Origin of the sequence: Micromonospora sp. NPDC048894, from assembly GCF_040649765.1 — a bacterium.
GTDB lineage: Bacteria > Actinomycetota > Actinomycetes > Mycobacteriales > Micromonosporaceae > Micromonospora > Micromonospora antibiotica.
Map to the genome: position 1 here is coordinate 385,431 of NZ_JBEZFY010000006.1, position 57,006 is coordinate 442,436.

A 57,006-nucleotide genomic window follows, 5' to 3' on the forward strand; every position below is an offset into this window, starting at 1 on the left:
AGCGGCTCCACCGCCAGCTCACCGACGAGCGCCTGGGCGGCCAGGTCCTCGCAGGCGTCCCGCACGGCACCGATCCACACCGCGCCGCCGGCCGCCACCGCCGCCCCGCCGGCCGCCGCGATCGCCGTACGGACCGCGACGTGCACCGGGTGCCGGTACTCGGCGGCCTCGACGGCGTCGAACATCGGGCCGGCGAGGACCGGCTCCTGAAGGGCGAGTTTCAACGCCTCCCGCTCGACCATCGACTCCGGGCTGTCCACGGCGGGCGCGGCCGGACGGGTCCGACCCCGGGGCGGGGCGGTGGCCTCCCGTTCGCCGGGGGAGTTGGCGGCGGCCAGCACCGCCCGCTGCACCGGCTCGATCTCCATGCCGAGGTCACCGGCGAGCTTACGGACGTACTCGGGACGCTTCTCCCGGTCCTTGATCTTGGCAACCAGGGGCGCGGCCCGGCGCATCGCCTCGACCCGGCCGTCCACCGTGTCCAGGTCGTAGCGGTTGATCACGTGGCGGAGGGCGAAGTCGACGAGCGGCTCGCGGCGGGCCACCAGGTCACGGATCGCCAGGTCGCCCTTTGCCAACCGCAGGTCGCACGGGTCCATGTTGTCGGGGCTGACCGCGATGAAGGTACGCCCGACGAAGCGCTGGTCGTCCTCGAAGGCACGCAGCGCGGCCTTCTGCCCGGCGGCGTCCCCGTCGAAGGTGAAGATCACCTCACCGGCCACCGCGTCGGTGTCGAGCAGCAGCCGGCGCAGTACGCCGATGTGGTCGGCGCCGAAGGCGGTGCCGCAGGTCGCCACGGCGGTCGGGACCCCGGCCAGGTGGCAGGCCATCACGTCGGTGTAACCCTCGACGACGACCACCCGGCCCTGCTTGGCGATCTCCCGTTTGGCCTGGTCGATGCCGTAGAGCACGTGCGACTTCTTATAGATCGGCGTCTCGGGGGTGTTGAGGTATTTCGGGCCGTCGTCGTCGTCGAAGAGTTTCCGCGCCCCGAAGCCGATCACATCACCGGCGATGTCGCGGATCGGCCACATCAGCCGGCGACGGAATCGGTCGATCAGGGTGCCCGAGCGCGACGGCCGGGACAACCCGCCGGTGACCAGCTCGTCATGGGTGAACCCCTGCTGACGCAGGTGCTTGGTGAGCAGGTCCCAGGCGTCCGGGGCGAAGCCGCACCCGTACCGCTGCGCGGCGGCCCGGTCGAAACCGCGCCGGGCCAGGAACTCCCGGGCCGGGCGGGCGCCGGCCGTGGTGAGCTGCGCCTGATAGAACTCCACGGCGGCGGCGTGCGCGGCCACCAGCCGCTGCTTCTGCCCCTGCTGCGGACGGGCCCGGGGCGCGGCCTGGTCACCCTCGACGTAGCGCAGCTGGATGCCGACCCGGTCGGCGAGCCGCTCGACGGACTCGACGAAGGTGAGATGCTCCGCGTCCATCAGGAACTTGATCGCGTCGCCACCGACGCCGCAACCGAAGCAGTAGAAGACGTTACGGGCCGGTGAGACGTTGAACGACGGGCTCTTCTCGTCGTGGAACGGACAGAGGCCCTTGAGGTTGCCACCACCTGCCGACTTGAGGGTCACCGTGTCCGAGATGACCTCGGCGATGGAGGCACGCTCGCGGACCAATGCGATGTCCTCGTCCCTGATCCGCCCAGCCATGCGGTGCCACCCCCTCGGCCCTCCATCCTGCCCTGCCGGACCGACGATCCGTCGGGCGGGGGACGGGCGGCTGGCGAACGCCCGGCTCAGCGGGGAGGACGGTGCAGCCAGTGGGTGACCGGGGGCGGGTTCTCCTCGTCGTACGACCGGGCGGCCCGCACGGCGGCGGACAGGCCGGACCGGCGTCCCCGGTCCGGGTGCGGGTTGACCGCCGGGTCCCGGACCATGTCACGCAGCAGCGCCACGGCGAGCCCGAGCATCACCACCACGAACGGCAGCGCCACCATGATGGTCGCCTGTTGCAGGGCGGCCAGGCCCCCGGCGAGCAGCAGCGCGGCGGCGACCGCCCCGATCAGCACCCCCAGAGCACCACGAGTACGCGGTGCGGGCGCAGTGCGCCCCCGAGGTGTGCTCAGGCCCCGTGGGCGGTACTCATCAGGCCCCCGTGGGCGGTACTCAGGCCCCGTGGGCGATGCTCAGGCCCCGTGGGCGGTGCTCAGGTCAGGACTTCGGCCTCCTCGGCCTCCACCTGGCGGTTCCAGTCGGGCTTGGTGGAGCGCCAGCCCTCGTCGTCCATGCCCTGCCGCCAGTAGCCGGAGATGGACAGGTCGGCCCGGGGCACGTTCCGCTCGACCCGCAGCAGCCGGCGCAGCTCCTTGACGAAGGTGGCCTCGCCGTGCACGAAGGCGTGCACCCGGCCGGGCGGGAACTCCAGCTCCCGCACCGCCGCGACCAGGGCCTCGCCGACCGGTCGGCCGGCCCTGTGCAGCCAGGTCAACGCCACCGCGCCGGGGCTGGGCAACGACTGCTCGTCGGCCGGGTCGGCGATCTCGACCAGGACGATCGCCGGGGCGCCCTCGGGCAGCCGCTCCAACGCGGCGCCGATCGCCGGCAGGGCACTCTCGTCACCCACCAGCAGGTGCCAGTCCGCCGTCGGGTCCGGCGCGTACGCCCCGCCGGGGCCGGTGAACAGCACCTCGTCGCCGGGCCGCAGCCGCGCCGCCCAGGGCCCGGCCAACCCCTCGTCGCCGTGGTGCACCACGTCGATGGTCAGCTCGCCGGCCGCCGCGTCCCAGGCCCGCACGGTGTACGCGCGCAGCCGGGGCCACTGCTCCCGGGGCAGCTCCTGCTTGATCGCCGTCAGGTCCAGCGGCCTCGGCAGGTCCACCCCCTCGGGCGGAAAGACCAGCTTGACGTAGTGGTCGGTGAACTCCCCCACCGGCAGCCCGGTCAACTCCTCCCCACCGAGAACGAGTCGGACCAGGTGCGGGGTGGGCCGCCCGACCCGCACCACCCGCGCCGCAGTAACCATCTTGGAGCGCTCCGCCATAAAACTAAGGCTACCCTAACTCCCCCACCCCTCTCCCCCCACCCCTTTCCCCCGCCCACCCCACCCCTCCACCCCACCCCTCCCCGGTGATCAAGAGGTTTGCGTCAATCCAGCGATCAACTTTGACGTAAACCTCTTGATCAACTGACGCAAAGCTCTTGATCACCGGGGAGGAGGGCGGGAGCGGGGGAGCGGAGGGCGGGAGCGGAGGGCGGGAGCGGAGGGCGGGAGCGGAGGGCGGGAGCGGGGGAGCGGGTTTCAGGTGAGGTGGGTGTGCCAGGTCAGGGCGGCGGGGTCGGTGAGGGAGGCGACCTGGTCGATGATGACGCGTAGGCGGGCCGGGTCGTCTCCGGCCTGCCGCCAGAGGGGGGCGAAGACCGGGTCGAGGGCGTCCGGGGCGCGGTCGACGAGCACGGTGACCAGTTCGGTGAGGACGTCCCGCTGACGGTCGTAGCGGGTGCGGGCGTCCGGGCGGCACATCACGTACCGCCAGGCGATGCCCTTGAGCAGGGCACACTGCGCCCTGATCCGGCGCGGCACGACCAGGTCGGCGGCGTAGCGGTGGTGCGGGCCGGGGCCGAAGCGGTCCCGGGTCGCCCCGACCACGGTCGCCACGAACCGGCCGGTGAGCACGCTGGTGGTGGCCTTGAGGGCGACCTGCGCCCGGTGGCTGCCGTCGTACCCGGCCAACGGGGTGAGCACCGGGTCGGCGAGCAACTCGACAAGCACCCCGCCGAGGTCGTCCGGGGACTCCCCGGAGTAGACGGCGGCCACGTCGACGCAGAGCGCGGCGCGTTCGTCCGGGTCGTCGAGGAGTGGACGCAGCGAGACGTAGCCGCCGTGGATGCCGTCCTCGACGTCGTGCACCGAGTACGCCACGTCGTCGGCCCAGTCCATCACCTGCGCCTCCAGGCACCGGCGGGCCCCAGCGAACGGGTCGACGGCAGGCCGGCCACGCCGATCGGCACCAGACCCCACAGCAAGCGGGTCGGCAGCAGCCGGGCCGACGGCCAGCGGGTCGGCAGCAGCCGGGTCGACGGCAGACGTGGCGGGGGTGCCGGCGCGTAGCCAGTCGAAGACCGGGCGGTCGTCGCCGTACGCGCCGAACTTGCGCAGCCCGGGGCGGCGGGGCCACGGGTACTTGCTGACCGCGTCGAGCGCGGCCCGGGTGAGGTTGAGCCCGGCGGGGCTGCCGTCCGGGGCGAGGACCTTGGCCTCCAGCCGGGTGAGCACCCGCAGCGTCTGCGCGTTGCCCTCGAAGCCGCCGCAGGACGCGGCGAGCCCGTCCAGGGTGTCCTCGCCGTTGTGCCCGAAGGGCGGGTGCCCGAGGTCGTGGGCCAACCCGGCGGTGTCCACCAGATCCGGGTCGCAGCCGAGGCGGGCACCCATCTCCCGGGCGATCTGGGCCACCTCCAGCGAATGGGTCAGCCGGGTACGCAGGAAGTCGTCGGTCCCGGCGACGTGCACCTGGGTCTTCGCGGCGAGCCGACGGAACGCCGCCGAGTGCAGCACCCGGGCCCGGTCCCGCTCGTACGGGGACCGGCCGTGGCCGGTGTCCTTGGGCGTCTCCTCGACCCACCGTTGCGCGTCGGCCGGGTGCCCGTCGACTGTGGGCATCTCAGCCCCGCCGGGGCTCGTCGTCGCCGGACAGGGCCGGCCCGGACACGCCGGACAGGGCCGGCCCGAACGCAACCGGCCCGAACGCGCCGGGCGCGACCGGCCCGAACACGCAGGTCCCGGGTCGGCCGGCATCGACGGTGGCGCTCATCCGGTCACCCCTTCACGGTCGTACCCCATGGTCGCGGGAGCCCAGGTTACGCCGCACCGCGCCGGGGGCGCGCGCACCGGGAACCCCGCGACCCGGCCGGGCACCGACGCCGCGCGACGCCCACCGGCGGCGGGCCGGTGGGCGTCGCGGGCGGTCAGCGGCTGTCGGAGCCGGTCGTCTCGATGGCGGCCCGGCCGGCCTCCAGCCGGGCGACCGGCACCCGGAACGGCGAGCAGGAGACGTAGTCAAGCCCCACCTCGTGGAAGAAGTGCACCGAGTCGGGGTCGCCGCCGTGTTCGCCGCAGACGCCGAGCTTCAGCCCGGGGCGGGCGGCCCGCCCCTCCTCGGCGGCGATCCGGATGAGCCGGCCGACCCCGTCGCGGTCGATCGACTCGAACGGGGAGATGCCGAAGATGCCCAGTTCCAGGTAGCGCCAGAAGAATGCGCCTTCGACGTCGTCGCGGGAGAAACCCCAGCCCATCTGGGTGAGGTCGTTGGTGCCGAAGGAGAAGAACTGGGCCGCCTCGGCGATCTGGCCGGCGGTCAACGCCGCCCGGGGTACCTCGATCATGGTGCCGATCAGCACCTCGACCCCGCTGTCCCCGACCACCTCGGCGATGATCTTCTCGGCTTCGGCGCGTACCGTCTCGAGCTCCTGGACGGCGCCGACCAGCGGGACCATGATCTCCGGGCAGGCCGCGCCGCCGTCGCGGGTGACCGCGACGGCCGCCTCGGCGATCGCGCGGACCTGCATCGCGAACAGGCCGGGGATGACCAGGCCGAGGCGCACGCCGCGCAGGCCGAGCATCGGGTTCTCCTCGTGCATCCGCCGGACGGCGGCGAGCAGCGCCTCCTCCTTGGCGACGTCCTCGCCGCGTTCCTGGGCGACGGCGACGTTGACCGCGAGCTGTTCCAGCGGGGGCAGGAACTCGTGCAGCGGCGGGTCGATCAGCCGGACGGTGACGGGGAGCCCGGCCATCTCGCGGAAGATCTCCACGAAGTCCTGGCGCTGCAGGGGCAGCAGAGCGGCGAGGGCGTCGGTGCGGTCGGTGTCGGTGGCGGCGAGGATCAGGCGTTCGACCAGTTCCCGCCGGTCGCCGAGGAACATGTGCTCGGTGCGGCACAGGCCGATGCCCTCGGCACCGAACCGCCGGGCGCGGGCCGCGTCCGCCCCGGTGTCGGCGTTCGTCCGCACCGCCAGCCGCCGCCGTGCGTCGGCGTGCGTCATGATCCGGTGTACGGCCCGGACCAGCGCGTTGTCGACGTGCGCCGGGTCGAGGCTGCCCTCGAAGTACTGGACCACCTCGGACGGCACGACCGGCACCTCGCCCAGGTAGACCTTGCCGGTGGTGCCGTCGATGGAGACGACGTCGCCCTCGGAGACGGTGCGCCCGCCGACGGTGAACCGCTTCGCCGGCACGTTGACCTCGATCTCGTCGGCCCCGGAGACGCAGGTCTTGCCCATCCCCCGGGCCACCACGGCGGCGTGGCTGGTCTTGCCGCCGCGCGAGGTGAGGATGCCCTGGGCGGCGATCATGCCGTTGAGGTCGTCGGGGTTGGTCTCCCGGCGGACCAGGATCACCGCCTTGCCCTCGGCGGCCAGCTCGACGGCGCGGGCGGAGGTGAAGACCACCGCGCCGGACGCGGCACCCGGGGAGGCCCCGATGCCCCGGGCGACCGGCGGGACGTCGTGGTCGAGCTGGAAGCGGGGGAACATCAGCTGGGCGAGCTGCGCGCCGTTGACCCGGTGCAGCGCCTCGTCGAGGTCGATCAGGCCCTCGTCGACGAGCTGCCCGGCGATGACGAACGCGGCGGCGGCGGTGCGCTTGCCCACCCGGGTCTGGAGCATCCAGAGCTTGCCCCGCTCGATGGTGAACTCGATGTCGCAGAGATCCTGGTAGTGCCCTTCCAGCCGGGCCATGATGTCGAGCAGCTGGTCGTAGGAGGTCTTGTCGAGCCGTTCCAGTTCCTGCAACGGCACGGTGTTGCGGATGCCCGCGACGACGTCCTCACCCTGGGCGTTGGCCAGGTAGTCGCCGTAGATGCCCTGCGCGCCGCTGCCCGGGTCGCGGGTGAAGGCGACACCGGTGCCGGAGTCGGGGCCGAGGTTGCCGAAGACCATGGCCACCACGTTGACGGCGGTGCCGAGGTCGGCCGGGATGCGTTCCTGGCGGCGGTAGAGGATCGCCCGCTCGGCGTTCCACGACTCGAAGACCGCCCGGATGGCCAGGTCGAGCTGCTCGCGCGGCTCCTGCGGGAACTCCCGCCCGGTGTGCTCGGCAAAGATCTTCTTGTACGTCTCGACCAGCCCGCGCAGGTCGTCGGCGTCCAGGTCGAGGTCGTCGTGGGTGCCCTTGGCCCGCTTGGCCTCGTCGAGGGCGTGTTCGAACTCCTCGCCCGGTACCTCGCAGACGGTCTTGCCGAACATCTGGATCAGCCGGCGGTAGGAGTCCCAGGCGAACCGGTCGTTGCCGCCGGAGGCGGTCGGGTCCGCGCTGCCGCCGGCCTGGCGGGCGAGTCCTACGACGCTGCGGTCGTTGAGGCCGACGTTGAGGACGGTCTCCATCATGCCGGGCATCGAGAACCGGGCACCGGAGCGTACCGAGACCAGCAGTGGGTCGTCCGGGTCACCGAGACGACGCCCCATCTCCCGTTCCAGGGCTTGCAGGTGGGCCTCGATCTGGCCGGCCAGCCCGTCCGGCTCCCGCCCGGTCGCCAGGTACGCCTGGCACGCCCCGGTGGTGATGGTGAAACCGGGCGGCACCGGCAGGCCGAGATTGGTCATCTCGGCGAGATTGGCGCCCTTTCCACCGAGCAGGTCCTTGAGATCCTTGTTGCCCTCGGCGAAGTCGTAGACGTACTTGTCCGTCTCGTGCGCTGTCACCAGAAGCCTCCCACGCGCGCCGGAATTGACACTTAACGAAGGTTCAGTTCTGACCTACCCCGGGGCCGACCTCCGGCAATCCGGCCTGGTCAGCGATCGGTGGGCGAAGGTTAAGCGAACATCGGGCAGCCTGGGACCGTTCGGTGACAATAGGCACAGCCATCACGACTATCCGCGTTCGCGCCGGTTTCTGGGAACGCTTCCATGCGCACGATCACGCAATTCCGCTTCCTCCTCGTACTCTTGACGTCACCGGTTCCGCAAACCTGACCTTTGCCATATCCCTCGCGAATACACCCCGGAGCTGCCCCGTGTCGCTCACCCCGCCGCCCGGCCTCGTCCCCGCCCCAGCCCCCGAGCAGCCAGCCCCCGCCGACCTCCCGTCCCCGCCCGACCAGACCCCCACCATGCCGGCCGCGCCGACAACGGACGGGCCCACGACGGACGGGCCCACGACGGGCTTCGTGGTCACCGGGGTCGAGCCGGCGGCGGCCGAGCTGGCGGGCAGCGCCGCCGGAGCCGCCGAACGGCTGCTCACCCGGCCGTCGGTCGGGTTGGGCGACGTGGTGCCGGCGCCCGCGTCGGTGAGGCCGCAGCCGGCCGCGAACTTCGTCCTCCCGGCCGATGCGGCGGTACGGGTGAGCGCCGACCCGGCCGCCCGGGACGTCGCCGAACGTCTCGCGGAGTTGCTGCGTCCCGCCACCGGCCTGCCGCTGCCGGTCACCGACCTGCCCACGATCCCGGGCACGCTGATGCTCACCCTGTCCGCCACCGCGCCGCGCCCGTCGGCGCCGGCGGCGCGGGAGTGGGCAGCGGAGGAGTACCGCGTCGACGTCGACATCGATGGGGTACGCATCACCGCCGGCACCGCGACCGGCCTCTTCCACGGTGTGCAGACGCTGCGGCAACTGCTGCCGGCGGCCGTCGAGAGCCGGACCACGGTGGCCGAGCGGTGGGTGGTGCCCGGCGGCACGATCGTCGACCGCCCCCACTTCCCCTACCGGGGCGCGATGCTCGACGTGGCGCGGCACTTCTTCACCGTCGACGACGTGTGTCGGGTGATCGACCACCTGGCCCGGTACAAGCTCAACCACCTGCACCTGCACCTCACCGACGACCAGGGCTGGCGGATCGCCGTCGACTCCTGGCCCCGGCTGGCCACCGTCGGCGGGCGCACCGAGGTGGGCGGCGGCCCCGGTGGCTGGTACACCGCCGCCGACTACCGACGCATCGTCGGGTACGCCGCCCGGCGGCACGTCACCGTCGTCCCCGAGGTGGACCTGCCCGGCCACACCAACGCGGCGCTGGTCGCCTACCCGGAGCTGGCGCCGGACAAGGTCGCGCCACCGCCGTACACCGGCACCGAGGTCGGCTTCAGCTACGTCGACCCCACCGACGAGCGGACGTACGACTTCGTCGCCGACGTGCTCGGCGAGGTGGCCGCGCTGACCCCCGGGCCGTGGCTGCACATCGGCGGTGACGAGGCGTACAAGGTGAAGGGGGCGGCGTACACCGGTTTCGTGGAGCGGGTGCAGCAGATCGTCGCCGGGCTCGGCCGGACCGTGGTCGGCTGGCACCAGATCGCCCCCGCCGACCACGTCGACGGCCGGGTCCTGCAGTGGTGGGGCACCGACGGCGACGACCCGACCGTCGCCGAGGCGGTACGCCGGGGCGCCCGGCTGATCCTCTCCCCCGGCAACCACGCCTACCTGGACATGAAGTACGCCCCGGACACACCGCTCGGCCACGACTGGGCGGGCCTGATCGACGTGCACCGGGCGTACCACTGGGACCCGGCGACCCACCTGACCGGCGTCCCGGCGGAGGCGGTGCTCGGCGTGGAGGCCCCGCTCTGGACCGAGTCGGTGACGTCGTTGGCCGAGATCGAGTTCCTGCTCCTACCCCGACTGCCCGCCCTCGCCGAGGTGGCCTGGTCCGCGCCGTCGACCCGGAGCTGGGCGGGCTTCCGGGAGCGGCTGGCCGGCCACGGCCCGCGCTGGCAGGCCGCCGGCATCACGTTCCACCCGTCTCCGGAGATCCCCTGGCCCCACCCCTCCGACAACGTCCGAATCGCCGGCAGACCCACCACCAGCCCGCCAGCCTCGACCACTTTCCGTCACATCCGGCCACGGGCAGACGAAAATCACGTAGAGTAACCGATTTTTCGGTCCCATTCCGGGTCCAGCCGGCCCCATCATCCCCAGAACCTGCCTGAACTGCCCATTCTCCCCAACTCCCGGCGACCCCCACCAACCCCCATCCGCATCCTTTGCTCTGCCGCCACATACGCACCAGACACAAAGCGTGACCGTCGCGCCGAGGGCAGCAGAGCAAAGGATGCGGGCGGGTCTGGGGTGGGGGGTGCGAAACATGACGCTGAGTGACCGAATTGAGAGGTCGGCGACGGGGTCGTCGGATTCGGGGCACCGCTGGCGGACCAGCCCACCGGCCCGGTGACGGAGGCCACCCGTAGGTCGGAATCGTGGGCCGGCCGGGGTCGTTACAACTGGCATCCGCGATCGCACCCCCCGGCCGGCCCCGCTCGGCCGGAGGCACGGGAGCGCCGCGGAACGGACGCCCCCGGAGCACGCCGCCCCGGAACGCGAGCCACCCCTCTTCACCTGCCCCACGGCGCGACCGCGCCCATCCCGCACCCCCTGCGGACGTACGCGGGCGTGGACCCCCGAGATGCAGAGGAGCACGACATCATGCGTACCGACATCCTGCGTAAGACCGTGCTGACCGCTGCCGGCCTGACCGTCACCGCCGGTGGTATCGCCGGCCCCGCGCTGGCCGCCCAGGCCGCCGAGACGACCCGACCCGCCGCCGTCGTGCAGACCGACCGCAAGCCGGCCGGCGAGCGCGAGTTGAAGGTCGACTACGCCGCGCAGCCCAACTTCTACTACTGCGGCCCCGCCGCCACCCGGAACGCCCTGAGTGTCCAGGGCAAGAACATCGACGTCGACGCCATGGCCAAGGAGATGGGCACCACCGAGGACGGCACCGACAGCATCAACGACATCACCCCGGTGCTGAACAAGGAGATCGGCCGCAACGCGTACCGCAGCACCGAGATCCCGGTCGACAAGGTCGACGGCAAGCGCATCGCGCAGCTGCGGGCCGACATCGTCCGGGCGGTGGACGACGGCCGGGCCGTGGTCGCCAACATCGCCGGCACCGCCACCGACACCGACGGCAACACCCACGCCTTCGAGGGTGGGCACTACATCAGCGTCGTCGGCTACCGCGACGGTGGGCGGGTCGTGACGATCGCCGACTCCGCCAACCCGGACACCGCCTCCTACCGGATCGACGTCGACGAGCTGGCCCACTGGATCGCCAGCCGCGGCTACGCCTCCTGACCCGCCCCACACCGGTCATACGAAGGGCCGGCCCCCTCGGGGGTCGGTCCTTCACCGTCGGCACCGCCGACCGGCGGACCACCCCGGACAACCCGAACAGCACACCACCCCGGCCGGCGGAACACCCCGGACACCCCCAGGCAGCGGACACCCCAGGCAGCGGACGACCCCGGGCGGCGGACGACCCGTCGACGACGGGCGGCGGACGGCGACCAGGTCGGTCGGTCTCAGCCGCCCGAGTCGTCCAACTCGGCGCCCTCGGGGACGGTGTCGTCGTCCCGGCTAGCCAGCCAGCCCTCGGGCAGGAAGACCTTGCCGGGAGAGTTCGTCCGGCCGCGCGGCTGACCGAGGGCGGCCACCGGGAACGGTTCGGCCGCGTCCAGCTTGCCGAGCAGGTCGTCCAGCTGGGCCAGGCTCTCGATCATGGCGAGTTCCCGGCGCAGCTCGCTGCCCACCGGGAAACCCTTCAGGTACCAGGCGACGTGCTTGCGGAAGTCGGTGCAGCCGTCCCGCTCGCCCCGCGCCGGGGTACGCGAGCCGGCGGTGAACTGTTCCACCAGCAGTTCGGCGTGCCGCCGCATGGTCACCGCCACCTCGCCGAGGGTCGGCAGCCGACGCTCCGGTCGGCCCTCGAATGCGGCCTCCAGGTCGGCGAAGAGCCACGGCCGCCCCAGGCAACCCCGGCCGACCACCACCCCGTCCACCCCGGTGTGGGCCACCATCCGCAACGCGTCGTCGGCCTCCCAGATGTCACCGTTGCCGAGCACCGGCACGTCGAGCGCCTGCTTGAGGGTGGCGATGGCGTCCCAGTCGGCGGTGCCGGAATACCGCTGCGCGGCCGTACGCCCGTGCAGGGCGACCGCCGCCACCCCGGCGTCCTGGGCGGCCAGCCCCGCCTCGACGTACGTCAGGTGATCGTCGTCGATGCCCTTGCGCATCTTGACGGTGACCGGCACCCCGGCGGGTGACGCGGCGTCCACCGCCGCCCTGACCAGCCGGGCGAAGAGCCGCCGCCGCCAGGGCAGAGCCGAGCCACCGCCCCGGCGGGTCACCTTGGGCACCGGGCAGCCGAAGTTCAGGTCGATGTGGTCGGCGAGGTCACGCTCCACCACGATCCGCACCGCAGCCGCGGTCACCTCCGGGTCGGTGCCGTAGAGCTGGAGGCTACGCGGCTGCTCCTCGGCACCGAAGGCGATCATGCGCAGGGTCTTCGGGTTCCGCTGCACCAGCGCGATCGTGGTGATCATCTCGCAGACGTAGATGCCACCGCCCTGCTCCCGGCAGAGCTGCCGGAAACCGACGTTGGTGATGCCGGCCATCGGCGCGAGCACCACCGGCGGCCACACCCGGTGGGGGCCGATGGTGAGCGGGCGCAGGACCGCAGCGGGACTGGTCACGTACCCCAGAATCCCATGCCGTCGGCGGCCCGCCCACCGCCGGTCCCCGGCCGCCGCCACGGCAGTGGGCAAACCCGCACCACGACGGCGACCGGTGTACGGCTTCAGTACGTGCCGGGTTCGGCGAGGATCAACCCGCAGACGTCCACGATGACCGAGGTAGCCGCGTTGACGTAGACGCCGAACGACAGCGGGGTGCCGTCGTGGCTGCCCAACTGCACCTCCACCAGGTTCGACAGCACCTGGTTGGGCCCCCACCAGTTCAACGAGGACGTGCCCGGCCGGGCCGTCGACGAGCTGTACGCGGTGAGGAAGCCGCCGGAGACGGTCCCGGCCACGGTGACGTTGACATACGCGGCGGTGGCCTTGCCGGCCAGCGCCGGCGGCACGTTCTTCACCGTCACGTGGATGATCTTGCCGGCGCCGAGCTTGCCGGCGAGCACGTTCCCCGCGCCGGCCACCACGTTGCCGCCGTAGGTGCCCATCGCACGGGTGTCCAGGATGCGCGTCGGCGCGACCGCCAGCGTCCGGTTCGCCCAGCGGGAGGTGTTGACGTACCGCTTCGTCGCGTCCCTGCCCCCGATGACCAGGTCACCCGACTCGTTGATCGCCAGCGAACCGGTAGGCAGCTCCGCCGGGATCGCCGCGTCCGCAGTGGGCGCGAGGATCAGCGGCGGACGCCCGTCGGCGTGGGTGAGGGTCAGCGTCGGGGCGGCCGACGAGCCCCCGGTCAGCAGCGTCCCGGTCGTACCGGCGTCGTTGGTCAACCCGGCGCGGACCGGGTCGCCGGCAGCCGCCTCGGCCGGCGTGGCGACGACGGCCGCGACCGGGACACCCGCACCGACGGCGAGGCCGCCCTTCACCAGCCGCCGACGGGTGGTCGAGGGGCTCTGGTCGCTGGTCATGCTGCTGTCCTCCTCGTGGTCACGCACCGGTCCGCACCTCGCGGTCACCGCGCTCGGCGGCTTCCCTGATCACCCGGGCCCGGACTCCGCCGGCACCGACGCGACCGCCCTGGGCGGCCTTCGCGTTGATCACCGCCGACTCCGGGTGGAACACCAGCAGGCCGGTGACGTCGAGGATCACCGCCGCCGCGCCAGCGGCCACCCAGACGGCCACCACGTCGGGGTAGTAGTCCCCACCGGCGGTCTCGTAGCCGCCGAGCTGGGAGATGACGCCGTTGGAGAGCAGCTGGCCGGCGTCCCACCAGTTGATCGTGGAGGCGGGGGGCAGCTCACCCCGACCCCACACGGTGGCGAACCCGCCCCGCGCGGTGTTGGCCACGGTGACGTTGCCCATCAGGCCGTCGCCGTAGTCGACGATGTCGCGCAGGTGCACGACCAGCAGGGTGTCGGCAAGTACCCGGCCCTGCGGATCGACCCGGCCGGCCCCCTCCAGGAGCCGGGCGCGACCGGTCGCGCTGCGGCTGTCGAGCACCCGGGTCGGCGGGATCGGCACCAGCATGGTGGCGTTCGCCGTGGTCAGCGTCTCGTGCTGCACCACCGCGCTGTCGACCACCCGCTGCACGCCCAGGCCGTCGGCGGTGGAGACCAGCCCGCCGCCCCACCCGAAGCTGGACGGCCGGCGGGTCAGCCGGAGGGTCGCACCGGTGCTGTTCTCCAGGGCGAGCGTTGCGGCCCCGCCGTCGGCGGCGCTGGTCACGACGGTGTGCAGGCCGCCGGTGGTGGTCCCGCCGAGGACGACCGGGTCTCCGGTCGCAGCGGCGGCGGGCGCGGCGGCGGGCGCGGCGGCGGGCGCGGCGTTGGCTGTGGTGGCGGCGGCGGGCGCGGCGTTGGCTGTGGTGGCGGCGACCGCCGCGCCGCCGGTGACGGCGGCCCGCCGCAGCAGGGCCCGCCGGGAGGCGGCCGGGTCAGGTTCGGACGACGTCATTCTTCGTTCCCCCGTCGGCTGGTCGGATGGCGGCGTTCGGGGCGCGGTGCGCGCCTCCGGCCGCCTAGGCACGGTTGACGAGCACCTGGCTCGGGTGACCGACCAGCAGGCTGGTCAGGTCGAGGATCACGTGGGTCGGCGAACTGGTGGCCTGGAGCGTCAACACGCTGCGGTACGCCCCAACGGCACCGAGCTCGGTGAAGAGGAAGTTCGACAGGACCTGGCCGCTGGTCCACCAGTTCACCGTGGACGTGACCGGCCTGGGGCCGCTGCCCCACACGGTCAGCACGCCGCCACCTGTCATCCCGGTCACGGTCACGTTGCCCTTGAGGGCATAACCGTCCCGGACGTAGCCGTCCAGACTGAGCACGACCGGCTTGCCGGGGACCAGCCGGCCGGTGGCGTCCAGGTCGCCCGCGCCGGAGACGATGGCCCGGCGCAGGTTCGGATCCCGGGTGTCGAGCACCCGGGTCGGCGCGACCGCCACCGAGGTGGTCGCCCACTCCGAGGTCCAGGCCCAGCCGGCGGTTGCCTGGTCGGCGTCGTCCCCCCCGGCCTTGACGAACAGGTCGCCCTGGTCGTCGACGGCCAGCGTGCCGAGCGCGGCGTCCAGCACCTGCGGATAGATGCTCTCGCCGGGCACCAGCCGCAGCGGCGCACCCCCGGTGTTCCTCAGTAGCAGCGTGCCGTAGCCGCTGGTGGCGTTCACCGTGGTGGTGGCCGGGCCGGCGTCGTTGGTCGTACCCATGGTGAGGTTGCCGCCCGGGGCGGCCTGCGCGGTGCCGGGCAGGCCGACCGTGGCGGCGACACCCGCGCCGGCCGTGCCGGCGACGACCGTGGCGGCCCGGCGCAGCAGACGACGACGATCCGGGTCGTGGTCGTGGTCAGGCTGCGACGCACGCGTCATTTCACACCCCCGTGTAGAGATTCAGCACCGCTGATGCTGACACGGCCCACCGACCCATTCAAGGACTGAACGGACACAGCTACCGACCGATGCCCGGCCCGGGACCCGGCCCCGCCCGGCAACGCGACCCACCCGGCCTCGGCCCGGCAACGCGACCCACCCGGCCTCGGCCCGGCAACGTGCCGGCCCCGCCCCGGACAGCGGGGCGGGGCCGGCACGACGGCGGTCGGGGTCAGCAGCCGGGCAGCCGCTCGATCAGGTAGCGCTCGACCTGGTCCAGGGCGACCCGCTCCTGGGCCATGGTGTCCCGGTTCCGCACGGTCACCGCTTCGTCATCGAGGGTGTCGAAGTCGACGGTGACGCAGAACGGGGTGCCGATCTCGTCCTGCCGGCGGTAGCGGCGGCCGATCGCCTGCGAGTCGTCGAACTCGACCACCCAGCGCTTGCGGAGCTGGGCGGCGAGCCCCTTGGCCTTGGGCGAGAGCGCCTCGTTGCGCGACAGCGGCAGCACCGCCACCTTGACCGGGGCCAGCCGGGGGTCGAAGCGCATCACGGTGCGCTTGTCGACGCCGCCCTTGGTGTTCGGGGCCTCGTCCTCGTCGTACGCCTCCAGCAGGAACGCCAGCACCGCGCGGGTGAGGCCAGCGGCCGGCTCGATGACGTACGGCACCCAGCGCTCGTTGCGGGTCTGGTCGAAGTACGACAGGTCCACGCCGGAGTGCTTGCTGTGCGTGGCCAGGTCGAAGTCGGTGCGGTTGGCCACCCCCTCCAGCTCGGCGAACTCGGTGCCGCCGAAGCGGAACCGGTACTCGATGTCGACGGTGCGCTTCGAGTAGTGGGAGAGCTTCTCCTTGGGGTGCTCGTAGAAGCGCAGGTTCTCCTCGGACAGGCCCAGGTCGAGGTACCAGTTCCAGCGCTCCTGCAACCAGTACTCGTGCCACTGCTCGTCGGAGCCGGGCTCGACGAAGAACTCCATCTCCATCTGCTCGAACTCGCGGGTGCGGAAGATGAAGTTGCCCGGGGTGATCTCGTTGCGGAACGACTTGCCGGTCTGCGCGATGCCGAACGGCGGCTTCTTGCGGGCGGCGGTCGCCACGTTGTTGTAGTTGACGAAGATGCCCTGGGCGGTCTCCGGGCGCAGGTAGTGCAGGCCCTCGTCGCTCTCCACCGGCCCGAGGTAGGTCTTCATCAGGCCGTTGAACATCTTTGGCTCGGTGAAGGTGCCCTTGTTGCCGCAGTTGGGGCAGTTCAGCTCCTGCAACGAGGTCAGCGGCTTGCCGTGCTTCTCGGCGTACGCCTCCTCCAGGTGGTCGGCGCGGAACCGCTTGTGGCACGACTGGCACTCGGTGAGCGGGTCGACGAACTCGGCGAGGTGGCCGCTGGCCTCCCAGACCTTGCGGGCGAGGATGACCGCCGAGTCGAGGCCGACGACGTCGTCGCGCTGCTGGACCATCGCCTTCCACCACTGCCGGCGGACGTTCTCCTTCAGCTCCACACCGAGCGGACCGTAGTCCCACGCCGAGCGGGTGCCTCCGTAGATCTCACTGGAGGGGAAGACGAAGCCTCGGCGCTTGGCGAGGCTGACGACGGCGTCGATACGGTCGGCTGGCATGTTTCCTCCTACGCCGGCTGGCGGTCGGCGTGGCCATGAGGTGGGTGGGACCGGACGGTCCGGGACAACGGTACGACCAGCAGCGCCCCGGGCCCAGCAGAATACCGCTGCCGGCTCAGCTGACCCCGCACACCTCCATGCCACCGGTCTGCTGGTCGGCGGCGAGGGTGACCTGCTGGGTGCCCCGCCCGCCACCGTTGAAGGTGACGTCGACCGGCACGGTCAGGGTCTGCGGGTCGACGTCACCGACCCGGTAGCTGGCGACGGCCGGTTCCTCGGCGATCCGGCGGGTGAACTCGCCCCGGGACTCCCGCCGTCGCGCGTCGTCGCAGAGCTTCTCGTACGCCTTGCCGTACTGCTTGTCGACCAGGGCGCGGTAGTAGTCGTCGGTGACCGCCTGACCCTGCTCCTCGATGGCCTGCACGTTGCTGACCACCAGCCCGACGGCTGCCGCGCCGCCGCCTCCGCAGCAGATCAACAGGGCGAGCGCCCCGACGCCGAGGCCCAGCCAGAGCCGCTTGCGGCTGCCCTCGGTGGGTGGGGCGGCGAACGGCGGGGCCACCCCGGGACCCTGGGGTGGGGCGGGCACCCCCGGGTCACCCGGGGCGGTGGGCACCCCCGGGGCACCCGGCGGGGCGGGCACGCCCGGGTCACCCGGGGCGGCCGACGGCGGGGTGCCGTCCGGGCCGGGTGTCGCGGGGTACGGCGGTGGGGCTGCCGGGCCGGGAGCGGTCATAGGAGCAGGGTAGTGCCCCCGGGCTCAACGCTGCGGACGCGCGGCCCGATCAGGCTCGACGCTGCGGCACGCGGCCCGACCGGGCTCAGCGGTGCGGACTCGCGGCCCGGTCGCTGTCGACCACCACCACCTCGCCGTCGGGGGCGGCGCCGGCCAGCGTCTCGTACGCCGAGGGTTCGTCGACCGACTCGGCGAGCAACGGCACGGCGGTGATCTTGACGTCGAACCCGCCCAGCGCCCGCCGGTACGTCCCGACCGACTCCCACTCGGTGAGCAGGCACCAGTGCCGGGGGTCGTCGAGGGCGCGCAGGAGTTCACCGCGCAGGTAGCCGGGGCGGGCGGCGAGCGCGGCCAGCGCGGCGTGCGCCCGGGCGGTGAAGTCGTCCGACGCCTCGACGGCGACCACGAACCGGTTGGTGACCAGCACCGGGTTCCTCCTCGTAGAGTCTGTGGGATGCAGCCTACGCAGCGCCCTCTGCTGGCCCGGTTGGCCCGGGCGAACCCGACGTCGGTGTTCCTCGCCACCCTGGCGCTGGTGCTGGTGGCGCTCTTCGCGCCCGGCCCGGTCGGTGGGCTGCTGCTGTTGGCGCTGGCCGCCGGGCTGGCCTATCTGCTGGCCACCACCTGGCCGGTGCAGGCGCCACAGACCCGGCTGTTGCGGTTGGTGATGTTGACGCTGCTGGCCACGGTGGCCCTGGTCAAGCTCTTCTGACATGCACTCATGCGTTTTTGACAATCATTCTCGTTTTCACGGACAGTTGCCGACATGACCGCCCGCACCCTGCCCCGCGCCCTGACCGCCGTCGCCACCGCCCTGCTCGTCCTGACCGGTGGCACCGCCTGCTCGACCGACGGGGCCGGGGCCGACCCGGACCGGGTGGACGTGGTCGCCGCCTTCTATCCCCTCCAGTTCGTCGCCGAGCGGGTCGGCGGGGACGCGGTCACCGTCACCAACCTCGCCAAGCCGGGTGCGGAGCCGCACGACCTGGAACTCAACCCCCGGCAGGTCGGCCAGGTCAGCCAGGCCGAACTGGTCTTCTATCTCAAGGGTTTCCAGCCGGCGGTGGACGAGGCCGTCGCGCAGAACGCCGCCGACCGGGCCTTCGACGTGACAACCGTCGTACCGCTGCGGGACGCGACAGCCGACGGGCACGACCACGAGGGTGAGGACGGTCACGCCGAGGAGAGCGGCGGCAAGGACCCGCACCTCTGGCTGGACCCGACCCGGCTGGCCACCGTCGCCGACCAGCTGGCCGAGCGGCTCGGCGCCGTCGACCCGGACCGGGCAGCCGACTACACGACCAGGGCCCGGACGCTGCGCGGCGAGCTGGAGAAGCTCGACACCGAGTACGCCGCCGGCCTGAAGACCTGCCAACGCCGGGAGATCGTGGTCAGCCACGCCGCCTTCGGCTACCTCGCCGAGCGCTACCAGCTGGAGCAGATCGGCCTCACCGGGCTCACCCCCGACACCGAGCCCGCCCCGCAGCGGCTGGCCGAGGTCGCCCGCGAGGCCCGCGAGCACCGCGCCACCACGATCTTCTTCGAGACGCTGGTCAGCCCGAAGGTCGCCGAGACCATCGCCGCCGAGGTCGGCGCGAAGACCGCGGTGCTCGACCCGATCGAAGGGCTCTCCGTCGACGGGGGTGGGGACTACCTTTCGGTGATGCGCACCAACCTGACCACGCTCCGTACCGCCCTGGGGTGCTCGTGACCACACCCGTGATCCAGGTCGGGCACGCCTCGGTCGGCTACGACGGCCGCCCGGTGCTGCGGGACGTCTCGTTGACCGTCACCGCCGGCGAGGTGGTGGCGGTGCTCGGCGCCAACGGCTCCGGCAAGTCCACCCTGATCCGGGCCGTGCTCGGGCTGGTCCCACTCGGCACCGGCTCGGTCGAGCTGTTCGGCGTACCGCAGCGCCGGTTCCGGCAGTGGCACCGGATCGGCTACGTCCCGCAGCGGCTCGGGGCCGGCAGCGGTGTGCCGGCCACCGTCCGCGAGGTGGTGGCCTCCGGGCGGCTGGCCCGCCGGGGTGTGCTGCGCCCACCGGGCCGGGCCGACCGGGCCGCGGTGGACGCGGCGCTGCGCGCGGTGGGCCTCGCCGACCGGGCCCGGGACCCGGTGGCCACCCTCTCCGGCGGCCAGCAGCAGCGCACCCTGATCGCCCGCGCCCTGGCCGGTGAGCCGGAGCTGCTGGTGCTCGACGAGCCGACCGCCGGGGTCGACGCGGCCAGCCAGGAGGCGTTCGCCGGGGCGTTGCACGACTTCGTCGGCACCGGCGGCACCGTGCTGCTGGTCGCCCACGAGCTGGGGCCGCTGCGTCCGCTGATCAGCCGGGCCGTGGTGGTGCACCAGGGCGGCGTCTGCCATGACGGCGCGGTGCCGGAACCGGCCGGGCACCACGCCGAGCCCGACCACGACCACGTGCACCCGCACGGTCCCGAGGAGCCCGCCGGGCTGTGGAGCAGCTGAACGATGGACCTCTTCCAGTACGACTTCATGCAGCGGGCGCTGGTCGGCGCCCTGGTGATCGGGCTGACCGCCCCGGCCCTCGGGATCTACCTGGTGCAGCGGCGGCTGGCCCTGATCGGTGACGGCATCGGCCACGTCGCGCTCACCGGCGTCGGGGCGGGCCTGCTGCTCAACCGGTCGCCGGTGCTGGTGGCGGTGGTCGCGGCGATCCTCGGCGCGGTCACCATCGAGCTGGTCCGGGCCCGGGGCCGCACCTCCGGTGACCTGGCGCTGGCGCTGCTGTTCTACGGCGGCATCGCCGGTGGCGTGATGCTGGTCGGCCTCTCCGACGCCAGCAGCGCCAACCTCAACGCCTACCTGTTCGGCTCGCTCACCACCACCTCCCCCGCCGACCTGACCACCATCGCGGTGCTCGGCGCGAGCATCGCGGTGCTCATGCTGGCGCTGCGCCCGGCGCTGTTCGCGGTCTGCCACGACGAGGAGTACGCCCGGGTGGCCGGGCTGCCCGTGCGGGCACTGAACCTGCTGCTGGCGGTCGCCACCGCGGTCACCGTCACCATCGCCATGCGGGCCGTCGGGGTGTTGCTGATCAGCGCGCTGATGGTGGTGCCGGTGGCCACCGCGCAGCAGGTCACCCGGGGCTTCCGCAGCACCATGACGGCGGCCATGGCGCTCGGCCTGTTCGCCGCCGGGGCGGGGATCTGGGTGGCGGCCACCGCCGACACCGCCCCCGGCGCGTCGGTGGTGCTGCTGGCAATCGCGTCGTTCCTGGTGGTGGCGTTGGCCGCCGCCGGCTGGCGGGTGCTGCGCCGCCGGGCCACCCCGGCCGCCGTCACCGCCCCGGAACCGCACGAGGTGGTGCTGCGGTGACGCCGACCGACGAACCGTCACTGGTATTGGTTACCGTTACGGGGTGACCGGCACCCAGGGCTACGACGCGTTCGAGGGCGCGGGCGAGCTGCTGCGGGCGCTGTCCGCCCCGATCCGGCTGGCCATCGTCAGCGAGCTGGCCCAGGGTGAGCGGTGTGTGCACGAGCTGGTCGAGCAGCTCGGCGCCCCGCAGCCGCTGGTCTCCCAGCACCTGCGGGTGCTCCGCGGCGCGGGGGTGGTGCGGGGTTCCCGGCGCGGCCGGGAGATCGCGTACGCCCTGGTCGACGAGCATGTCGCGCACATCGTGGCCGACGCGGTCAGCCATGCCGGGGAGGGGCCGTCGTCCCCCGGTGAGCCGGCGACCGGGCGCGCGGGGGGTGCCGGGCGGCCCGCGTCGTGGCACGCTGTCGGCCGTGAAGATCTACGCTGACCGTTTTCCGGTCGCCCTCCGCCAGTTCCTCACCGATCTCCTCGTCGTCGTCTGGGTCTACGCGGCGATCCGCTTCGCGATGTGGCTGTACGACCTGGTGGAGAAGCTCGCCGTACCGGGGCGGAAGCTGGAGGGGGCCGGCGGCGGCCTCGCCGACAACCTGGCCGAGGCCGGCGGCAAGGTGGGCCGGGTGCCGCTGGTCGGCGACGAGCTGACCGGCCCGTTCACCAAGGCCGCCGACGCCGCCCGGGCGGTGGCCGAGGCCGGCCGCGACCAGCAGGACCTGGTCGGTCAGCTGGCGTGGGCGTTGAGCATCGCGGTGCTGGTCTTCCCGCTCGGGCTGGTGCTGTTCGGCTGGCTGCCGCTGCGGCTGCGCTGGATGCGTCGGGCCGCGTCGGCGAAGGCCCTCGCCGCCGGGCCGGCCGGCCGGGACCTACTGGCCCTGCGCGCGCTGACCAGTCAGCCGCTGCGCCGGCTGACCCGGATCGACCCGGACGTGGCGCAGGCGTGGCGGCGGGGCGACGACGCCACCGTCGACGCGCTCGCCGCCCTGGAGCTGCGCCGACTCGGTCTGCGCGGCGGTCGCTAGGCACCGTCACCTGTTGTGTCCCCCCGGCCCGCAGGCTTAGATGATGGTGAATGTCTTAAGTCTGCAAGCCGTCGTCGTGCGTCGGCACGGACGGCCCGGAGAGGGAGCGTCCCCCATGCCCGTGTCCCGCAGTCGGTCGATCCTCGCGGCGGGAGCCGCCGGGGTGGTGGCGGTGCTGGCCGCCACACTCATCGGCCTGCCCCCGGCCAGCGCCGCCACCGGTGACGGCTCCCCCACCGACGCGAACATCGCCTTCGTCGGCCGCTGGGACCGCAGCAACAGCAGCGCGTACGTGCCGAACTGGGCGGGCGCCTACCTCAGGACCGGGTTCACCGGCACCACGGTCAAGCTGCGGCAGCGCCGCACCATCGACCTCTACTACAGCATCGACGGGGCCGACTTCCGCTACCTGACCAACGTCAGCGGCACGGTCAACCTCACCCCGACCCCGCTGCGCGCCGGCAACCACACGCTGGTGGTGTCGTACCGGGTGGTCGCCGGCTCGTACACCGGGGACGCGGTGTTCCAGGGGTTGACCCTCGACTCGGGGGCGCGGACCCTGCCGGCGGCGGTGCGGCCCCAGCTGATCGAGTTCGTCGGCGACTCCATCACCCTCGGCACCACCTCGTCGCGCACGGCGCTGACCGCGTACGGGTGGCTGACCGGGGAGCAGCTCGGCACCGAGCACACCCAACTCGGCTACGGCGGGGGCTGCCTGGTCGCCACCGCCGACGGCTGCGTCAGCGTCGCCAGCCAGTTCCTCCGCACCGGATACTCGGCCACCAGCCCCGCCTGGGACTTCAGCCGCTACCGGGCGGACGCCGTGGTGATCAACCTGGGCACCAACGACCGCAGCCACGGGGTGAGCGGCGCGGACTTCCAGAACCAGTACGCCACGTTCATCCGTACCGTGCGGGGGAAGTACCCGCGCGCGGCGATCTTCGCGCTGCGCACCTTCAGCGGCCGGTACGCCGCGGAGACCGCCGCCGCCGTCAGCACGGTCACCGGGGGCGGCGACCGCAACGTGTTCTACGTGGACACCACCGGCTGGCTGCCGGCCGACGGGCTGAGCGACTCGGTGCACCCCAACGACGCCGGGCACCGGGCGATCACGGCCCGGCTCGCCCCGATCGTCGCGGCGAAGCTGACCACCACCCCGACGCCGACCCCCACCACCGCACCGCCCACCACGCCCCCGCCCACCACCGCACCGCCCACCACGCCGCCGGTGACCACGCCGCCGGCCGGCGCGACCGGGTGCGCCGTCGGGTACTCGGTCACCGGGCAATGGCAGGGCGGATTCCAGGGCGAGGTGACGATCCGCAACACCGGCACGGCCCCGGTCGACGGCTGGACGCTGCAGTGGAGCTTCGCCGACGGCCAGCGGATCAGCCAGGCGTGGAACGCGAGCTACACGCAGAGCGGCGGCACCGTCCGTGCGACCAACGCCGACTGGAACGGTGCGATCGCGGCCGGCGCGACGACGAGCTTCGGTTTCCTCGCCGACGCCACCGGCGCGAACAGCCGACCCACCGGGTTCGCCCTCAACGGCACCGCCTGCGCGCTGTCCTGACCGTGGTCGGGCGGCCCCGGTCCGGGGCCGCCCGACCGCACGCCAGCTATTCAGCTCACCACTGCTGAACCGACTCCACCAGGCTCACAGTCAGCGCAGGTAGGCCGCGAGGCCCAACTGCTGGTTACGCAGGGCGGTGGCCACCACACCGGCGATCTGCCGGGCCCCGGCCGTCTCGAAGTGGGTGTGGTCGGCGCAGAAGAACGCCCCCACCGCGCCCGAGTTGTAGTCCCCGTTGTTCGGGCACAGCTTGAGCGTGTTGTAGAGCGTGTAGCTCAGCTTGTGCAGGTCGATGACGGGGACGTTGTTGGCCCGCCCCGCGTCGAACGTCTCGGTGAGGAAGCCCCGGTTGCCCACGGCGGTGCTGCCCGAGCAGGTGATCGCGGCGGCCGGGGTGAGGAAGACCGGGTACGCGCCGCGCTGCTGGGCCGCGCGGGCCATCACGCCGAGCAGTTCCTTGTAGCGGGCCGAGCCGACGTGCCGGTTGCAGGTGGCGCTGCCGTCGTTGATGCCGAACTGGATGAACAGGTAGTCGCCGGCCTTCATCCCGCCGTTGGCGTTGAGCATGGCCTGCCAGCGGGTCGAGTAGGTCTGCGGGTTGATCACGCACTCGCCGGCCGAGTTCATCGTGGTGGTGACGTTGGGGTCGTACAGCCAGGTCTGGATGCTGCGTCCGCCGACCGCGCTGTTGACCACGGTGGCGTTGCCGTTGAGGTACTGGCCGAACTGGTTGCCCCAGCCCACCGGGCAGGCCCCGCTGGACGACGGGTTGGCGACCGTGGAGTCCCCGGCCAGCCACACGGTGACCCGCGGCTGCGTCGAGGGCGTCGGGGTGGGGGTGGGCGTCGGGGTGGGGGTGGGCGTCGGGGTGGGGGTGGGCGTCCGGGTGGGGGGCGGCGTGGGCGTGAGGGTGGGCGTGGGCGTCGCGGTCGGCGGGGTGGACGGCGGTGGGCAGGGCGTCGCGGTCGGCGTCGCGCCGGTGCACGACACCCCGTTGAGCGCGAACCCGGTGGGGACCGGGTTCGCGGTGGTCCACGCACCGTTGAAGCCGAAGCTGACGCCGGCACCGGTGCCGATGGCGGCGTTGTAGCCGACGTCCTTCGCGCTGACCGCCGTCCCACTCTGGGTGACGGTGGCGTTCCACGCCTGGGTGACCTGTTGCCCGCTGGCGAAGGCCCAGGTGAGCGTCCAGCCGGAGACCGGGTCACCGAGGTTGGTGATGGTCACGTCCGCGCCGAAGCCACCCTGCCACTCGCTGGTGACCTTGTAGTCGACCCGGCAGCCGGTCGCCGCCGCGGTGGCGTTCCCGGCCGCGACCGCCACCCCGCCCGCGAGGACCGCCAGCGTGATCGCGCCCAGTCCGGCGACACGTCGTCGCGCTGCTCTCATGATCTGCTCCTAGTCGCCGGTGCCGGGCCGGCGTCGCCCGCCCCCATCTGGACGGCCGCCCGAGCCCCGCGACGATGGCCGGACCCCGGGACGAGAGGAGGCGAAAATCGATGTTACTCGATATTAATCTGCTCTCCCACCTCCGCCCGGTCGAACCGGCACGCCAGATGACGCCGCACCGGGCCGCAGGCGGTCGCGCTCGGTCGCCAGGCACCGCAACCCCCTCGTCTAGGGTGGTGCGGTGCTCTACTTCCTGATCGTCATCGCCGTGCTGCTGCTGGCGTACGCCGCCGTACTGGTCAGCTTCGTCCGGCGCGGACGCAAGATCCCGCCGCAGGCGTACCTGGTGCTGGCGCTGCTCAACGGGCTCATCCTGGCCGCCGTGCTGGCCTGGGCCATCGCCCGCTGACGATCCGGCCGACACGCGAAGCGGGGCCCACCCCGACCGCCGTCGGCCCGGGTGGGCCCGGCCCACTGCGTCCCTCACCGCCCGAGGGCGGGATCAGTCACCGTTGGTCACCACCGGGTCGTCATCGTCGTCGTCGATGTCGTCCTCACCCCAGCTGCGCCGGACGAACGGCAGGATGACCCAGAACGTCAGGAACCACAGGCCGGTGACCACGGTGAGCACCACGGCGATGCCGGTGTCGAGCACGAAGTCGGCGATCAGCAGGACCGCACTCACCATGGCGACCAGCATGAAGGCCAGGCCGCCGGTGGCCATCCGGTGGGCGAACCGGACCAGCTCCGGCTTACGACCCTGGCGGAACAGCGCCCGGTGGAAGGCGACCGGCGAGATGATCATCGCGGTGGCCGCGGCGGCCGACAGCAGCGCGAGAATGTAGACGTCCCGCTGGAACTCGCTCGTCCGGGTGAAACCGTTGCTGAACGGCAGGGTCAGCAGGAAGGCGAAGAGGATCTGCACGCCGGTCTGGGCGACCCGCAACTCCTGGAGCAGATCGGCGAAGTTGCGCTGCCAGCGCTGCTTCTCGGATTCCTTCGACACGCGCTACCTCCGGATGAGACGGTACGACCGACGGGAGCACCTCCCGTCGGCAGCAACGCCAGTGCCCGATCCGCAATCGCCCGAAACCGATTCACGATCCCCGATCGGCCCGGTCCACCCTCGGCAGGGCGGCTCAGGCCGCCGGGCACACCCGGGCCAGGATCGCCTCGGCCAGGGGCCCCGGCGCCTCGTCGGGAATCCAGTGCGTCACCCCGGCCAGCACCATGAACCGGTAGTCCCCCGTGACGTGCCGGGCACAGGCCTGCGCGGCGGTACGCCCTACTGCCACGTCCCGGTCGCTCCACACGTAGCTGGTCGGCACCGGCACCGGACCGACCGCCTTCAGGTCCCGCCCCGACATCGCCCGGTACCAGTTCAGCGCCCCGGTCAGCGCGCCCGGCCCGCGCATCGGCTGGGCGTAGCGGGCCACCCGGGCGGAGTCACCGACGCCGGCCAGCAGCCGACGCAGGACCACCGCCCGCCCGGCCAGCAGCACCCGCTCCGCCAGGCCCGCCCGGCGGAACAACGTCATGTACGCCGAACGCGCCCGCTGCCGACGGTCGGTGGACAGCGCGTACCCGAAGGCCGCCGGATGGGGCACCGAGACCGCGGTGAGGGTACGCACCCGCTCCGGGTGCCACGCGGCCAGCGCCCAGGCGACGATCGCCCCCCAGTCGTGCCCCACCACGTGCGCGGTGTCGACGCCCAGCGCGTCCAGCACCGCCACCGCGTCGGCGACCAGTTCCGGCAGCCGGTAGCCGGCCACCTCCGTGGGACGGGCCCCGGGCGAGTAACCCCGCTGGTCGGGGGCGTACGTGCGCAGCCCGGCGGCGTGCAGGGCGGGCACCACCGCGTCCCACTCCCCGCCGTGCTGGGGGAAGCCGTGCAGCAGCAGCACGACCTCGCCGCCCTCGGGCCCACCGGCCCGTACGTCGAACGTCAGTCCCCGCGCCGCCACCCGCATGACCGGCAGCCTACCCAGCGCCCCGGTGTGCGCCCGGGACGTCGAATGCCGGGAACCATGACCTGCTGGGCCGTTGCCGCAGGTCGGTGCTAGCGTCTGCCGAGACAACTTCACATCCGACAGGGGAGCGCACAGCGCTGAGAGTGCGGGCACCGCCCGCAGACCCTCGAACCTGATCTGGGTAATGCCAGCGCAGGGAGTTCGGTCGACCTCCAGCCGCGCCGCCGTCCGGCAGCCGCCGGGCGCGGCGTGCGTCTTCTCCTGGTTCGATCGCTGGACTGGGAGCACCGACATGCCGCACACCACCACCAACAGCAACCGGTGGCGCACGATCGACATCGTGGTCGCCGCCGTGATCGCCGTGGCCTTCGGCGTCATCTTCTGGGCCTGGGGCCTGGTCTGGAAGGCCGCCGACCCGGCATTCGCCGCCGCACCCGCCAGCCAGGCGGTGATGTACGGCGTGTGGCTGGTCCCGGCGGTCCTCGGCGGCCTGGTGATCCGTAAGCCGGGGGCGGCCCTGTTCTGCGAGGCCGTCGCCGCCACCGTCTCCGCACTGCTCGGCGCGGAGTGGGGCGGGATCACCATCGTGCAGGGGCTGATCCAGGGCCTCGGCGCGGAGCTGGCCTTCGCCGCGTTCCGCTACCGGTCGTTCCGGCTGCCGGTGGCGGTGCTGGCCGGGGCGTTGACCGGGCTGAGCGCCGCCCTGTTCGACTTCTTCGTCTGGAACGCCGAGTACGCCCTGACCAGCTACCGCCTGCCGTACGCGGCGTTGACCGTGCTCAGCGCAGCCGTCGTCGCCGGGGTCGGCGGTTGGTACCTGACCCGCGCGCTGGCCGAGACCGGAGTGCTGGACCGGTTCCCCGCCGGCCGTGACCGCACCCTGGTCTGATCCTCTCCTGACGATCATGGAGGTGCCGGCGACGTGGCGAGTGTGAGGCTGGTCGGCTTCGGCTGGCGGCACGCCGGTCGGCGGGCCTGGGCGGTACGCGGGGTGGACCTGCGCATCGACCACGGGGAGCGGGTGCTGCTGCTGGGGCCGTCCGGGGCCGGCAAGAGCACCCTGCTGGCCGCGCTGGCCGGGCTGCTGCCGGCGGACTCCGGCGAGCAGGAGGGCACCGTCGAGATCGACGGCCTCGACCCGGCCAAGGCCCGCGAACGGGTCGGCACCGTCTTCCAGGACCCGCAGTCCCAGCTGGTGATGGCCCGCTGCGGTGACGACGTCGCGTTCGGCCTGGAGAACCGGGGGGTGGCCGGCGACGAGATCTGGCCCCGGGTGGACGAGGCGCTGCGCCGGGTCGGTTTCCCCTACCCCCGGGACCGGCCCACCGCGGCGCTGTCCGGCGGCGAGCAGCAGCGGCTCGCCCTGGCCGGGGTGCTGGCGCTGCGGCCGGGGCTGCTGCTGCTCGACGAGCCGACGGCCAACCTCGACCCGGCCGGGGCGGAGCTGGTGCGCGGCGCGGTGGCCGGCGCGCTGGACCCGGACACCACCCTGGTCCTGGTCGAACACCGGGTCGCCGACGCCCTGCCCCTGGTCGACCGGGTCGTGGTGCTGACCCCCGGTGGCGGGGTCCGGGCCGACGGGCCACCGGCGACGGTCTTCGCCGCGCACGGTGCCGCGCTCGCCGCCGAGGGTGTCTGGGTGCCCGGCCACCCCACCGGGTCCCGGCCGGCCACCGGGCCGCCCGGTGCGGGGTTGCTCACCGTCGACCGGCTCGGCCTGCCACCCCGGCTGGCCCCCACCGACCTGACGGTACGCGCCGGCGAGGCGCTCGCCGTCCTCGGTCCCAACGGGGCCGGCAAGTCCACCCTGGCGCTGCTGCTCGGTGGGCTGCTCCGCCCCGGCGTCGGTCGACTGACCGGCACCGCCGCCCTGGCCGACAGGGACGCCCGTACGCCCCCGCACCGGTGGCGGGCCCCCGCGCTGGCCGGTCGGATCGGTTCGGTCTTCCAGGACCCGGAGCACCAGTTCGTCACCCGCACCGTCCGCGACGAACTGGCCCTCGGGCCGCGTCGGACCGGCCGCCCGGAGGTCGCCGTCCGGGCCACCGTGGACGGGTTGCTGGACCGGTTGCGGCTGACCCGGCTCGCCGGGGCCAACCCGTACACCCTCTCCGGTGGGGAGGCCCGGCGGCTCAGCGTGGCGACCGCCCTGGCCACCGCGCCCCGGCTGCTGATCTGCGACGAACCCACCTTCGGCCAGGACCGCCGCACCTGGGGTGAGCTGGTCGACCTCTTCGCCGACCTGCGTGACGCCGGGCACGGCGTGGTCACCGTCACCCACGACCGGGACTTCGTCGCCGCGCTCGCCGACCGGACGGTCACCCTGCACCCCGCCCGGGAGCAGCCGTGATCGGCCTGGAGCCCGTCGCGGTGCCGGGTGCGCCGCTGGCCCGGCGTAACCCGGTGGCGAAACTGGCAGCCGGGCTGATCTTCTCGTTCGTGCTGGTGGCCAGCCTCGACCCGGTCGCACCGGCGGTCGCCATCGCCGTCGAGCTGGCGCTGCTGCCGCTGTTCGGCATCCGCTACCGGGTGCTGGCCCGACGGGCGTGGCCGTTGCTGGCCGGTGCCGTCGGCATCCTGGTCACCCTGCTGCTGTTCGCCGCCGACCGGTCCGGCCCGGTGCTGTGGACGGCGGGGCCGCTGCTGGTCACCTCCGGGGTGCTGGTCACCGCGCTCGGGCTGGTGCTGCGGATGCTCGCGGTCGCCCTGCCCGGAGTGATCGTCTTCGCCACCACCGACCCGACCGACCTGGCCGACGCGCTGGTGCAGAACGCGAAGGCCCCGGCCCGGTTCGCCATCGGCGCGCTGGCCGCGTTCCGGCTGGTGCCGCTGCTCGGCCAGGAGTGGCAGATGCTCACCATGGCCCGCCGCGCCCGGGGCGTGGACGCCGGCCGCAACCCGCTGGCCCGGCTGCGGCTCTTCGTCGCCACGGCGTTCGCCCTGCTGGTGGGCGCGATCCGGCGCGGCACCCGACTGGCGGTGGCGATGGACGCCCGGGGGTTCGACGCCGGCACCCCGCGCACGGTGGCCCGCCGGCAGGTGTTCCGTCCCGCCGACTGGCTGCTGGTCGCCGGTGCCGCCACCCTGGCCGGCGGCGCGCTCGCGGTCAGCGTCGCCCTCGGCACCTTCCGGCCCCTGATCGGCTGACCCGCGCCCCACCGGGCCGTCGCCCCACCACCCCGTCGGGCACGCCGGCCACCAGGCACACCGGGGCGCACCGGCACACGCCGGCACCACTGTGCTGAAACAGCGGTATCCGGAGGTCCGGATACCGCTGTTTCAGCTATCTGGTGTGGGACGTCTGCGCCCGGGCGGCTCAGCTGCGCCGGAAGGCGTACCGGCGGCCCTGGCCCTGGGCGGCGGTGGAGCCGGCCCGGACCGACCGGCCCGACCGCGACGGCGGCCGGGGTGGGTTCGACCGGACGAGAGCGTCCGGGTGGGGCGGCGTCACGGCGACCGGGACCGGGTGCGCGGGCGTCACGGTGAGTGCCGCGAGCGCCGCCGGATCCACCTCCACCGGCGACGGTACGACAGGTCGGGACTTCTTGGGACTGCGCTTGGCGGGCATTCGCTGCCTCCTGGGACGTGCGGAGGACCACACCGTCGCCTCAGCGGCGGGCGGTCGACGGACGGGATCGGCTCCGGACGACCGGCCACGAGTCATCCCCGGTCAGCAGGGGACGGGAGACGCGGACGCCCGAGCACGCGGACCCGCGGCCACGGCGGCGGGTCGGCTCTCAGAAAGGGCGTCAGATGCGCATGTCGTCACGGTAGCCGACCCCCACGCCCGGCGCACCCGCTTTTCCCGACGAGCATCCCGGCCCGACGAGCATCCCGGCCCGACGGCGGAAGTCCCGACGACCCCGCCGCCCGACGACCATCCCGGCCCGACGACCCCGCCGCCCGACGGCGGAAGTCCCGACGACCGGCCCGGCCCGGCGGCGGGACGGTCGCTGCCGCACGCACGCGACCACCCTGTGACACTGGGTGGACGGCGGCTGCCGGCCGTCGCGGGCGCGCGATACGGTCGCAGCACACAGGTGACGTGAGAGGGCGGGTACGGATGACGCAACAGGCGACGGCGCAGATCGGCGTGACCGGGCTGGCGGTGATGGGTCGCAACCTGGCCCGCAACCTGGCCCGGAACGGGTTCACCGTGGCGGTGCACAACCGCTCCCCGGAGCGCACCCGCAGCCTGGTCGCCGAGCACGGTGACGAGGGCACCTTCGTGCCGTCGGAGTCCCTGGCGGACTTCGTCGGCTCGCTGGAGCGGCCCCGCGCGGTGATCGTCATGGTCAAGGCGGGCGCCCCCACCGACGCGGTCATCGACGAGCTGGTGCCGCTGCTGGAGGAGGGCGACATCGTCGTCGACGCCGGCAACGCCCACTTCGCCGACACCCGCCGCCGGGAGGAGACGCTGCGCGAGCACGGGCTGCACTTCGTCGGCACCGGTGTCTCCGGTGGCGAGGAGGGCGCGTTGCTCGGGCCGAGCATCATGCCGGGCGGCTCGGCGGAGTCCTACCAGAAGCTCGGGCCGATGTTCGAGAAGATCGCCGCGCAGGTGGACGGCGTCCCCTGCTGCCAGCACGTCGGCCCCGACGGCGCCGGCCACTTCGTCAAGATGGTCCACAACGGCATCGAGTACGCCGACATGCAGCTCATCGCCGAGGCGTACGACCTGCTGCGGGCCGGGCTGGGGGCGACCCCGGCGGAGATCGCGGAGATCTTCCGGGAGTGGAACACCGGCGAGCTGGAGTCGTTCCTCATCGAGATCACCGCCGACGTGCTGGCGCACACCGACGCCGCCACCGGCAAGGCGTTCGTCGACGTGGTGCTCGACCAGGCCGAGCAGAAGGGCACCGGCCGTTGGACGGTGCAGATCGCCCTCGACCTGGGCATCCCGATCACCGGCATCGCCGAGGCGACGTTCGCCCGGTCGCTGTCCGGGCACGCCGGTCAGCGGGAGGCCGCCCGCCGTACCTTCGGCGACGCGGGCGAGAAGTGGCAGGTCGAGGACCGGGACGCGTTCGTCGAGGACGTCCGCCGGGCGCTGCTGGCCAGCAAGATCGTCGCGTACGCGCAGGGCTTCGACCAGATCCGGGCCGGCAGCCGCGAGTACCACTGGGACATCGACCTGGGTGGCACCGCCACCATCTGGCGGGGCGGCTGCATCATCCGGGCCCGCTTCCTGGACCGCATCCGCGAGGCGTACGACTCGCAGCCGGAGCTGCCGACGCTGCTGGTCGCGCCGTACTTCGCCGACGCGGTGAGCGACGGCGTGCCGAGCTGGCGTCGGGTGGTGGCGGACTCGGCCCGGGCCGGCGTGCCCACCCCGGCCTTCTCCTCGTCGCTTGCCTACTTCGACGCGCTGCGCGCGGAGCGGCTGCCGGCGGCCCTGATCCAGGGCCTGCGGGACAACTTCGGGGCGCACACCTACCACCGGGTCGACCGGGAGGGCGCGTTCCACACCCTGTGGGCGACCGCCGACCGCTCCGAAGTGGCCGGCTGACCCACCACACCTTCCCGGCGTGCCGCGGTGTCCCTGGTGGGGCACCGCGACCACCGGACCCGCACCAGTGCCACGCGAACGCCCCGCCATCCCGGTGAACAACCGGGTGGCGGGGCGTTCGCCGTGAGGTCGGTGGTGACCCGCTGGTCACCGGGGAAGCCGGTGCCGGGTGGTCACCAGAACCGGCGACGCCGGGCGGCCTTACGGGGGCGCAGCACGTCGGCGCCCTTGGAGAGCATCCGGCTCACTCCGCTGGGCCCCCGTCGGGACTCCAGGGTGTGGCTCAGCTGGCGGGCACCGGCTGCGGCCAGCGGCACGGCGACCGCCATGATTGCCCACTGCGCGATCCGCTTCTGAATCATGTGTGCCCACCTCCGCGATTGGCTGTCGGGGTGGTGGTACCCCGCAGGTGAGATCACCAATCGTGGGCCGGTCAGCGCGGCGGGGCCACCGGGTTGGGCAGCGCGCCGCCGAACCGGCGGTCCCGCTGGGCGTACAGCTCGCAGGCGTACCACAGGTGGCGGCGGTCGAAGTCCGGCCAGAGGGTGTCCAGGAACACCAGCTCCGCGTACGCCGACTGCCAGAGCATGAAGTTGGAGATCCGTTCCTCGCCGGAGGGGCGCAGGAAGAGATCGACCTCGGGGACCTCCGGGTGGTAGAGGTACTTGGCCACGGTCTTCTCGGTGACCTTGTCCGGGTCGAGCCGGCCGGCGGCCACCTCCCGGGCGATCGCGGCGGCGGCGTCGGCGATCTCAGCCTGGCCGCCGTAGTTGACGCAGAACTGGAGGGTCAGCGTCGAGTTGCCCCGGGACATCTCCTCGGCGGTCTGCAACTCGGAGATGACGCTCTTCCACAGCCGGCCCGCCCGCCCCGACCAGACCACCCGCACCCCCAGGTCGACCAGCTGGTCGCGGCGGCGACGGATGACGTCCCGGTTGAAGCCCATCAGGAAGCGGACCTCGTCCGGCGAGCGCCGCCAGTTCTCGGTGGAGAAGGCGTACGCCGACAGGTAGGGCACACCCAGCTCGATCGCCCCCTCGACGGTGTCGAAGAGGCTGTATTCGCCCTGCTCGTGGCCCTTGGTGCGGGGCAGTCCACGCTCCTTGGCCCAGCGGCCGTTGCCGTCCATCACCACGGCGACGTGCTTCGGCAGCGCCTCGGCGGGCAGCGCCGGTGGCCGGGCGCCCGACGGGTGCGGGGTCGGCGGCACCGGCGTCCGCCGGTCGGCCCTCAACGATCGGATCACTCGGTCATCTCCTTGTCCCCACCCTCCACGCCGACCCGGGGCGGCGGCACCCGGCCACCCGGGGCACCCCCGTCGTCCCCCGTCGGCCCGCCGCCCACCGGGCCGGTGTCCGGCGCACCGGGCGTCGGGCCACCCCGGTCGACCAGCGGCAGCGAGCGTAGCGCGCGTTCCAGGTGCCACTGCAGGTGCGCCGCGACCAGGCCACTGCACTCCCGGCGTACCCCGGTGGCGGTGGCGTCGGCGACCTGCCAGTCGCCGCTGGTGAGGGCGGACATCAGGTCGATGGTGGCCGGCGCGGGGTGGGCCGCGCCGGGTGGCCGGCAGTCCGGGCAGACCGCACCCCCAGCGGGTACGGAGAACGCCCGGTGCCGCCCCGGGGTGCCGCAGACCGCGCAGGCGGTCAACGCGGGCGCCCACCCGGCGAGGCTCATCCCGCGCAGCAGGTAGGCGTCGAGCACCAGCGTGGTGGCGTGCTCACCCCGGGACAACGCCTTGAGCGCGCCGAGGGTGAGCTGGAACAGCCGCAGCGACGGTTCCCGCTCGACGGGGGTGAGGCGTTCGGCGGTCTCCGCGATCGCGCTGGCCGCCGTGTACCGGGGGTAGTCCCCGAGGAAACGTTTGCCGTACAGGTCGATGCCCTCGACCTGGCTGACGCTGTGCAGCGAACTGCCGGTGTTGCCCTTCGGGTCGCCGGCGAGTTGCAGGTCGACGTGGCCGAACGGTTCCAGCCGGGCGCCGAACTTGCTGGTGGTGCGGCGTACCCCCCGGGCCACCGCGCGCAACCGGCCGTGCCGGCGGGTCAGCAGCGTGATGATCCGGTCGGACTCGCCCAGCTTCTGCACGCGCAGCACCACCGCGTCGTCGCGGTAGAGCTGTCGGCGGTACCCGGCCATCCGGTCATTCTCCCTCGGGGTGGGAAATCAGGGTCGGCTCGGGGTGGGCCCGCGCTTCGCCCCCGATGTGCCGCAGGTGGCGACGGTCGTAGGTTGCTGGGCATGGCTCTTCCCCGCAGCGCGGTCGCCCTGGGTGCGACCGCCGCCCTCATCCTCGTCACCGGGTGCGACACGCTCTCCTTCCGGCGGCTGGACTTCGACACCACCGAGGCGGCGAAGATCGCCCGGATCACCGTACGGCCCGGCTCCGGGGACGTGGTGGTCCGGGCGACCGGCCCCGCCACCGGCGTACGCGTCAAGCGGGTGCTCCGTTACCAGGGTGACCAGCCGGACACCACGTACGAGATCACCGGTGACGAGTTGGTGCTGGACACCGAGTGCGGTCCCCGCTGCTCGGTGTCGTACGAGGTGACCGCCCCGCCCGGGGTGCGGGTGCAGGGGGAGACCGGTTCGGGTGACGTGGACCTGAACAGGATCGGCTCGGTCGACTTCACCCTCGGCTCGGGCAACATCCGGATCATCGAGGCGGCCGGCCCGGTGCGGGCCGAGACCGGGTCGGGCAACATCGAGGTGCTCAACGTCACCGGCCCGGTCGACCTGCGGGCCTCCTCCGGCGACGTCACCGGCACCCGGCTCGGTGGCGACGTCTCCGCCGAGACCGGTTCCGGCAACATCACGCTCACCCTGAGCAGGCCGGCTTCGGCGCGGGCCCACGCCGGCAGCGGGGACGTCGAGCTGACGGTGCCGGCCGGCCGGTACCGGGTGAAGTCGAATGTCGACTCGGGGGACACCGAGATCGGGGTCACCAACGACCCGGGCGCACCGCTGGTGCTGGACCTGGAGGCTGGCAGCGGAAACCTGACGGTCGTGCAGCGCTGAGCGGGTGGCGTACCTCAGCGGGCCCTGATCTCGGCGGTGTCGGCCTCGGGTGTCCGGGGTGCCGGGACGCCGGGCGACGCCGTCGCCGGGCGGGGGTGCGGGCGGCCGGGGACCAGTTCGGGGCGGCGGTGGGCCGCCACGTCCTCCACCCAGCCGACCAGCAGGGTCACCACCGCGACCAGGAGGAAGACCAGCACCACCCGGATCGCCAGCCCCCACGGGTCCCGGGGTGACCAGCCGACCAGGCCCACCAGCGGGGTGAGCGCCACCACGAAGGGCATGTGCCACAGGTAGGCGGTCAACGCGCGCCGGTTCGCCACCGTCACCAGCCGGCTGAAGATCCGGTTCCGGTCCACCCAGGCGGCGGTGGCCGGGGCCCGGCCGATGACCACCAGGATGAACGCCGCCGACCACAGGGCGTTGCCCAGCGGGATGTCGTTGAGGTCGTAGCCGCGCGGCCCCGGGTGGGTGAGGATCCACGTCGTGCCGGCCCCGGCCAGCAGCACCGCCACCGGCACCAGCACCCGGTCGGCCAGCCGGCACAACATGCCGTCGTGGTGGGCGAAGCCGAGCAGCCAGGCCCCGAAATAGAGGCCGAAGGCGCGCAGCACCGCCGAGGTGGTCGGTAGGAGACCCACCTCGATCGCGACCAGCAGCAGGTAGGGGGCGGCCAGGGTGGGCAGTGGGGCCCGGCGGAACAGCCACAGCGCCACCGGGGAGGCGAGCAGGAACCACAGGTAGTCCCGCAGGTACCAGATCGGGCTGAGCGCGAGCCCGCCCCAGTAGTTGGCGGGCGGGTCGGTGATCGGGAACAACCAGATCACCACCCGGGGGGTGAACTCCAGCCCGGTGAGCAGCATGGCCGGCACGAAGATCACCGCCACCACCCACAGCGAGGGCAGCAGACGGCGCAGCCGACGCCGTAGCGCGGACACGCCGTACCGGTCCATCGACGCCGCCATCAGCGACCCGGCCAGGGCGAACATGATCGACATCGCCGGGAAGATCAGCGTCAGCGTGGCCAGCCCGGTGACGTGGTAGACCACGACCCGGACGATGGCCAGGAAACGGAGCAGGTCCAGATATCGGTTACGCATCAGGCTGCATCTATGTCGGGGACGGATGAACGTCCCCTACCCTGCGCACCCGACCTGTGAAACCGCTGCTAATCGGGGCCTGACGTGAAACTTCCCATATCGGTGTCCGGATTTCACCCCGGCGTACGGGTCAGAAACCCAGCTTGCGCAGCTGCTTCGGGTCCCGCTGCCACTCCTTGGCCACCCGCACGTGCAGGTCCAGATAGACCCGGGTGCCGAGCAGCTCCTCGATCTGCTTGCGGGCGGTGGTGCCGACCTCCTTGAGCCGGCTGGCCCGGTGGCCCAGCACGATCGCCTTCTGGCTGGGCCGCTCGACGTAGACGTCGGCATAGATCTTCATGAGCTGACCCTCGGGGATCATCTCCTCCACCACCACGGCGATGGAGTGCGGCAGCTCGTCGCGGACCCCCTCCAGGGCCGCCTCCCGGATCAGCTCGGCGACCAGCACCTGCTCCGGCTCGTCGGTGAGCATGTCGTCCGGATACAGCTGCGGCGACGGCGGCAGGTAACCGGTCATCACGTCGACCAGGGTGTCCACCTGGTGCCCGGAGACCGCGCTGACCGGCACCACGGCGGCGAAGTCGGCCAGCTCGCTGACCGCGAGCAACTGCTCGGCCAGCCGCCGCTTGTCGACCAGGTCGGTCTTGGTCACCACCGCGAGCACGGTGGCCTTCAACTCGCTCAACTCGCCGCTGATGAACCGGTCGCCCCGACCCACCGGCTCGTCGGCCGGAATGCAGAGGCCGATCACGTCGACCTCCGTCCAGGTGGTGCGCACCAGGTCGTTGAGGCGCTCACCGAGCAGCGTCCGGGGCCGGTGCAGGCCGGGGGTGTCGACCAGGACCAGCTGCGACTCCGGCCGGTGCAGCACCGCGCGGATCACGTGCCGGGTGGTCTGCGGCTTGTTGGAGGTGATCGCGATCTTGGTGCCGACGATGGCGTTGGTCAGCGTCGACTTGCCGGCGTTCGGCCGCCCGACGAAACACCCGAAACCCGCCCGGTACGGCCGCTGCTCCACGCCGGTCACTCGACCACCGTGCCGAGGACCGTGCCATCCGGGGCGGCCACGTGGATCGGCGCGTCCGCAGCCAGATCCCGCACCGCCGCGTGCCCCGCCCCGTCCAGGGTCGACGCCTCGGTCACCACCGCCGCCGCCTCCAACCGGCTCGCCCCCGCCGCCGCCGCCGAGGCGACCGCCAACTGGAGCGCCGTGACGGTCAACGAGGGCAGCGAAACGCTCGCCGCAGCGTACGTCCGGCCGTCCTGGTCGCGGACCGCCGCGCCCTCCACGGCAGCCACCCGGGCCCGGGCGCCACGGGCCAGCACGACCAGCTTGCCGTCCTCGGCGCTCAACTCGGCCGGATCGGACGGGGTGGGCCGGGCGGCCGGCACGGCGGGTGTCTCAGGCATCGGCGGGTTGCCTCTCCTCGGTGCTGTTCTGGTTGTCACGGGAATCGGGGCCCCCGGTCGACGGCACCCGGCTGACCAGCACGCTGTCGATCCGGTTACGTCGGCCGGTGGTGCCCTCGGCGACCAGCTTCAGGCCGGCCACCTCGGCGTCGGCACCCGGGATCGGCACCCGCCCCAGGGCCTGCGCCAACAGGCCACCGACCGTCTCCACCTCGTCGGTGGGCAGGTCGGTGTCGAACAACTCGCCCAGGTTCTCCACCGGCAGCCGGGCGGTGACCCGGACCGCACCGTCGGCCAGGTGCTCCACCGGCGGGCGCTCGACATCGTACTCGTCGGTGATCTCACCGACGATCTCCTCCAGGATGTCCTCGATGGTGACCAGGCCACCGGTGCCGCCGTACTCGTCGACGACGATGACCAGGTGGTTGCGGGCGGCCTGCATCTCCGACAGCAGGTCGTCGACCGGCTTGGACTCCGGCACGAACGTCGCCGGTCGCATCAGCTCGGCCACCGGGGTCTGGTGCGCCCGCAGGTCACCACCCCGGGTATGCCGGATGAGGTCCTTGAGATAGAGCACACCGAGCACGTCGTCGACGCTCTCCCCGATCACCGGGATGCGGGAGAACCCGGAACGCAGGAACAACGCCAACGCCTGGGAGAGGGCCTTGCCCTCCTCGATCCACACCATCTCGGTGCGCGGCACCATCACCTCCCGGGCGATGGTGTCGCCGAGCGCGAAGACCGAGTGGATCATCTGGCGTTCGCCGTGCTCCACCACCCCCCGCTGCTCGGCCAAGTCGACCAGCTCCCGCAGCTCCACCTGGGTGGCGAACGGCCCCTCCCGGAAACCGCGCCCCGGGGTGACCGCGTTGCCGATCAGGATCAGCAGCGAGGCCAGCGGGTTGAGCGCCCGGCCCAGCCAACGCACCAGCGGCGCCACCGCCCGACCCACCGCGTACGCGTGCTGCCGGCCCAGGGTGCGCGGGGCCACCCCGACCACCACGAAGCTGACCACCGTCATCGCCCCGGCAGTCACCAGCGCCGCCCGCCAGCCCGCGCCGAAGCTGTCCACCGCCACCAGGGCGACCAGGGTGGTGGCGGTCAGCTCCGCGAGCAGCCGGAGCAGCAGCAACAGGTTGAGGTGGCGGACCACGTCACCGGCGACGGCCTGGAGGGTACGCGCGCCGCGCGCCCCGTCGCGGGCCAGCTCCGCAGCCCGCGCCGGGGAGACCGCGGCCAGCGCGGCCTCGGTCATCGCGATCAGGCCGGCGAGCACCACCAGCCCGGCCGCGAAGAAGATCAGCTGAAGATCGGGAAGGCCGGCGGTCGGGCCGGCCGCGACTATGTCCATCACCGCGACCGGGTCGACCGCCAGCTGGCCAGCAACCGGGCCTGGAGGGCGAACATCTCCCGCTCCTCCTCCGGCTCGGCGTGGTCGTAGCCGAGCAGGTGCAGCACCCCGTGCACGGTGAGCAGGTGCAGCTCGTCGGCGGCGGTGTGCCCGGCGGTGGCCGCCTGCTTCGCCGCCACCTCCGGGCAGAGCACGATGTCACCGAGCAGGGCCGGCTCACCGCTGGCCGGGGCGCTCTCCCCCGGGCCGTGGTCGACGCTGCCCTCGTCCATGGGGAAGGCGAGCACGTCGGTGGGGCCGTCACCGCCCATCCAACGATGGTTCAGCTCGGTCATGTAGCCGATGTCGACAAGCAACACGGACAGCTCGGCGAGCGGGTTGACCCCCATCTCGTCGAGGGCGTGCCGGGCCACGGCGAGCACGGAGTCGGTGTCGACCTCGACACCGGACTCGTTGGCGATCTCGATGGACAACTGTCTTCCTCTGGTTGGTTAGCGGCGGCGGCCGGCCCGGCCGCCCTGGGCGGTCCGCCCCGGCACGGCGTGCACGCCCTGCGCCTGCTGGTTCTCCCGCTCGTCCCAGCGGGCGTACGCGTCGACGATCTCCCCGACCAGCCGGTGCCGGACCACGTCCGCGCTGGAGAGCTGGGCGAAGTGCACGTCCTCGACGTTCACCAGGATCTCCCGGACCACCCGCAGCCCGCTGGCCGTCCCACCGGGAAGGTCCACCTGGGTGACGTCACCGGTCACCACGATCTTGGAACCGAAGCCCAGCCGGGTGAGGAACATCTTCATCTGCTCGGGCGTGGTGTTCTGCGCCTCGTCCAGAATGATGAAAGCGTCATTTAACGTCCTTCCCCGCATATAGGCCAGCGGGGCGACCTCGATCGTGCCGGCGGCCATCAGCTTCGGGATGGACTCCGGGTCGAGCATGTCGTGCAGCGCGTCGTAGAGCGGGCGCAGGTACGGGTCGATCTTCTCGTTCAGGGTGCCCGGCAGGAAGCCCAGCCGCTCGCCCGCCTCGACCGCCGGCCGGGTCAGGATGATCCGGCTGACCTGCTTGGCCTGGAGCGCCTGGACGGCCTTCGCCATCGCCAGGTAGGTCTTGCCGGTGCCGGCCGGGCCGATGCCGAACACGATCGTGTTGGCGTCGATCGAGTCGACGTACGTCTTCTGGCCCAGCGTCTTGGGGCGGATGGTGCGCCCGCGCCGGGAGAGGATGTTGAGGGTGAGCACCTCGGCGGGCCGCTCGGTGCCGCCCTGTTCGAGCATGCCGACGGTACGCCGGACAGCGTCAGTGGTCAGGGTCTCGCCCTTCTCGATCAGTTCGAGCAGCTCGCTGAAGAGGCGCTCGGCGAGAGCATTGTCCGCGGGCGCACCGGTGATGGTGATCTCGTTGCCACGGACGTGCACGTCACTGGTGACCGAACGTTCGACGAGTCGCAGGATCTCGTCGCCCGCGCCGAGCAGGTTGACCATGATCTTGGCATCGGGAACCGTGATCCTGGTCTGCACCCGGGGCGGGCCGGGAGGTGGGGTGCCGGTCATAGGTCGGGCCGTGGGGCCCTGCGCCACCTGCTTCCATCTCGCGCCGTGCCCTGCTGGCACGGCGTGCGGACGATACGCCTATCGTATCCGCTCCGCACCGGCGGCACCGCGTCGAATTTCCCGGCCCGGTCGCCCGGTCAGGCCCGGAAGTCGTACCGGTCGAAGGTCTCCTGGTGACGGGTGAAGCGGTAGGTGGCCCAGTGCATCGCGACCACCGTGCCGTCAGCGTCCCGGGTAAGCCGCAGCAACTCCCCGACCTCCCGCCCGGCGACGGTCCGGAACACGTCAGGCGACTGCGGCGTCGGCGCGAAGACCGCCGGGGGCCGGCCCACCGGATCGTCCGCGCCCCGGGCCCGCAGCGTCCCCTCGTGCCAGCTGAAGACGTACTCGAATCCCTCGCCCCACCAGCGGCCCAACACCCCGCGCAGCGGCCCGGGCGCACCCGTGCCCGGACGCCACGGCGGGATGTCCGCCGGGTCGTGCTCGGCGGCGGCGGCCAGCAACCGGTGCGGCAGCTCCAGCACCTGCGCCGCCGTGCCCGAGGAGGCGAGCACCGCGCAGCCCATCGCGCCGGCCGTGCCGTCACCACCGCGCCGGCCGTAGACCCCGGCCAGGAAACCGGGCATCGCGCCGTCGTGCCCCACGTGCACCACCCGGTCCGGGTACGGCACCAGAATCAGGCCGAGGCCGAAGCCGGCCTTCCAGGCCGTCTCGTCGGTGGTCGTCACCGGCCAGCGCATCTCGTCCAGGGTGGCCGGGGCGAGCACCGCCCCGCCCGGGTCGAGGGCCCCCGGGTCGGCCAGGAACGCCGCCCACCGGGCCATGTCCGTCGCCGTGCTCCACAACTGGCCGGCCGGCCCGACCGCCCCGAAGTCGGTCGGCGGCTCCGGATGCGCCTCGTCGGAGTACGCGTCGACCAGGAACCCGGTCACCGCCTGCGACCCCGGGTCGACCGAGGTGTCGGCCAGCCCCAGCGGGGTGAGCACCCGGTCGGCGAGCACCTCGGCCCAGGTGCCGCCCCGCAGCGCGCCGACCAGCCGGCCGAGCAGCGCCATGCCCAGGTTGGAGTAGTGGTAGCGGCGGCCGGTGGGCAGCACCCGCTCGACCCGGACCAGGTCGGCGATCAACTCGTCCACCTGCGGCGCGCGCAGCGTGTCCCAGACGTCCCCGTACGGCTCCCGTTGCAGCCCGGCGGTGTGCGACAGCAACCGGCGTACGGTCAGCTCGCCGTGCGCCGGCAGGTCCAGGTGCCGGCCCAGCGGGTCGTCCAGGTCGAGCAGGCCGTCGTCGCGGCACTGCAACACCAGCACCGAAGTGAAGGTCTTGGTGACCGAACCGATCCGGAACCGGCTGCGCGGGCCGAGCACGGTGTCGTTGCCGGTGCCGCCGACCTCGCAGGTCCAGAGCGGACGGTCGGCCCGGTGCAACGCCACCGCCAGGGCCGGCACCCGGGCCTGCGCCTGGACCTGCCGGACCAGCCGCGCCAACCGGTGGGTGGCGGCCGGGCCGGTGCCCGGTCCCGCCTCGGACGTCACACCGGTCTCCGATCGTCGACGACCGTCACGTCGCAGGCCGGGTCGCCGGCGGTGGTCACGCCCGGCCCCGGGCAGCCTCCGCAGGTCACGCCAGGTCCCGGGCCAGCATCGGTCCGAGCGGCGCGCCACCGAGCAGGTGGGCGTGCACGTGGAAGACCTCCTGCCCGCCGTACGGGCCGGTGTTGAACATCAGCCGGAAGCCGTCGCCGGTCAGCCCCTCGTCCTCGGCCACCGCGGCAGCCGTGGCCAGCACCTCACCGGCCAGCGCCGGGTCACCCTGGCCGAGCGTCGCCACGTCGGCGTAGTGCTCCTTGGGGATGACCAGCACGTGCACCGGCGCCTTCGGCCCGATGTCGCGGAACGCCAGGGTGCCGGCGGTCTCCTTGACGATGGTGGCCGGAATCTCCCCGGCGACGATGCGGCAGAACAGACAGTCAGCTCCCATCCCCCCACTCTAAAGACCACCCCCACCACCCCCACTCCCCCACCACCCCCACTCCCCGCCACCCCGACCCGCCCCATCCCCCGCCAGCCCACCCCACCCGGCCCAGCCCGCCGACCCCACCCAGCCCCGCCCCGCCCCGCCTCGGCCAGCCCTCTCGTCCCGGTGATCAAGAGCTTTACGCCAATTTCAAGCCCCCAGATGACCCAAACCTCTTGATCACCAGCCACCAACGCCGAGGGTTGGGTGGTGGGCTCGGTGATCAAGAGGTTTAGGGCGGGATTGGGCTCGCGGATGACGTAAAGCTCTTGATCACGGGACGAGGGAGGTTGGCCGGGGCGAGGTGGGGCGGAGGTGGGGCGAGGGAGGGAGGGGAAGAGGGGGTTACCAGCGGGGGAGGCGGGTGGAGAGGACGGAGAGGGCGGCCACGCCGGCGGTGGAGGTACGCAGGACCGAGGGGCCCAACCGGACCGGGCGGGCGCCGGACTCGGTGAAGGCGGTCAACTCGGTCGGGGCGATGCCGCCCTCGGGGCCGACCACGAGGATGATCTCGCCGGTGGTCGGCAGCTCGACCGTGGTCAGCCGCTCCTCGGCCTCCTCGTGCAGGACGAACGCCGCGCCGGCCCCGGCGATCCGGCGGGCCACCGTGGCGGTGGACTCGTCCGGTGCTCCCGCCACCACCGGCAACCAGGCACGACGGGCCTGCTTGGCCGCCTCCCGGGCGGTCGCCGCCCACTTCTCCCTGGCCCGTACGCCCCGGTCGCCGCGCCACTGCACCACCGAGCGGGACGCCGCCCAGGGCACGATCTCGTCCACCCCGACCTCGGTCATCGCCTGCACGGCGAGTTCACCCCGGTCGCCCTTGGCGATGCCCTGCACCACGACCAGCCGGGGGACGTCCGCGTCGATGTACCCCCGGGAGGTGACGGTGAGGTCCAGGGTGCCCCGGCCGACGGCGGTGACCACGGCGGTGGCGGTGCCACCCCGACCGTCGGCGAGCAGCAGCTCCTCGCCGACGCGCAGCCGTTGCACGGTGGCGGCGTGGTGGCCCTCGGGGCCGTCCAGGATGAGCTGGTCGGCGGTGGGCAGCGACTCGACCAGGAACAGCGGCGCGGACACGCCGATCAGGCTAACCGGCCCGGCCCCCACCGCCCCGGACCGGGCCACCACCCGGACCAAGAAACCCAGACCGGGAAACCACCGGACCGGGAAACCGTCCGAGGGCCGAGCTGACCGGAGCCGGCCCGGGGTCAGGCGTGGCCGTTGAAGGCGTCGCGCATCCGGGAGAAGAAGCCGCCCTGCTTGCTCAGCTCGGCGACCTCCTCGCCCCGGGTCTTGGCGAAGTCCCGCAGCATCTTCTCCTGGTCGGCGTCGAGCTTGGTGGGGGTACGCACGTCCAGGTGGACGTAGAGGTCACCCCGGCCGGTGCCCCGCAGGTGCGGTACGCCCCGGGCGCGCAGTCGCAGCGTGCTGCCCGGCTGGGTGCCGGCCTTGACGTCGACCGTCTCCTCGCTGTCGAGCGTCTTGATGGTCAGTCGGGTGCCCAGCGCGGCGGCCGTCATCGGGACGGTGACCCGGCAGTGCAGGTCGTCGCCCTTGCGGGAGTAGACGTCATGCGGGCGCTCGTGGATCTCGACGTAGAGGTCACCGGCGGTGCCGCCGCCCGGGCCGACCTCACCCTGCTGGGCGAGCCGGATCCGCATGCCGTCCTCGACCCCGGCGGGGATCTTGACGGTCAGCGAGCGGCGGGTCCGCACCCGGCCGTCGCCGGCACAGGTCGGGCAGGGGTGCGGGATGGTGGTGCCGTAGCCCTGGCAGACGGTGCACGGGCGGGCCGACACCACCTGGCCGAGGAAGGTCCGCTGCACCGACTGCACTTCGCCCCGGCCCCCGCACGCCTCGCAGGTCGCCAGGTGGGTGCCGGCTGCGGTGCCCGCCCCGGAGCAGGTGGTGCAGAGCACTGCGGTGTCGACGGTGATTGGGGCCTCGACGCCGAAGGCGGTCTCGTGCAGGTCCAGTTCCAGCCGCAGGATCGCGTCGGCTCCGGGGCGGGTACGCGGGCGCGGACCGCGCGCCCCACCGGCCGCACCACCGAAGAAGGCGTCCATGATGTCCTGGAAGCCGACGAACGGGCCGGCCCCACCGGGGCCGCCCGGGCCTCCGGCGCCCCCGCCGCCCGGGGCGAGCGGGTCGCCGCCCAGGTCGACGATCTGCCGCTTCCGGTCGTCCGAGAGGACCTCGTACGCGGCGTTGATGTCCTTGAACTTCTCCTGTGCCTCCGGGTCCGGATTGACGTCCGGGTGGAACTGCCGCGCCAGCTTGCGGTAGGCGCGCTTGATCTCGTCATCGGAGGCTTCCCGGCCGACGCCGAGAATGCCGTAGTAGTCCCTGGCCACTGCGTTCCGTGTCCTCATGTTCGTCTCGCGTTGCGCCGGTCGGCGGCCGGAGCCGGCCGTCGGCCCTGACTGGTCAGTTCTGGGCCAGCAGCTCGCCCACGTAGCGTGCCACGGCCCGCACCGTGGCGATGGTGCCGGGGTAGTCCATCCGGGTCGGGCCGAGCACGCCCAGCCCACCGACGATGGTGCTGCCGGGGCCGTACCCGGTGCTGACCACCGAGGCGGCCCGCAGGTTGTCGACCTCGTTCTCGTCGCCGATCAGCACCCGGGTGGTGCTCGGTTCGGCCTCGCCGATCAGCTTGAGCAGGACGACCTCCTCTTCGAGCGCCTCCAGGATGGGTCGCAGCGAACCCTGGAAGTCGAGCAGGCCGCCCCGGGTGAGGTTGGCGGTGCCGGCGAGCGCCAACCGCTCCTCGGTGCGCTCGACGAGGGTCTCCAGCAGCACGGTGGACAGGGTGGTCATGGCCCCGCGCAGGTGCGGCGCGGACTCCTCGACCAGCGCCTGGACCAGCGGTGGGGTGTCGGACAGCCGACTGCCGACCAGTTTCTCGTTGACCAGCCGGCGCAGGTCGGTGACGTCGTCGGCGGGGACCGGCGTGGGCAGTTCGACCAGCCGCTGCTCGACCCGCCCGGTGTCGGCGATCATGACCAGCATCAGCCGGGTGGTGGAGATCGGCACCAGCTCCAGGTGCCGCACCGACGAGCGGGCCAGCGACGGGTACTGCACGACGGCGACCTGCCGGGTGAGCTGCGCCAGCAGCCGTACGGTGCGGTGCACCACGTCGTCGAGGTCGACCGCGCCGACCAGGAACCGCTCGATGGCCCGACGTTCGGCGGGGCTGAGCGGTTTGACCCGGGAGAGCCGGTCGACGAAGAGGCGGTAGCCCCGGTCGGTGGGCACCCGGCCGGCGCTGGTGTGCGGCTGGCGGATGTAGCCTTCCTCCTCCAGCACCGCCATGTCGTTACGGACGGTCGCCGGGGAGACCCCGAGCTGGTGCCGCTCGACGAGCGTCTTGCTGCCGACGGGCTCCTGCGTGGCGACGTAGTCCTCGACGATCGCCCGCAGCACGGCGAGTTTGCGGTCGTCGAGACCCATCTCCCACCTCCTGTCGCACGGCGACCGGACTTCTGACGCGTCCGGCGAGCGCTCTGGCACTCGACTGTAGCGAGTGCCAGTCTACGACGGCAGTACCGCCGCTGCGTTGATCAACGACGGACCGTCGGTGCGACCGCCCCGGTGGGTTGCCGGCGTGGCCGCTGACCGAATGTCGAGGCCAACCTCACCAGTGTCGCTCTGGTGCACCCTTGCCAGCAGCCCCTACCGTGACGGGCATGACTGAACCACCTCGCCCGCCCGGCGCGGGGGACGGCTACCCGCCGGACCCGAACGCTGGCCAGGGCTCGCCATATGAGCCGCCCACCGCACCACTGTCCGGGGCACCGGGTGCAGGCGGGTATCCCCCGCCCGGCGGGTATCCGCCGCCCACCGGCGACCAGCCGCCGTCGGGTGGCTACGACCCGTCGGGGGGCTACGGCCCGCCGGGTGGCTACCCCCCGGCCGGTGGCGGATATCCGACCGCCGGCGCGTACGGCGCCCCGACCGGTGGATACGCCAACAGCGAGGACAAGACCTGGGCGCTGGTCGCGCACTTCGGCGGGGCCGCCGGCGCGCTGATCAGCCTCGGCCCGCTCGGCTTCGTCGCCCCGCTGATCGCCTACCTGGTACGCGGTCAGCAGTCGCCGGCCGTCCGGGCGCAGGCGTTGGCCGCGCTGAACTTCCAGATCCTCTGGTCGATCATCGCGTTCGTGCTGCTCTTCGTGAGCTGGTGCCTGCTCTTCCTGCCCAGCATCGCGGTCGTGGTGATCCAGATCCTGTTCGGGATCATCGCCGGCATGAAGGCCAACGAGGGTCAGGCCTACCGCTACCCGATGTCCACCAGTTTCATCAAGTGAACCCCGGCCGGCCGCTCCCCCGGCCGGTCGGGCACCACCGCCGGCCCCGGCCCGCCCCGCTGCGGTGCGCGGCGGGCCGGCGGGGCCACGCTCAGGGCAGCAGGTCGCGGACCACCGCGTCGGCCAGCAGCCGGCCCCGCAGGGTGAGCACCGACCGCCCCTGCGGGTAGGCCACCGGGTCCAGCAGCCCGTCGGCGAGCGCACGGGCGGCGGCGGCCCGGCCCGCGTCGTCCAGCACGTCCAGCGGCAGCCCGGAGGCGAGCCGAAGCCGCAGCATCACGTCCTCCATGTGCGCCTCGGCCGGGGTGAGGATCTCCCGGGCCAGGCCGGGCGAGTGCCCGGCGGCGAGCCGTTGCGCGTACGCGCTGGGGTGTTTGACGTTCCACCAGCGCACCCCGCCGACGTGGCTGTGCGCCCCCGGGCCGAGGCCCCACCAGTCGGCCCCGGTCCAGTAGAGCAGGTTGTGCCGGCACCGGCCCGCCTCGCTGCGGGCCCAGTTGGAGACCTCGTACCAGGAGAACCCGGCCGCGTCGAGGGCGGCCTCCGCCGCCAGGTAGCGGTCGGCCGCCACGTCGTCGGAGGGGTACGGCAGCTCGCCGCGCCGCATCCGGGCGGCCAACCGGGTGCCGTCCTCCACGATCAGGGCGTACGCGCTGACGTGGTCGACCCCGGCGGCGACGACCTGCTCCAGCGAGGCGGCGAAGTCCTCGGCGCGCTCCCCCGGCGTGCCGTAGATCAGGTCCAGGTTGACGTGGTCGAACCCGGCGTCGCGGGCCTCCCGGGCGGCCTCGGCGGCCCGGCCGGGGCGGTGGGTCCGGTCGAGGACCGCCAGCACCCCGGCGGCGGCGGACTGCATGCCCAGCGAGATCCGGGTGTAGCCGGCGGCCCGCAGGGTCTTCAGCGACTGCGGGGTGACCGACTCGGGGTTGGCCTCGGTGGTCACCTCGGCGTCGGCGGCCAGTCCCCAGGTGCGGTCGATGCCGTCCAGCAGGCGGGCCAGGTCGTCGGCGGGTAGCAGGGTGGGGGTGCCGCCGCCGACGAAGACCGTGTCGACCCTCGGTGGCGGGGCGTCGCCGAGCACCCTTGCGGCGAGCGCCAACTCGGCGAGCACGGTGTCGGCGTACGACTCCCGGCTGACGCCTGCGCCCAGCTCGGCGGCGGTGTAGGTGTTGAAGTCGCAGTAGCCGCAGCGGCTGGCGCAGAGCGGCACGTGCAGGTAGACGCCGAAACCGCGCGCGCCGACCTCCCGCAGGGCGGTGGTGGGCAGTGCGCCGTCGACGGGAACGGTCTCACCATCTGGAAGGACGCCGGGCATGGCCACTAGTGTGCCCGGCATGACCTCTCCCGACCGACTCGTGCGGGTCGCCACGGCCCGTGGGGTGACCACGCTCACCCTGGACAGCCCGCACAACCGCAACGCGCTGTCCACGGCGCTGATGACCGAGCTGCTGGCCGGGATCGCCGCGGCGGTCGCCGACGACGCGGTCCGGGTGGTCGTGCTGGACCACACCGGTCCGGTCTTCTGCTCCGGGGCGGACCTGAAGGAGACGGCGGCGGCGTACGCCAGCGGGTCGGTGCCGGCCGGGATGCTCGGTGACGTGCTGGTGGCGGTGCGGGAGTGCCCGAAGCCGGTGCTGGCGAAGGTGGCCGGGCCGGCGCGGGCCGGCGGTCTGGGCCTGATCGCGGCGGCGGACCTGGCGGTCTGCGCGCAGGAGGCGACGTTCGCCTTCACCGAGGTGCGGATCGGGGTGATCCCGGCGGTGATCTCGGCGACCGTGCTGCCCCGGCTGCATCCCCGGGCCGCTGCCGAGCTGTACCTGACCGGCGACACCTTCGACGGTGGGCGGGCCGCCGAGGTGGGCCTGGTGACCGCCGCCGTGCCGGCCGCCGAGCTGGACGCGGCGGTGGCCGGGTACTGCGCGTCGCTGGTCCGGGGGGCGCCGGGGGCGTTGGCCGGGACGAAGGAGTTGCTGCGCCGACCGCCGGCCACGGACCTGCGGGCGGAGATCGCCGACCTGTCCGCCCGCTCCACCGGTTACTTCCTGTCGGCCGAGGGCCGCGAGGGCGTGGCGGCGTTCCGCGAGCGGCGGGACGCCGCCTGGGTACCGACGGATTGAGCTGGTTTCTTCCGATTCCGTGCGGGAACGTGAACCGGTCGACCGACCCGGGGTCCCCGGATGACGACGTAGGCTGGCTCCGACCCTGAAACAGGAGGTGCGGGTGCGGACACGGACATTCGTGGCAGCCGGTGTCGTGGTGGCGTTGTTCGCCATCGTCGGGGGCTGGGGAGTCCGTCAGTTCGACGGGGAGCTTCGGCTCCCCATCGCGGGCCGCAGTTGCACCGTTCAGGCCGACGGCACCGTGAAGCTCGACGCCGACCAGATGGCCAACGCGGCCACCATCGCCGCGATCGGCATGCAACGGCAGATGCCCGAACAGGCCGTGGTGGTCGCCCTGGCCACCGCCTACCAGGAGTCGGGGCTGCGCAACCTCACCCACGGTGACCGGGACTCGCTCGGCCTCTTCCAGCAGCGCCCCAGCCAGGGTTGGGGCACCCCGGAGCAGATCCGCGACCAGCGGTACGCGGCGACCCGGTTCTACAAGGCGTTGAAGAAGGTGCGCGGCTGGGAGCGGATGGAGGTCACCGACGCCGCCCAGGCGGTGCAGCGGTCGGCGTACCCGACGGCGTACCAGAAGTGGGCCGACGAGTCCCAGGTGCTGGCGCGGGCCCTGCTCGGCGAGGCGACCGGCGCCGTGGCCTGCACGGTGGGGCGTACCCCGGTGATGCGCGGGCAGGCGGCGGCGGCTGAGCTGACCCGTGGCCTGACCCTCGACTGGGGTCTGCCCGACGCCGGGGCGGTGGCCGAGCTGACCGACGTGACGGTGCCCGCCACGGACGTCCGCGACGGCTGGCGGTACGCGCACTGGTTGGTCTCGCACGCCCCCGACCACGGGGTGAAACGGGTCCGCTTCGACGGTCTGGAGTGGAGCGCCGACAACGGCCGGTGGGCGAAGGTCTCCGACGGCCGGCCGACCGAGGCGAGGGTGCTGGCCGAGGTCTTCGCCGACCGCGCCTGACGGGTCGACGGGCCGGTGCGGTCAGCCGGCGACGTTCAGCCGGCGACGCACCTTCTCCCGGGTCGATTCGGGCAGGTCGGGGACGTCGAGCAGCCGGGGCAGCAGTTCCGGTTCCAGGCTGGTGGCCCGGAACACCTCGCCGATGGTGACGCCGTGCGCCGGCCGGTCCACCACCTCGACCGGGTCGCCCGCGCCGACCTCGCCGTCGCGCAGCACCCGCAGGTACGCCCCGGGCATGGCCCGGACGGTGAACCGCTTGATCAGGTCGGGCACCCCCCAGAAGCCGGCGAAGGTCAGGCACGGGGTACGCGGCTTGGTGACCTGGAGCAGCGCCGACCCGACGGCCCAGCGTTCGCCGATCACCGCGCCGGTGACGTCCACCGCCCAGGTGGTGAGGTTCTCCCCGAAGCCGCCGGGGCGGATGTCGCGGCGCAGCTCGGCCGACCACCAGCCGGCGTCCTCCTGGGCGTAGGCGTAGACCGCCTGGTCGGGGCCGCCGTGCTGGGCCCGCTCACCGATGAAGTCACCGACCACCCCGTCGGCGCGCAGCAGCACCGGACCGTCGACCGGCCGCTTGTCGATGCCGCTGCGTCCGCTCGCGTCGCCCGCCCACTGCGCCTGCGTCACCACGCCGAGGTTCACCGCCGCCACCCTGCCCGTCATGGCCCCAGGGTACGGCCGGGCGCGGGTGGTCACCGTCCCGGCTCAGCCCTTGACCGCACCGGCGACCAGACCGGAGACCATCCGCCGCTGCACCAGCAGGAAGAAGACGATCACGGGGAGGGTGAACAGGGTGGAGGCGGCCATCACCGATCCCCAGGCGGTGTCGTCCCGGCCGAAGAAGAACGTCATCGCCACCGGCAGGGTGTAGCGGCTCTGGTCGTTGACGAAGGTCAGCGCGAAGATCAGCTCGTTCCAGGCGGTGATGAAGGAGAAGATGCTGGTCGCCACCAGGCCCGGCGCGACCAGTGGGAAGAGGACCTTCCGGAAGATCTGCGACCGGCTCGCCCCGTCGATCGCGGCGGCCTCCTCCAGCTCCTTGGGCACCGCCGCGACGAAGCCGCGCAGCATCCACACCGCGAACGGCAGGGAGAAGCCCAGGTAGGTCAGGATCAGGCTGGGCAGGGTGTTGTAGAGGCCGAGCCGCTGGATCATCAGGAACAGCGGGATGACCAGCGCCTCCAGCGGGATCATCTGCACCACCAGCAGCAAGATCAGGAAGGTGGTCCGCAGCCGGAACCGGAACCGGGCCACCGCCGTCGCGGCCAGCAGCGCCACCAGGCCGCTCAGCACGACCGTGCTCACCGCCACCAGCACGCTGTTGAGCAGGAAGTCGCCGAAGGTCACGCCCGGGATCAGGTTGCCGGTGAGGATCTCCCGGTAGTGCTCCAGGGTGGGGTGTGCCGGCACCGGCCGGGGGGTGGCCGAGAAGATCTCCCGGTTGGGCTTCAGCGAGGTGGCGACCATCCAGTAGACCGGGAAGACGGCGAAGAGCGCCACCAGCAGGCCCGCACCGTTGAGGGCGACCTTCTTCACGACTCGTCCTCCTGCCTGAGCACCATCCGGACGTACAGGCCGGTCACCAGCAGCAGGATAAGCGTGAGGATGACCGCGATGGCCGAGCCCACGCCGTACCTGGGCGGTGGGGAGAACGCCTCGGCGTACGAGTAGATGGCGAGCATGAACGTCGGCCGGTCCTGGGTGCCGCCGGCCAGGACGAACTGCTGGGTGAAGACCTTGAAGTCCCAGATGGTGGAGAGCACCACCAGGATGCCGAAGACCGGCCGCAGCAGCGGGAAGGTGATCTTCCAGAACACCGTCCACGGGCCGGCCCCGTCGACCCGGGCCGCCTCGTGCAGCTCGCTCGGTACGCTCTTGAGCCCGGCGAGCACGCTCACCGCGATGAACGGGAACGAGTGCCAGACCACCACCAGGGTCAGGATCGCGAAGAACAGCAGCGGCGAGTTGAACCAGCCGTAACCCGACCAGTCGGTGCGGCCGAAGAGCGCCTGCGACAGCCCGTCGGGCAGGGCGTTGAACGCCCAGGTGACCAGGCCGGAGGTGTCATCGAAGATCCATTTCCAGACGATCGTGCCGGTCAGCGCCGGGGTGGCCCAGGCCAGCATCACGCAACCGGCCACGAAGGTGGCCATCTTCCGGCCGAGCCGGTGCAGCAGCAGCCCGACCAGGGTGCCCAGCACCATCGTCAGCAGCACGTTCGCTGCGGCGAAGAGCACCGTGTTGCGCAGCACCGTACGGAAGAACGGGTCGCCGAGGATCTGGGTGTAGTTCGCCAGCCCGACGAACGGCCACTCCCGGTCCCCGCGCAGCTGCCGGACGTTGTCGAGCCGGAAGAACGACATCGTCACCACCTGACCCAACGGCCAGAGCAGCAGCACCCCGATCACGACCAGGCAGGGCAGCAGGAGCAGGTACGGCAGGCGGTCCACCCGGGACCGTCGCCGCGCGGGGGTCTCCCGCGCGGCGTCCGTCCGGGTGTGCTCGGTCAGCGTGCTCACTTGGCGTTGAGGATGCTCTCCATCTCGGCGGCGGCGTCACCGGTGGCCTGCTCGACCGATTTCTGCCCCTTGATGACCGAGCTGTTCATCGCCTGGGTGACCGTCTTCGTCCGGCTGACCTCCACCCACTTGGGGGTCAGCGGCGTCACCCGGGTGCGCTGCATGGTGCTGGCGAACGCCGACATCAGCTTGTCGTCGGCGTAGTTCCCGCCCTGCACGAGGTCGGCGTAGACCGGGAAGAACCCCAGGCTGCCGGCGAAGGTCTGGGCGTTCTTCTTGTTCAGCAGCACGGTCAGGTAGTCCCAGGCCAGGTCCTGCCGCTTGCTGTCGCGCCACAGGGCGATGTCCGAGCCGCCGGCGAAGGCCGGGGCCGGCCTGCCGTCCAGGCCGGGGATCGGGAAGGTGCCCCAGACCTTCTCGATGTCGGGGTTGTCCTTCTTGATCGCGCCGGCCTGCCAGCTGCCGGCGAAGGCCATCGCCGCCTTGCCGGTGGCGAACTGGGTACGGGCGTCGATCTCGTTCCATCCGGCGGCGGCGGGCGGGGCGACCTTGTGCACGGTCACCAGGTCGGTCCAGAACTTCACCGCCTGCCGCGCCTGCGGGCTGGTGTAACCGGACTTCCAGGTGCCGCCCTGGTCGGTGGCGATCTCGCCGCCGGCACCCCAAAGGAAGGAGTAGAAGGGCAGCTCGGAGTTGCCGGGCAGGGCGATGCCGTAGGTGCCGGGCTTCTTGGCCTGCACCGCCTTGGCGACCGCGACCAGGTCGTCCCAGTTCTTCGGCGGCTGCACGCCGGCCTCGGCGAACCAGTCGGTGCGGTAGTAGATCGCGCGCACCCCGGCGTACCAGGGGACGCCGTACTGCTTGCCGTCGAGTTGCGCGTTGCGCACCAGGTCGGGCAGGACGTCCTTGCCGTCGGCCCAGCTGCCGAACCTGCCGGAGACGTCGGCGAGGGCCTCCTGGGCCGCCCAGCCCTGGGTCTCGGTGTTGCCGAGTTCGGTGACGTCCGGGCCCTCGCCGCCGGCGAGCGCGGCCTGGAACTTCTTCGGCGCCTCCAGCCAGGGTATGTACTGGACCACCACGTCGGTGTCGGGGTGCCGCTGCCGGAACTCGGTCTCGACGCCGTCGAGGAACGTCGTCTGGGCGTCGCTCCCCTCGCCCATCATCCAGACCGTCAGCTTGCTGTCGTCGGCGGCTTCGTCGTCGCCGGAACCGCCGCAACCGGCGAGCACCATCGCGGCCGAGGCCACGATGGCGGTGACCGGGGCCAGCCGTTTCCACCTGTTCACGCCACTTCTCCCTCGCGCTGTCCGGCATTTACCTTCTCAGCCGCACCCTAGTAGGAAAATTTCCTTTACGACAGGGGTGGGTGCCGCCCCGCGCGAGCGGACCGTCGACGGCACGGCGGCGGACGGCGGGGCGTTCGGCGAGGCGACCGTATCGCAGGCGGGGGCCGCTCTGGCAGGCCCCGCGACGACCCGTCGGGATCGATGGTCACCATCCGGACGAGCGGATGCCCGCCCCCGAACCGGGGGCGGGCATCCGCTGAGTTGGTCCGTGCCGGCCGGTCACCGACCGACGGGCGGGGTCACCGGTGGCTGACGCCCCGACGACGACCCACACCGGCCACCAGGGCCACGGCGATGGCGGCGAGGACGACCTGCACCAGCAGCTCGGTCCAGTCGATGCCGGCGGTCTGAGTGGCGATGCCCATCGCCCGGGCCAGCACGGTGCCCAGCAGCGCGGCGCCCACACCGATCAGCATGTGCAGCCAGATCGGCATGTTCTGGCGGCCCGGCACGACCAGGCGACCCAGAGCGCCGATGATGAGACCGACGACGAGCGCGGTGATGATGCCCCAGACGGTGAACTCCACGGCCGTCCTCCTTCAGTAGATATGTCGTTGGTGAGTGTTTGTTGCTGTGGTGATCGATAGGTTCCCGAAGCGGAGAATTTCCAAACCGACTCCGGTAACGATCTGGTCTAGACCGCCCGCCACCGGCGACGACCCCCGGCCGCCCGGCCCCGTACGCCAGCGGGCGCCCGACCCCCGTGGGGGTCGGGCGCCCGCTCAGCGGTGCCGCTTGACTTACCGGTGGGTGACGCTGCGGCGGCGACCCACACCGGCCACCAGGGCCACGGCGATGGCGGCGAGGACGACCTGCACCAGCAGCTCGGTCCAGTCGATGCCGGCGGTCTGAGTGGCGATGCCCATCGCCCGGGCCAGCACGGTACCCAGCAGCGCGGCGCCCACACCGATCAGCATGTGCAGCCAGATCGGCATGTTCTGGCGGCCCGGCACGACCAGACGGCCCAGAGCGCCGATGATGAGACCAACAACGAGCGCGGTGATGATGCCCCAGACGGTGAACTCCACGGTCGCCCTCCTCCTGAAGATTGAGTCACACGGTATGTGTGGTTCCTGTCGTGACAGCTAGATTCCCGACCCGCCGGAAAACCAAACCGACTCACCACCACACATGTCGCCGCACGTCGATCGACCACCGCTGCGTCGGTTCGCCGGCCGTCGATGTCCGTGCAGCTCAGGGCACTCGCGCCAGCCCATCCGGCAGCGACGCCGGGGCGGAAAAATTCGTCCGTACGACACCGGGGCGCGCATGCCGACGGCCGGCGGCCCGGTCGGAACACCGGGTCCGCCGGCCGTCGTGGGACACCTGGACCGGCCGTGCGGCGCGGGCGCGGCCGAGCCGACGGGCCGGGCGTACGCGCCCGCTGCGGGCGGCTACTTCTTGCCGGCCGGCTTGGCGTCGCCGGAGTCCGAGGAGAGCGCGGCGATGAATGCCTCCTGGGGCACCTCCACCCGGCCCACCATCTTCATCCGCTTCTTGCCCTCCTTCTGCTTCTCCAGCAGCTTGCGCTTACGGCTGATGTCACCGCCGTAGCACTTGGCCAGCACGTCCTTGCGGATGGCGCGGATGGTCTCCCGGGCGATCACCCGACTGCCGATGGCCGCCTGGATCGGCACCTCGAACTGCTGGCGCGGGATCAGGGTGCGCAGCTTCGCCGCGATCGTGGTCCCGTAGTTGTACGCCTTGTCCTTGTGCACGATCGCGCTGAACGCGTCCACCGGCTCACCGTGCAACAGGATGTCCACCTTGACCAGGTCGGACGCCTGCTCGTCGGTGGGCTCGTAGTCCAGCGAGGCGTAGCCCTTGGTGCGGCTCTTCAACTGGTCGAAGAAGTCGTAGATGATCTCGGCGAGCGGGAGGGTGTAGCGCAGCTCCACCCGGTCGGCCGAGAGGTACTCCATGCCGAGCAGGCTGCCGCGCCGACCCTGGCACAGCTCCATCACCGCGCCGACGTAGTCGTTCGGGGTGAGCACGCTGGCCCGCACCACCGGCTCGTACACCTCGGCGATCTTGCCGGTGGGGTACTCGCTCGGGTTGGTCACCACGATCTCCTGGCCGTCCTCGGTGATGGCCCGGTAGACCACGTTCGGGGCGGTGGAGATCAGGTCGAGGTTGTACTCCCGCTCCAGCCGCTCCCGGATGATCTCCAGGTGCAGCAGGCCGAGGAAGCCGCAGCGGAAGCCGAAGCCGAGCGCCCCGGACGTCTCCGGCTCGTAGTCGAGCGCGGCGTCGTTGAGCTTGAGCTTGTCCAGCGCCTCACGCAGGTTGGGGTAGTCCGAGCCGTCGATCGGGTAGAGGCCGGAGTAGACCATCGGCTTGGGGTCCTTGTAGCCGCCGAGCGCCTCGGTGGCCGGCCGGGCGTTGATCGTGACGGTGTCACCGACCCGGGACTGCCGGACGTCCTTGACACCGGTGATCAGGTAGCCCACCTCGCCGACGCCGAGCGCGTCGGCCTTGACCATCTCGGGCGAGATGACGCCGATCTCCAGCAGCTCGTGCACGGCGGCGGTGGACATCATCTTGATCCGGTCCCGGGCGCTGATCCGGCCGTCGATGACCCGGACGTAGGTGACCACGCCCCGGTAGACGTCGTACACCGAGTCGAAGATCATCGCGCGGGCGGGCGCGTCGGCGTCACCGACCGGCGGGACGAACTGCCTGACGATCTCGTCGAGCAGGTACGGCACCCCGTCACCGGTCTTGCCGGAGACCCTGATGCAGTCGGCCGGGTCGCCGCCGATCAGGTGGGCCAGCTCCTCGGCGTACTTCTCCGGCTGGGCGGCCGGGAGGTCGATCTTGTTGAGCACCGGAATGATCTTGAGATCGTTCTCCAGCGCCAGATAGAGGTTGGCCAGCGTCTGCGCCTCGATGCCCTGGGCGGCGTCGACCAGCAGCAGCGCCCCCTCACAGGCGGCCAGCGACCGGGACACCTCGTAGGTGAAGTCCACGT

Annotated in this window: 54 protein-coding genes, 3 pseudogenes and 1 riboswitch (2 of these 58 running past the window's edge); of the genes and pseudogenes, 18 read left to right on the forward strand and 39 right to left on the reverse strand. The window is 72.6% G+C overall.

The features are described from left to right. From dnaG to ppdK, 6 genes and pseudogenes are all read right to left on the reverse strand, one after another. Nucleotides 1-1,658 carry the 5' portion of a DNA primase gene (gene dnaG, locus AB0C22_RS16295; RefSeq protein WP_357535640.1) on the reverse strand. 217 nt of this gene lie to the left of the window's left edge, so only the first 1,658 of its 1,875 coding nucleotides appear in the window; its start codon is at nt 1,656-1,658; the stop codon falls past the left edge of the window. Between the two features lie 86 nt (nt 1,659-1,744). Then, nucleotides 1,745-2,058 (reverse strand): annotated as a pseudogene (locus AB0C22_RS16300) (BCCT family transporter); the annotation flags it as partial. 96 nt (nt 2,059-2,154) lie between these two features. Then, nucleotides 2,155-2,988: a siderophore-interacting protein gene (locus AB0C22_RS16305; protein ID WP_357535642.1), complete on the reverse strand. Its 834-nt coding sequence runs from the start codon at nt 2,986-2,988 to the stop codon at nt 2,155-2,157. Nucleotides 2,989-3,261: 273 nt separating this feature from the next. After that, a pseudogene (locus AB0C22_RS16310) lies at nt 3,262-4,605 on the reverse strand (deoxyguanosinetriphosphate triphosphohydrolase family protein); the annotation flags it as partial. Nucleotide 4,606: 1 nt separating this feature from the next. Beyond that, nucleotides 4,607-4,756, reverse strand: coding sequence for a hypothetical protein (locus AB0C22_RS16315; RefSeq protein ID WP_357535644.1), 150 nt, complete (start codon nt 4,754-4,756; stop codon nt 4,607-4,609). 154 nt (nt 4,757-4,910) lie between these two features. Next, entirely contained in the window at nt 4,911-7,640 is a 2,730-nt protein-coding gene (gene ppdK / locus AB0C22_RS16320) for a pyruvate, phosphate dikinase (RefSeq protein ID WP_219464245.1), read from the reverse strand. 407 nt (nt 7,641-8,047) lie between these two features. Between ppdK and AB0C22_RS16325 the strand changes: the two genes are divergently transcribed. Continuing rightward, complete coding sequence (locus AB0C22_RS16325) at nt 8,048-9,796, forward strand: beta-N-acetylhexosaminidase (protein ID WP_357535766.1); 1,749 nt, start codon at nt 8,048-8,050, stop codon at nt 9,794-9,796. A gap of 552 nt (nt 9,797-10,348) precedes the next feature. Then, nucleotides 10,349-11,002, forward strand: a complete 654-nt coding sequence (locus AB0C22_RS16330; protein WP_219464246.1) for a C39 family peptidase — start codon at nt 10,349-10,351, stop codon at nt 11,000-11,002. Nucleotides 11,003-11,229: 227 nt separating this feature from the next. Here AB0C22_RS16330 and dusB read toward each other — a convergent pair whose 3' ends face one another. The 7 genes from dusB to AB0C22_RS16365 form a co-directional block, all read right to left on the reverse strand. Then, a complete protein-coding gene (gene dusB / locus AB0C22_RS16335; protein WP_357535647.1) occupies nt 11,230-12,399 on the reverse strand; it encodes a tRNA dihydrouridine synthase DusB in 1,170 nt (389 codons plus the stop codon). Nucleotides 12,400-12,503: 104 nt separating this feature from the next. Further along, nucleotides 12,504-13,331: a hypothetical protein gene (locus AB0C22_RS16340; RefSeq protein WP_357535649.1), complete on the reverse strand. Its 828-nt coding sequence runs from the start codon at nt 13,329-13,331 to the stop codon at nt 12,504-12,506. Continuing rightward, nucleotides 13,324-14,289: a hypothetical protein gene (locus AB0C22_RS16345; RefSeq protein ID WP_357535651.1), complete on the reverse strand. Its 966-nt coding sequence runs from the start codon at nt 14,287-14,289 to the stop codon at nt 13,324-13,326. The genes AB0C22_RS16340 and AB0C22_RS16345 overlap by 8 nt, the downstream gene beginning before the upstream one ends. Before the next feature lie 64 nt (nt 14,290-14,353). Next, a complete protein-coding gene (locus AB0C22_RS16350) occupies nt 14,354-15,196 on the reverse strand; it encodes a hypothetical protein (RefSeq protein WP_357535653.1) in 843 nt (280 codons plus the stop codon). A 232-nt stretch (nt 15,197-15,428) separates the two neighbouring features. Further along, nucleotides 15,429-16,808, reverse strand: a complete 1,380-nt coding sequence (locus tag AB0C22_RS16355) for a glycine--tRNA ligase (RefSeq protein WP_357535655.1) — start codon at nt 16,806-16,808, stop codon at nt 15,429-15,431. 115 nt (nt 16,809-16,923) lie between these two features. Further along, on the reverse strand, nt 16,924-17,397 hold the full coding sequence (locus AB0C22_RS16360) for a hypothetical protein (protein WP_208570144.1): 474 nt from the start codon (nt 17,395-17,397) through the stop codon (nt 16,924-16,926). A gap of 232 nt (nt 17,398-17,629) precedes the next feature. Further along, nucleotides 17,630-17,971: an antibiotic biosynthesis monooxygenase gene (locus AB0C22_RS16365; protein WP_208570085.1), complete on the reverse strand. Its 342-nt coding sequence runs from the start codon at nt 17,969-17,971 to the stop codon at nt 17,630-17,632. A 27-nt stretch (nt 17,972-17,998) separates the two neighbouring features. Between AB0C22_RS16365 and AB0C22_RS16370 the strand changes: the two genes are divergently transcribed. From AB0C22_RS16370 to AB0C22_RS16400, 7 genes and pseudogenes are all read left to right on the forward strand, one after another. Continuing rightward, on the forward strand, nt 17,999-18,256 hold the full coding sequence (locus tag AB0C22_RS16370) for a DUF6703 family protein (protein ID WP_219464256.1): 258 nt from the start codon (nt 17,999-18,001) through the stop codon (nt 18,254-18,256). A gap of 54 nt (nt 18,257-18,310) precedes the next feature. Continuing rightward, nucleotides 18,311-19,255, forward strand: a complete 945-nt coding sequence (locus AB0C22_RS16375) for a metal ABC transporter substrate-binding protein (protein WP_219464257.1) — start codon at nt 18,311-18,313, stop codon at nt 19,253-19,255. Next, nucleotides 19,252-20,013, forward strand: a complete 762-nt coding sequence (locus AB0C22_RS16380; RefSeq protein WP_219464258.1) for a metal ABC transporter ATP-binding protein — start codon at nt 19,252-19,254, stop codon at nt 20,011-20,013. The genes AB0C22_RS16375 and AB0C22_RS16380 overlap by 4 nt, the downstream gene beginning before the upstream one ends. Nucleotides 20,014-20,016: 3 nt before the next feature. After that, nucleotides 20,017-20,883 (forward strand): metal ABC transporter permease, encoded by an 867-nt coding sequence (locus AB0C22_RS16385; protein ID WP_219464259.1) that lies wholly within the window; start codon nt 20,017-20,019, stop codon nt 20,881-20,883. A gap of 43 nt (nt 20,884-20,926) precedes the next feature. Continuing rightward, nucleotides 20,927-21,229, forward strand: a pseudogene (locus AB0C22_RS16390) (metalloregulator ArsR/SmtB family transcription factor); the annotation flags it as partial. Between the two features lie 67 nt (nt 21,230-21,296). Beyond that, on the forward strand, nt 21,297-21,902 hold the full coding sequence (locus tag AB0C22_RS16395) for a hypothetical protein (RefSeq protein ID WP_208570090.1): 606 nt from the start codon (nt 21,297-21,299) through the stop codon (nt 21,900-21,902). A gap of 115 nt (nt 21,903-22,017) precedes the next feature. Beyond that, nucleotides 22,018-23,475: a cellulose binding domain-containing protein gene (locus tag AB0C22_RS16400; protein ID WP_357535658.1), complete on the forward strand. Its 1,458-nt coding sequence runs from the start codon at nt 22,018-22,020 to the stop codon at nt 23,473-23,475. A 90-nt stretch (nt 23,476-23,565) separates the two neighbouring features. Here the strand turns inward: AB0C22_RS16400 and AB0C22_RS16405 are convergent, their stop codons facing one another. Further along, entirely contained in the window at nt 23,566-24,864 is a 1,299-nt protein-coding gene (locus tag AB0C22_RS16405) for a cellulose binding domain-containing protein (protein WP_357535660.1), read from the reverse strand. A gap of 241 nt (nt 24,865-25,105) precedes the next feature. On the opposite strand from AB0C22_RS16405, the gene AB0C22_RS16410 reads away from it, so the two are divergent. Further along, nucleotides 25,106-25,273 (forward strand): hypothetical protein, encoded by a 168-nt coding sequence (locus AB0C22_RS16410; RefSeq protein ID WP_204926308.1) that lies wholly within the window; start codon nt 25,106-25,108, stop codon nt 25,271-25,273. Nucleotides 25,274-25,366: 93 nt separating this feature from the next. Here AB0C22_RS16410 and AB0C22_RS16415 read toward each other — a convergent pair whose 3' ends face one another. Continuing rightward, the gene (locus AB0C22_RS16415; RefSeq protein WP_219464261.1) at nt 25,367-25,870 is read right to left on the reverse strand and encodes a DUF6328 family protein; all 504 of its coding nucleotides are present in this window, start codon (nt 25,868-25,870) and stop codon (nt 25,367-25,369) included. Nucleotides 25,871-26,003: 133 nt separating this feature from the next. Next, a complete protein-coding gene (locus tag AB0C22_RS16420; RefSeq protein ID WP_357535663.1) occupies nt 26,004-26,834 on the reverse strand; it encodes an alpha/beta fold hydrolase in 831 nt (276 codons plus the stop codon). A 111-nt stretch (nt 26,835-26,945) separates the two neighbouring features. Beyond that, a riboswitch (TPP riboswitch) is annotated at nt 26,946-27,051 on the forward strand. A gap of 75 nt (nt 27,052-27,126) precedes the next feature. Here AB0C22_RS16420 and AB0C22_RS16425 point away from each other — a divergent pair. Genes AB0C22_RS16425 through AB0C22_RS16435 form a run of 3 tightly spaced genes read left to right on the forward strand, consistent with a single transcriptional unit; the run spans nt 27,127 to nt 29,981 of the window. After that, a complete protein-coding gene (locus AB0C22_RS16425) occupies nt 27,127-27,723 on the forward strand; it encodes an ECF transporter S component (protein ID WP_208570095.1) in 597 nt (198 codons plus the stop codon). A 33-nt stretch (nt 27,724-27,756) separates the two neighbouring features. After that, nucleotides 27,757-29,184: an ABC transporter ATP-binding protein gene (locus tag AB0C22_RS16430; RefSeq protein ID WP_357535665.1), complete on the forward strand. Its 1,428-nt coding sequence runs from the start codon at nt 27,757-27,759 to the stop codon at nt 29,182-29,184. Beyond that, entirely contained in the window at nt 29,181-29,981 is an 801-nt protein-coding gene (locus tag AB0C22_RS16435) for an energy-coupling factor transporter transmembrane component T (protein ID WP_219464266.1), read from the forward strand. Before AB0C22_RS16430 ends, AB0C22_RS16435 begins: the two co-directional genes overlap by 4 nt. 169 nt (nt 29,982-30,150) lie before the next feature. Here AB0C22_RS16435 and AB0C22_RS16440 read toward each other — a convergent pair whose 3' ends face one another. Next, a complete protein-coding gene (locus AB0C22_RS16440; protein ID WP_219464268.1) occupies nt 30,151-30,402 on the reverse strand; it encodes a hypothetical protein in 252 nt (83 codons plus the stop codon). Nucleotides 30,403-30,897: 495 nt separating this feature from the next. On the opposite strand from AB0C22_RS16440, the gene gndA reads away from it, so the two are divergent. Next, nucleotides 30,898-32,343, forward strand: a complete 1,446-nt coding sequence (gndA, locus tag AB0C22_RS16445) for an NADP-dependent phosphogluconate dehydrogenase (RefSeq protein ID WP_208570099.1) — start codon at nt 30,898-30,900, stop codon at nt 32,341-32,343. Between the two features lie 173 nt (nt 32,344-32,516). Here gndA and AB0C22_RS16450 read toward each other — a convergent pair whose 3' ends face one another. The 3 genes from AB0C22_RS16450 to recO form a co-directional block, all read right to left on the reverse strand. Further along, nucleotides 32,517-32,705, reverse strand: coding sequence for a hypothetical protein (locus AB0C22_RS16450; protein WP_219464271.1), 189 nt, complete (start codon nt 32,703-32,705; stop codon nt 32,517-32,519). 71 nt (nt 32,706-32,776) lie between these two features. Further along, nucleotides 32,777-33,553 carry an isoprenyl transferase gene (locus tag AB0C22_RS16455; RefSeq protein WP_208570145.1) on the reverse strand — a complete coding sequence of 259 codons (777 nt, stop codon included), beginning with the start codon at nt 33,551-33,553 and terminating at the stop codon, nt 32,777-32,779. A gap of 32 nt (nt 33,554-33,585) precedes the next feature. Then, on the reverse strand, nt 33,586-34,482 hold the full coding sequence (gene recO / locus AB0C22_RS16460) for a DNA repair protein RecO (RefSeq protein ID WP_208570101.1): 897 nt from the start codon (nt 34,480-34,482) through the stop codon (nt 33,586-33,588). A gap of 102 nt (nt 34,483-34,584) precedes the next feature. Here recO and AB0C22_RS16465 point away from each other — a divergent pair, with 102 nt between their 5' ends. Next, nucleotides 34,585-35,361, forward strand: a complete 777-nt coding sequence (locus AB0C22_RS16465) for a DUF4097 family beta strand repeat-containing protein (RefSeq protein ID WP_357535668.1) — start codon at nt 34,585-34,587, stop codon at nt 35,359-35,361. Between the two features lie 14 nt (nt 35,362-35,375). Here AB0C22_RS16465 and AB0C22_RS16470 read toward each other — a convergent pair whose 3' ends face one another. The 11 genes from AB0C22_RS16470 to hrcA form a co-directional block, all read right to left on the reverse strand. Continuing rightward, complete coding sequence (locus AB0C22_RS16470; RefSeq protein WP_357535670.1) at nt 35,376-36,458, reverse strand: acyltransferase; 1,083 nt, start codon at nt 36,456-36,458, stop codon at nt 35,376-35,378. A gap of 130 nt (nt 36,459-36,588) precedes the next feature. Continuing rightward, entirely contained in the window at nt 36,589-37,485 is an 897-nt protein-coding gene (gene era, locus AB0C22_RS16475) for a GTPase Era (RefSeq protein ID WP_208570104.1), read from the reverse strand. Beyond that, entirely contained in the window at nt 37,482-37,868 is a 387-nt protein-coding gene (locus AB0C22_RS16480) for a cytidine deaminase (RefSeq protein ID WP_208570105.1), read from the reverse strand. Before AB0C22_RS16480 ends, era begins: the two co-directional genes overlap by 4 nt. Continuing rightward, entirely contained in the window at nt 37,861-39,243 is a 1,383-nt protein-coding gene (locus tag AB0C22_RS16485; RefSeq protein WP_219470287.1) for a hemolysin family protein, read from the reverse strand. Before AB0C22_RS16485 ends, AB0C22_RS16480 begins: the two co-directional genes overlap by 8 nt. Continuing rightward, complete coding sequence (gene ybeY / locus AB0C22_RS16490) at nt 39,219-39,692, reverse strand: rRNA maturation RNase YbeY (RefSeq protein ID WP_208570106.1); 474 nt, start codon at nt 39,690-39,692, stop codon at nt 39,219-39,221. The genes AB0C22_RS16485 and ybeY overlap by 25 nt, the downstream gene beginning before the upstream one ends. Before the next feature lie 18 nt (nt 39,693-39,710). Next, entirely contained in the window at nt 39,711-40,766 is a 1,056-nt protein-coding gene (locus tag AB0C22_RS16495; RefSeq protein WP_219464275.1) for a PhoH family protein, read from the reverse strand. A 137-nt stretch (nt 40,767-40,903) separates the two neighbouring features. Further along, nucleotides 40,904-42,301: a serine hydrolase domain-containing protein gene (locus AB0C22_RS16500; RefSeq protein WP_357535673.1), complete on the reverse strand. Its 1,398-nt coding sequence runs from the start codon at nt 42,299-42,301 to the stop codon at nt 40,904-40,906. Nucleotides 42,302-42,386: 85 nt separating this feature from the next. Further along, entirely contained in the window at nt 42,387-42,746 is a 360-nt protein-coding gene (locus AB0C22_RS16505; RefSeq protein WP_357535675.1) for a histidine triad nucleotide-binding protein, read from the reverse strand. 381 nt (nt 42,747-43,127) lie between these two features. Then, nucleotides 43,128-43,862, reverse strand: coding sequence for a 16S rRNA (uracil(1498)-N(3))-methyltransferase (locus AB0C22_RS16510; protein ID WP_357535677.1), 735 nt, complete (start codon nt 43,860-43,862; stop codon nt 43,128-43,130). Nucleotides 43,863-43,993: 131 nt separating this feature from the next. Next, a complete protein-coding gene (gene dnaJ, locus AB0C22_RS16515) occupies nt 43,994-45,139 on the reverse strand; it encodes a molecular chaperone DnaJ (RefSeq protein WP_208570147.1) in 1,146 nt (381 codons plus the stop codon). A gap of 73 nt (nt 45,140-45,212) precedes the next feature. Continuing rightward, nucleotides 45,213-46,235: a heat-inducible transcriptional repressor HrcA gene (gene hrcA, locus AB0C22_RS16520; RefSeq protein ID WP_208570111.1), complete on the reverse strand. Its 1,023-nt coding sequence runs from the start codon at nt 46,233-46,235 to the stop codon at nt 45,213-45,215. Between the two features lie 236 nt (nt 46,236-46,471). Between hrcA and AB0C22_RS16525 the strand changes: the two genes are divergently transcribed. Further along, complete coding sequence (locus AB0C22_RS16525) at nt 46,472-47,092, forward strand: DUF4870 domain-containing protein (RefSeq protein WP_208570112.1); 621 nt, start codon at nt 46,472-46,474, stop codon at nt 47,090-47,092. A 91-nt stretch (nt 47,093-47,183) separates the two neighbouring features. Here AB0C22_RS16525 and hemW read toward each other — a convergent pair whose 3' ends face one another. Continuing rightward, nucleotides 47,184-48,407, reverse strand: a complete 1,224-nt coding sequence (gene hemW, locus AB0C22_RS16530) for a radical SAM family heme chaperone HemW (RefSeq protein WP_357535768.1) — start codon at nt 48,405-48,407, stop codon at nt 47,184-47,186. 19 nt (nt 48,408-48,426) lie between these two features. Here hemW and AB0C22_RS16535 point away from each other — a divergent pair, with 19 nt between their 5' ends. Beyond that, complete coding sequence (locus tag AB0C22_RS16535; protein WP_219464280.1) at nt 48,427-49,209, forward strand: enoyl-CoA hydratase-related protein; 783 nt, start codon at nt 48,427-48,429, stop codon at nt 49,207-49,209. 97 nt (nt 49,210-49,306) lie between these two features. Continuing rightward, nucleotides 49,307-50,170, forward strand: a complete 864-nt coding sequence (locus tag AB0C22_RS16540) for a hypothetical protein (protein WP_208570114.1) — start codon at nt 49,307-49,309, stop codon at nt 50,168-50,170. Nucleotides 50,171-50,191: 21 nt separating this feature from the next. On the opposite strand, the gene AB0C22_RS16545 is transcribed toward AB0C22_RS16540, so the two are convergent. The 7 genes from AB0C22_RS16545 to lepA form a co-directional block, all read right to left on the reverse strand. Further along, nucleotides 50,192-50,833, reverse strand: coding sequence for an MOSC domain-containing protein (locus AB0C22_RS16545; protein WP_219464281.1), 642 nt, complete (start codon nt 50,831-50,833; stop codon nt 50,192-50,194). Between the two features lie 42 nt (nt 50,834-50,875). Next, on the reverse strand, nt 50,876-51,706 hold the full coding sequence (locus tag AB0C22_RS16550) for a carbohydrate ABC transporter permease (RefSeq protein ID WP_219464283.1): 831 nt from the start codon (nt 51,704-51,706) through the stop codon (nt 50,876-50,878). After that, nucleotides 51,703-52,689, reverse strand: coding sequence for a sugar ABC transporter permease (locus AB0C22_RS16555; protein WP_357535680.1), 987 nt, complete (start codon nt 52,687-52,689; stop codon nt 51,703-51,705). The genes AB0C22_RS16550 and AB0C22_RS16555 overlap by 4 nt, the downstream gene beginning before the upstream one ends. Continuing rightward, nucleotides 52,686-53,975 carry a sugar ABC transporter substrate-binding protein gene (locus AB0C22_RS16560; RefSeq protein ID WP_357535682.1) on the reverse strand — a complete coding sequence of 430 codons (1,290 nt, stop codon included), beginning with the start codon at nt 53,973-53,975 and terminating at the stop codon, nt 52,686-52,688. Before AB0C22_RS16560 ends, AB0C22_RS16555 begins: the two co-directional genes overlap by 4 nt. Before the next feature lie 299 nt (nt 53,976-54,274). Then, a complete protein-coding gene (locus AB0C22_RS16565) occupies nt 54,275-54,562 on the reverse strand; it encodes a GlsB/YeaQ/YmgE family stress response membrane protein (protein ID WP_208570119.1) in 288 nt (95 codons plus the stop codon). A 213-nt stretch (nt 54,563-54,775) separates the two neighbouring features. Then, nucleotides 54,776-55,063, reverse strand: coding sequence for a GlsB/YeaQ/YmgE family stress response membrane protein (locus AB0C22_RS16570; RefSeq protein WP_219464287.1), 288 nt, complete (start codon nt 55,061-55,063; stop codon nt 54,776-54,778). 366 nt (nt 55,064-55,429) lie between these two features. Beyond that, nucleotides 55,430-57,006, reverse strand: partial view of a translation elongation factor 4 gene (lepA, locus tag AB0C22_RS16575; protein WP_219464288.1) — the 3' portion only. Its footprint extends 301 nt past the window's final position; only the last 1,577 of its 1,878 coding nucleotides appear in the window; the start codon falls outside the window, past its right edge; its stop codon occupies nt 55,430-55,432.

What these genes read in the sequence shown, in the direction of transcription:
- AB0C22_RS16505 (WP_357535675.1), bottom strand. Translation starts at nt 42,746, where the DNA reads ATGGGAGCTGACTGTCTGTTCTGCCGCATCGTCGCCGGGGAGATTCCG.
- AB0C22_RS16495 (WP_219464275.1), bottom strand. Translation starts at nt 40,766, where the DNA reads ATGACCGGCACCCCACCTCCCGGCCCGCCCCGGGTGCAGACCAGGATC.
- AB0C22_RS16315 (WP_357535644.1), bottom strand. Translation starts at nt 4,756, where the DNA reads ATGAGCGCCACCGTCGATGCCGGCCGACCCGGGACCTGCGTGTTCGGG.
- AB0C22_RS16345 (WP_357535651.1), bottom strand. Translation starts at nt 14,289, where the DNA reads ATGACGTCGTCCGAACCTGACCCGGCCGCCTCCCGGCGGGCCCTGCTG.
- AB0C22_RS16305 (WP_357535642.1), bottom strand. Translation starts at nt 2,988, where the DNA reads ATGGCGGAGCGCTCCAAGATGGTTACTGCGGCGCGGGTGGTGCGGGTC.
- AB0C22_RS16385 (WP_219464259.1), top strand. Translation starts at nt 20,017, where the DNA reads ATGGACCTCTTCCAGTACGACTTCATGCAGCGGGCGCTGGTCGGCGCC.
- AB0C22_RS16405 (WP_357535660.1), bottom strand. Translation starts at nt 24,864, where the DNA reads ATGAGAGCAGCGCGACGACGTGTCGCCGGACTGGGCGCGATCACGCTG.
- AB0C22_RS16480 (WP_208570105.1), bottom strand. Translation starts at nt 37,868, where the DNA reads ATGCCTGAGACACCCGCCGTGCCGGCCGCCCGGCCCACCCCGTCCGAT.
- AB0C22_RS16350 (WP_357535653.1), bottom strand. Translation starts at nt 15,196, where the DNA reads ATGACGCGTGCGTCGCAGCCTGACCACGACCACGACCCGGATCGTCGT.
- AB0C22_RS16355 (WP_357535655.1), bottom strand. Translation starts at nt 16,808, where the DNA reads ATGCCAGCCGACCGTATCGACGCCGTCGTCAGCCTCGCCAAGCGCCGA.
- AB0C22_RS16470 (WP_357535670.1), bottom strand. Translation starts at nt 36,458, where the DNA reads ATGCGTAACCGATATCTGGACCTGCTCCGTTTCCTGGCCATCGTCCGG.
- AB0C22_RS16450 (WP_219464271.1), bottom strand. Translation starts at nt 32,705, where the DNA reads ATGATTCAGAAGCGGATCGCGCAGTGGGCAATCATGGCGGTCGCCGTG.
- AB0C22_RS16375 (WP_219464257.1), top strand. Translation starts at nt 18,311, where the DNA reads ATGACCGCCCGCACCCTGCCCCGCGCCCTGACCGCCGTCGCCACCGCC.
- recO (WP_208570101.1), bottom strand. Translation starts at nt 34,482, where the DNA reads ATGGCCGGGTACCGCCGACAGCTCTACCGCGACGACGCGGTGGTGCTG.
- AB0C22_RS16400 (WP_357535658.1), top strand. Translation starts at nt 22,018, where the DNA reads ATGCCCGTGTCCCGCAGTCGGTCGATCCTCGCGGCGGGAGCCGCCGGG.
- AB0C22_RS16545 (WP_219464281.1), bottom strand. Translation starts at nt 50,833, where the DNA reads ATGACGGGCAGGGTGGCGGCGGTGAACCTCGGCGTGGTGACGCAGGCG.
- gndA (WP_208570099.1), top strand. Translation starts at nt 30,898, where the DNA reads ATGACGCAACAGGCGACGGCGCAGATCGGCGTGACCGGGCTGGCGGTG.
- hemW (WP_357535768.1), bottom strand. Translation starts at nt 48,407, where the DNA reads ATGCCCGGCGTCCTTCCAGATGGTGAGACCGTTCCCGTCGACGGCGCA.
- AB0C22_RS16525 (WP_208570112.1), top strand. Translation starts at nt 46,472, where the DNA reads ATGACTGAACCACCTCGCCCGCCCGGCGCGGGGGACGGCTACCCGCCG.
- AB0C22_RS16440 (WP_219464268.1), bottom strand. Translation starts at nt 30,402, where the DNA reads ATGCCCGCCAAGCGCAGTCCCAAGAAGTCCCGACCTGTCGTACCGTCG.
- AB0C22_RS16370 (WP_219464256.1), top strand. Translation starts at nt 17,999, where the DNA reads ATGCAGCCTACGCAGCGCCCTCTGCTGGCCCGGTTGGCCCGGGCGAAC.
- AB0C22_RS16325 (WP_357535766.1), top strand. Translation starts at nt 8,048, where the DNA reads ATGCCGGCCGCGCCGACAACGGACGGGCCCACGACGGACGGGCCCACG.
- AB0C22_RS16330 (WP_219464246.1), top strand. Translation starts at nt 10,349, where the DNA reads ATGCGTACCGACATCCTGCGTAAGACCGTGCTGACCGCTGCCGGCCTG.
- AB0C22_RS16535 (WP_219464280.1), top strand. Translation starts at nt 48,427, where the DNA reads ATGACCTCTCCCGACCGACTCGTGCGGGTCGCCACGGCCCGTGGGGTG.
- AB0C22_RS16465 (WP_357535668.1), top strand. Translation starts at nt 34,585, where the DNA reads ATGGCTCTTCCCCGCAGCGCGGTCGCCCTGGGTGCGACCGCCGCCCTC.
- AB0C22_RS16420 (WP_357535663.1), bottom strand. Translation starts at nt 26,834, where the DNA reads ATGCGGGTGGCGGCGCGGGGACTGACGTTCGACGTACGGGCCGGTGGG.
- AB0C22_RS16425 (WP_208570095.1), top strand. Translation starts at nt 27,127, where the DNA reads ATGCCGCACACCACCACCAACAGCAACCGGTGGCGCACGATCGACATC.
- hrcA (WP_208570111.1), bottom strand. Translation starts at nt 46,235, where the DNA reads ATGGGTCTCGACGACCGCAAACTCGCCGTGCTGCGGGCGATCGTCGAG.